This window comes from uncultured Cetobacterium sp. (assembly GCF_947072685.1).
GTDB lineage: Bacteria > Fusobacteriota > Fusobacteriia > Fusobacteriales > Fusobacteriaceae > Cetobacterium_A.
In genome coordinates this window covers 1-57,671 of the sequence record NZ_CAMTIK010000007.1, presented here as the reverse complement: position 1 = coordinate 57,671, position 57,671 = coordinate 1, and the positions used below count along the sequence as shown (strand labels likewise).

Below are 57,671 nucleotides of genomic sequence, written 5' to 3'. Positions count from 1 at the left end.
GGAGAACCTTTGGTATACAGAGGAGATTCTTTAGCAGCAAAAGCTTATACAAATATAGCGACAAGAACTTTAGGGCAGACTGTTGAATTTTTAGATTTAGATCCTAAAGTTAGTTTTTTCCATAAAATAAAAGAAATATTTAAAAAGTAAGGAGGGAGAAAGATGGGAATTTTAAATTTCTTTAACAAAGAGAAGTCTAGCTCAGTGGCTAAGGATCGATTAAAATTAGTTTTAATTCATGATAGAGCTATGTTGTCTCCTAAGGTACTTGAAATGTTGAAAGATGAACTTATTGCAGTGATTTCAAAATATGTGGATATTGACAGAGAAGCTTTGAATATAGAGGTTTCTCAAGAGTCAGAAGTAGGAAGAGAAACAGCGTTAATTGCAAATATACCGATAAGAATAAAAAAATAGTACTTTTAAGTACTATTTTTTTTTAATATCTATAAAAGAGGTGAGTTATGATTTATGATTGTATTGTAATTGGAAGTGGTGCGGCTGGATTAACAGTATCTTTTGGATTAAAAACAGCTGGAAAAAAAATACTGATAATTGAAAGAGATGAGCCAGGTGGAGAGTGTACTTGGAATGGTTGCATACCTTCTAAAAGTTTTATTTCATATTCAAAAACAGGGATAGATCTAAAAGTTGCTTTAGAAAAAGTAAGGGAAAAAATATTTGAGATAGCCAGAGCAGAAAATTCAGATGTGATCATGAAAAAAGGGATTGATTTTGTAAAAGGAAAAGCTGTTTTTATATCTAAAACCGAGGTGAAGGTTAATGGGGAAATATATAGTGGGAAAAATATAGTTATAGCCACAGGGAGCAGACCGTACATACCTAAAATAAGCGGATTGGAAAAAGTAGAATTTCTGACAAATGAAAACTTTTTTAAAGAGACAGATAACTTTAAAAGTATTGTGATGATTGGTGGTGGAGTGATATCTTTAGAGTTATCGTTTGCTTTGAAAAAATTTGGTATAGATGTAACTATATTGGAACTTGGAAAAAGATTTCTTCCGATGGAGGATATTGAAGTAGGAGATTTTTATAAGGAGAAGTTATCCCAAGAGGGAATAAAATTAATATTGGATTGTGGTGAGATAAAGATTGAAAAACATGGAGAGAAGACTGTCGTAAAATGTGCTGAGAGAGAATTTGAAACAGAAAAATTATTTTTATCAGTTGGAAGAGCAGCTAATTTAGAAGAGCTGGATTTAGAAAAAATTGGAATTAAATTTGATAAAAAAGGAATTTTTGTGAACAAATATCTTCAGACAACAGTAAAAGAGGTATATGCAGTTGGAGATGTTGTAGGACCGTATAGGTTTTCTCATATTGCAGGATACCATGGTGAGATAGTAATAAGAAATATAATTTTTCCATATATAAAGAAAAAAGCTGAGTATGAAAATATATCTTGGGCTATCTTTAGCAATCCGGAATTTTCAAGAGTTGGGATGAGTGAAGAGGAGGCGAGGAGTAAAAATTTAAGAATTAGAGTTTACACTCTTTTAGAAAGTGAAAATGATAGAAGTATTGTGTCTCTTGAAAATCAATTTAAGTTAAAAGTAATTTGTGATAGTAAATTTAATATCTTGGGAGCCAGTTGTATTGGTGAAAGAGCAGGTGAAATAATAAATTTACTTCAACTTTTAAAAAGTCAAAATTTAAAATTTTATAAAATGGTAAATTCAGTACAAGCGTATCCAACATATGGAGATTCAGTAAGAAAACTTGCGAAAAAAGCTTATGGAGATTATTTGAAAGAAATAATATCATTTAAACTATAAAGCACAAGATATGATAGTTAGATTTTTGGGGGGAAGAAATGAAAAAAGAAAATTCGAGTAAGTTATTATTACTGTTGGTGGCTATGATATGGGGGAGTGGGTTTCCAGCAACAAAAATAATTTTAGAAAGTGGAATAAAACCTTTTGAATTTTTAGCAATTAGATTTTTTATAACAGCTTTAATAATGGTAGTAATTATGAAAATAAAAAAAATAAAGGTGAAAAAAGATGAGCTTATAATTGGAGGAGTCGCAGGAATTATACTTTTTGCTGCTTTTAGTTTTCAAACGATAGGATTGGTTTATACAACATCTTCTAAAAATGCATTTATAACTGGAGCAAATGTTATATTTGTTCCATATATAACATGGATACTGACTAAACAAAAACCTAAGTTAATCTATTATGTATCCTCTGTAATCTGTTTTTTAGGAATAGGAGTTTTATCTTTTGAGAATAATTTAGCAATTAATTTTGGGGATTTTCTAACATTTTTATGTGCGATATGTTTTGCTCTTCAGATATCTGCAATAGGGAGTAAAATTAAAGGAAGAAATCCGTTTGCAATAAATACATTCCAGATGTTATCAGCAGGAATAGTTTCAATTGTTGCGAATATACTTTTTGAAAATACCACAATTTTGACAAGGGATTATGATTTAAAGCAGATGATAGCACTTATTTATATAATAACTTTTAATACATTTATTTGCTATTCTATTCAGACATTTGCTCAAAAAGATATAGAACCATCTAAAGTATCTCTTATACTTACAACTGAGATAATATTTGGTGCTATTTTTTCAGTTCTTATACTGGGAGATAAGTTAAATCTCCAGCTTGTTATAGGTGGTCTTTTAATATTTCTATCAATAATTTTAACAGAGTTACGAAAAAGTTGAAATAGGAGGCAGATATGAGTCATATAGTAGGAAAATCCGCATATAAAAGTTTGGAGGAGAGATTAAACAGATTCCCTCAAGGAGCACCACCATCAAAAGTTTTATACCAAATCTTAGAGATTCTTTTTTCAGAGAAAGAAGCATCTCTTGTAGCTCAACTTCCAATAAAACCATTCACTTTAAAAAAAGCAGCCACAATATGGAAAATATCGGAAAAAGATGCTAAAAATATTTTGGATGGATTGGCCTCTAAAGCTATAATTTTAGATATTGTTCAAAAAGGTGTTCAAACATATATATTGCCCCCACCTATGGCAGGATTTATAGAGTTTTCAATGATGAGAACTAGAGGAGACATAGACCAGCATCTTTTGGGAGAATTACTCTATCAGTATATGAATGTGGAGGAAGATTTTATAAAAGATCTTTTTTATAGTACTGAAACAAAGTTGGGAAGAGTTTTTGTAAATGAGGATGCTTTAAAAAAATCTGAAGATTCAAAAGAGTTGGAAAATCTAGTACAAATTTTGGATTATGAAAGAGCTTCACATATCATCGGGAGTTCTGAACATATGGGAGTAAGTATGTGCTATTGTAGACATAAAATGCAGCATGTAGGAAAAGCATGTGATGCACCTATGGATATTTGTATGACATTTGGAAATGTAGCTAACTCCTTAATAAACAACGGTTATGCAAGAAGAGTTGATAAAATAGAGGGAATAGATTTGCTTCAACAAGCATATGAAAGCAATTTAGTTCAATGTGGAGAGAATGTTAGAGAAGGAGTCACATTTATATGTAACTGCTGTGGATGTTGCTGTGAAGCACTTGTGGCTGCTAAAAAATTTGGAGTACTTCACCCTGTTGAAACAACAAGTTTTATACCTAAAATAAATTATGAAACATGTATAAATTGTGGGAAATGTTTTAAAACTTGTCCAGTAAATGCAATAAAAAAAGAAAATGGAGTTGTAGTTATTCAAGAAGAACTATGCTTAGGATGTGGAGTTTGTGGGAGAATATGCCCTAAGAATTGTATATTATTGATGCCCAGAGAAAATAAAATTATTACTCCTATAAACTCTGTCCATAGATCTGTTCTTATGGCAATAGAAAAAGGGATGTTACAAGATTTAATTTTTGATAATAAAGCTCTCTATAGCCATAGAGCTATGGCTGCAATATTAGGTACAATTTTAAAACTATCATCTGTTCAAAAAATAATGGCAAGTGAGCAAATCAGGTCAATTTATTTAGAAAAATTACTGAAAAACAGTTGAAAATATTGATAAAAAATTCATTATGTGATATTATAATTGTTGAATAATAATTCAATAAAAAGAGAAGAGGTCATAATGAAAAACAAAAGAAATGTACTAACAATAGTTTTAACGAGCTTAATTATGCTAGCTTGTGGAGCAAAAGAAAAATCAATAATCGGAAAAGGAAATGGATTTTCTGGAGAAGTGAAAGTAAATGTAATAACAGAAAATGACAAAATAAAAGAGTTAGAGTTAGTTGAAGATAATGAAACATCTCACATAATTTCAAGAGCTTTTCCAATTTTGAAAGAGCGAATATTGAAGGAACAATCACCAATTGTTGATAATGTTTCAGGAGCAACATACACGTCACTAGGAATTAAAAGAGCTATAGCTGCAGCGTTAAAAGAAGGTGGTAAAGATTTTGGAAGAATTACAATAAGGACTAAAGGACCAGAAAAGCCTGTGACTAACTTAGAACCTATAATGACAGATTTAGTTATTGTGGGAGGAGGACCAGCTGGATTAGCTGCTGCAATTACTGCAAAAGAGAATGGTTTAAATAATATAATTTTAATTGAGAAGTTAGATATTTTAAGTGGAAATGGAAAGTATGATATGAACTTTTATGATCTGATAAATTCTGAAGCAGAAAAAAAAGCCGGTGTAGAAGATTCTGTTGAAAAGTTAATAAAAGATAATACAAATCCGATGGATACGCTAGAAAGAACAAGAGCTCAAGCTGAAGGAGCTATAAAACTTGATTCTTGGTTAAGAGATATGGGAATAAAACTTAACCATTACTATGGTAAAAGAGGACATATGGCTGAAAAAGATGCCTATGCGGGAGAAGAAGTTCAAAATGGAATGGAAGCAAAAGTAAAAAGTTTAGGAATTGATGTTAGAACAGGAACAAAAGGAACAGACTTAATCGTTAAAGATGGAGCGATTACAGGGGTAAAGGTTCAAAATGGAAATACTTTTTATGATATCCATTCAAAGGCAATTATAGTTGCAACTGGAGGATTTTCTTCAAATAAAGAATTACTTGCAAAATATTCACCAGGAACAGAAAAATTTCAAACATCAAATCAGTTAGGAGCAACGGGTGATTTTATCCCTGTATTTGAAAAAAATAATATAAAATTAGAAAATCTAGAGGAGTTAAATTTATTTCCATTTATAATTAGATCTACCAGAGATTTAACAGGTGGTGGAGATGGGTTTATGCTTGTAAACTCAACAGGAAAAAGATTTATGAGCGAGAGTATATCTAAAAATAAGAGATTTGAAGCCGCAAATACAATTTTAGCTCAACCGGAAGGGAAAGCTTTTTATATATATGATCAAAATTTATACAATTCTAGTTACCGTTTACAGAAACATGTGGCAAAAGGATATCATATAAAAGCTGATACAATCGAGGAGTTAGCAAAAAAATTAGGAGTTCCTTCGCAGGAATTAGTTGAAACTAGAGATAGTTTTAATAATGCAGTTCGTGGAGAAATTAAAGATGAATTTAGAGATAAACCATTTAAAAGAGAATTTAAAATGGAAGGACCTTATTATGGGGTTCAAGTTGAATCAGCAGTACATATGACAAGAGGTGGAGTAGCCGCTAATGAAAAAACAGAAGTTATAGATATTGAAGGAGATGTTGTTCCTGGGTTATATGCAGCGGGAGAAGTTACCAACAGTAGTGCTGCATATAGTGCGTCTGTAATATTTGGTCGTATAGCTGGAGAAAATGCAGTAAAATATATAAAGAAATAGACAAAAAACCTATCTGAATTTTTTAGATAGGTTTTTTATTTTTGATAAATTTCAATTGTAAAGTGTATTAACCTTTGCCCATTGACTTTTATAAAAAAATAAAGTACATAGAATACTAAGTAAAATTTTTATAAAAGAAAAGGGAGGGATTTATGAATTTTTCAAGTGATAATTTTGGATTTTTAATTAACTTTAATATGATTGGAACATTAGCAATAGGCTTAGTATCTTTATATATAGGATTATATATAAAGAATAATTTTAAATTTTTTAATAAATTTGGAATACCTGCCCCAGTTATAGGAGGAATACTCTTTGCGGTAGTTCATCTATTTATTAGAGAGTTAGGGATAGGGAGTATAAAATATGATACAACTCTTCAAGATCCTTTCATGGTAGTATTTTTTACAACGATTGGAATAGGGTCATCTATTAGTGCATTAAAAAAAGGTGGGAAACTTTTAGTAATATTTTGGTTATTAAGTGGTATAATGACTTTTATGCAAACTGTTATTGGGGTGGGAATTGCTAAAGCAACAAATATCCACCCCTTATATGGAGTTTTAGCAGGGTCTGTTTCTATGAGTGGGGGGCATGGATCAGCAGGAGCTTTTGGAAAAACAGTCGAGCAATTAGGTGTTATGGGTGCAAGTACTATGGCACTTTCTTCTGCAACATTTGGACTGTTAGCAGGAGGACTTTTAGGAGCACCTCTAGCTTTATATTTAATAAGAAAAAATAATTTAAAGGCAATAAATATAGTAGGAAAAGATGATGTAAATTTTGAAGAGAATTCTTCACATCAAAATATAACAGCAGATGAGCTTTTAAAGCATGTTGCAATTCTTTCGGTAATTATGATGGTTGGAACATCATTTTCATCTTTGTTAAAAACAAAATTTGATTTAGCTCTTCCGTCCTATGTTGGGGCTATGTTTGTTGCAATAGTTTTTAATAATTTCAATGTAAAATATAATTTTGTTAAAATAAATAGAAGTTTGATAGATATACTAGGAATAACATCTTTAAATATATTTTTGTCTATGGCTTTAATCTCTTTAAGGTTGTGGGAGTTAGCATCGTTAGCCATACCAATGTTTTTAATTTTATTTGCCCAAGTTTTATTTATGGCTTTTTTTACAAGTCAGGTTTTATTTAAAGTGATGGGGAAAGATTATGATGCGGCTGTAATGGTTTCGGGGATGTGTGGTTCAGGATTAGGGGCTACAACCAATGCTATGCTAAATATGGGAGAGGTTTCTGAAAGACACGGATATACGGTTAATCCGTATTTAATAGTGACTCTGACTGGAGCTTTTTTAATAGATATATTTCAAATGCCAATAATTATTGGTGCAATAAATATGTTTAAATAATAAATTTTCTGAAAAAAGGAGGCTTATTCTGAAAAAATTAGGAATATTATTAGTATTTATAACTTTGCTTTTAACTGTAACTTCATGTTCATCTTTAGAGATGGAAACAGGGGGGGCATCAAAGAGTACAACTCAAAAATATTAATAGGATTGAAAAATAGCAGAGTCAACCGACTCTGCTATTTTTTAGATACTTTTATGTTCTAGTAAAACCGCTTCATCATACTCGTAATCTTTAAAGCTAGTATTAAAAAATACTGCATAGATTACTGGGATTACCCCAAGGGCAAGAAATGTGTCTGTAACAAGTCCAAATATTAATACAACAGCTACTGGTTGGAAAAGAGGACCTCCAAAGAAGTATAGAGGAAGTAGACCAACTAGAGTTGTAGCAACGGTTAAAAATATAGGTCTAAGTCTAGACTGACATCCAAATACAATTGCATCCTGATCCGTTCGATTCAATTCTTCCTTTTCTATTGTCATCTTATCGACCAGAATGATAGCGTGATTAAGAACGACTCCAGCAAGGGAGATAATACCAATCATAGCCATAAATCCTAAGTCTGTTCCAGTTAGAAGTAGACCGATAGCAACTCCAGGGATAGATAAAGGAATAACAAGCATTATACATAGTCCTTTTCTTATGGAATTGAACTGTGCAACAACTAGAAAGAACATTCCAAGAATAGCTAAAGGAACTTGTTGAAATAGTGCTTCTTGGTTTTGTTCAGAAGTTTGCATTATACCTGATGAGAAATATTTTACATCAGGACCCCATTCCTTTAATTTCTCTTCAAGCCAAGGCATAAATAGTTTATTTACTTCAAGTGGAGTTGTACTTGATTCTACAGCCGCATCTACTTCGATAGAATAGGCCATACTTCTGGTAGAAACTAGACTTTCATTATATTCTAAAGAGATATTTGCAATTTGTTTTAGAGGAACATTTTCTCCTTTTGAATTTATTAATTCAATAGATTGAATTGAATTAATATCGTTATTATATTTGTCAGTTCCTCTTAAAACTATGGGAATAATAGTACTTTTAGGAGGAGCTTCAAAATTTCTAAAAATACTGGCATTATAGCCTTGTAGAACAAATTGTAAATCTCTTCCAATAGTTTCATTTGAAAATCCAGCCATTTGGGCTTTCTCTGAATCAATTTCAATATATATTTTAGGAACTTCAACTCCCCAAGTATCTGTAACAGCGTATGTACCATCAAGTGAAGTCAATTTATTACGAACTTCCTCAGATATTTTTTTTAGAGTTTTTATATCTCTTGACGAAAATACATATCCTAAATCTTTAGCTAGTGAAACTCCACTTCCAAGACCTTTTGAAACAACATCAATTTGAGGATATTTATTTAGGAGGTAAGAGTTTATATCGGCACTAATTTTAGGGATAAGTTTGTAATCAGTCAGGTTATACATAATATATGCATATTCTGGGAGATTGCTTTGTGGAGAATAACCTGTTGAAAATCTAGGAGCTCCACCCCCAATGAAAGACCCCCAACTTAAAACACCATCTTTTTTATACGTTTTAGATGTACCACCAGTAGTTATATAATTCCAAATTCCAGGTGGAAGAGGACTTTGAGAGCCGGTACTATAATTGGTTTCAATATATTTATTGAGATCTTGAACAACTTCTCGGGTAAAATTCACATCTGTTCCCTTAGGAAGGGTAATATATGTTGACATAACAGGGTCTGTAGAACCTGGCATAAAATTGCTAGGTGCTAATGTTAGTAGCCAAATTCCAAATACGAAAGATAAAGAAGTTAGTATAAGTGTCGTTTTTTTATTTTTTAATAAAGTTATAAGAATATTTCTATAAGCAAGGTATGGTTTACTATTTAAGTTTTGTTTTTTCCCAGGATCTATTTTTATAAAATCATAACAAAGTAGAGGAATAAAAGTTTGATTTATTAACCATGAACCAAGTAGAGCAAGCATAACAACAATAGTTAATGGCCCCACGTATTCACCCATATTCTGTTTATTTAAAATAATGGGTGAAAATGCCATAATTGTTGTCAAAGAACTTACAAGTAAAGGAATAGCTAAGGTTCTAGATGATTCTAAGCAGGCATCCATTCGGCTTTGTCCTTCCTCTAGTAAAACCATAACATTTTCAGACATAACAACAGCGTTGTCAACAAGCATTCCTAAAGCTATTATAAGGCCGGCAAGAGTAATTTGATTTATTCCATAACCCATATAATATAAGCCTATAAGTGCAAAAGCTATTGAAGTTGGGGTTAATGCAGCAACAATTAATCCAGATCGAATACCTAAAAAAACAAGCATAACTAAAACAATAGTAGTAACTGCTTGAAAAAGATTAACGATAAAGGAAGTTACATTAGTTTGAACTAAATCAGGTAAATAATAGATTTCACCGACTTCTAATCCAATAGGAATATCATGTTTAAATTTTTTCAAAGTTTCTTGTATACCTCTTCCCATTAAAAGAACATCTTCACCGCTACCCAAAGAAATTCCCAATACAAGAGATTGGTTGCCGTTGAAATCGACAGAGTATGGAGAGGGATCTTGATAGCCTTTATAAATATTAGCGACCTCTTTAAGGTATATGCTTGATTTCCCGTCAGGACTAGTTATAATTGTATTCGAGATATCATCAATACTTTTAAAATTTCCAGAAGGTGTAATTTTTAAACGATTTTGATTTACGACTAAATCTCCACCCTTAATAATAACATTTAAACTATTAAGTGTGTTAAGAATATTGTCTAAAGTAATCCCTGTTTGAGACAGGACTTTATTGTCAATATCAAGATAGATAGCTTCATTTTGAACTCCCGTAATTTCAATACTTCCTATTTGTGGAACATTAAAAATCAAAATTTCTTTTAGCTGTTCAGCAGTTTGATAGAGTTCTTCATACGAGTAATCGTCTCCACCAATAGCTAGTAATGTTCCATAGATATCTCCATAGAAAGTATTTATTTGAGGTGTTTGTATCCCGCTTGGAAGAGAGGGAACCACGAAAGTATTTATTCTGTCTCTTAACTCTTGCCAAACAGGCTGAATATCTTTATACTCAGCTTTGATATTAACATATACATTAGATTGGCCATCGGTATTTGTCGAGTTAACATACCAAAGAGAATCCATATTTTGTACTTGTTCAGCAATACGTTTACTAACTAAATCAGCCATTTGTTTTGCGGTAGCACCGGGCCAGTTTGTTGTTATGAGAGCAACTTTTATAGTAAAGCCTGGATCCTGAGATTTTTCAGAGCTATTATAAGATCTATATCCCATAACAAGCAATAGAAAAATTATGAGATAGGTTGTAACTTTATTTTTAATTGCTAATTCCGTTAATTTCATAGTTATTCAGCCCCTTTTACAAGAGAGACCTTTTGATTTTCAAGGACTGTATTGCTCCCTTTAGTCACAAAATATTCTCCGCGTGTTAATCCAGAAGTAATCTGAACTCCTTCTTTTGTATTTGATCCAAGAGTAACAATTTTTTTCGTTATAATTCCAGTGTTATTTTGAATATCTGTCACTACAAATACATATTTAGAACCATCAGGTGCTGTTAAAACAGAAGTCAGTGGAACCGAAATAATCTCTCCCTTTTCAGCATAGGAATTAATTGTAACTTTAGCCATCATCCCAACTTTAACAATATCTGAAGGGTCGATAATTTTGGCCTTAACAGGATATGTGCTACCATATCCAACTGATAGAGTACCAATATTTGTAATTACACCTTTTACGTTAGTTTTATTGAGAGATGTTATATCAATATCGACATTATCTCCTAATTTTAAATCACCAACAACTGATTGAGAAACATTAAATTCAACAAACCTTTCTCCAGATGTATTTAAAACAAATACAGTGGTATTTGGGGTAATACTTTGATTAACTTCACTTTTTACTTCTCCAATACTTCCATTAGTAGGAGCAATTAGGAATGTATATCCCAATTGGATTTTAGCGAGATTAAGCCCTTCTTGAAGTGCATTGACAGAAGAAATTGCCGATTTATAACTAGCTGTAGCGCTGTCATAGGAAGCTTTAGAGATACTGTTCTCTAAATAGAGTGTTTCAGCTCTTTTAAAGTTAGCACTGGCTTCAGTTAAAGAGGCTTTTCCTTGGTCTAAATTAGCTAAAGCTTTTTGGTAATTAACTTGATATTCAATAGGATCTAAAGTTGCAAGAAGATCTCCTTTATGAACAACATCTCCTAAACGTGCAATTCTGTTATTTATTGTACCGGATACTCTAAAACTTAAGTTTGAAAGCGCTTCCGTACTAACACTACCTGAATAAGTTCTTTTAATTACATCAAGCCTGGGTTGAACAATCTCAAATACGACAGATTTTGGTGCTTCTTCTTGATTGCCATTTTTAGATCTACCACAGGCAAGTAAAAGAATAATACTAGTAAAAATAATAAATTTATTTTTCATATGTCCCCTCCTAATTTTCAATCTCTCGCTGAAGTGCATTTAAAATATTTTTTCTTTCAGATTCATCTATTGTTAAAGATGACTTACCGTAAAGGTTCTCTAGCTGAAGAGTAGAGTTTATAAGATTAAAGTTATCGATAACATATTTCAGCTCTTGTGTTAAAGTGTTATTTTGAGCAGATAAGAAATCAGTTATGGTGATGCTCCCTTCTGCATAAAGATTTTTAACAATATTTAAATTTTTTTGGGCAACATCAGCGGATGTTTTTGTAGTATAGCTTTGAACAAAATTTGTAAGAAGTTGTGTGTATGTCTGCAAAACTTGTTGAGCTAGTTGATTTTTTAAAGATAATTTATTATATTCTAAAGATTTAAGTTCACTTTCAAGTTTTTTGTTGTTATAGTAAATTTCACCACCACTGATTAGAGGTAAACTGACAGATACCCCAGCTTCCCAATATTCATTTGGAAATTTATTATCAGAGTTTTTACCCCAAGGTGTAATTATATTGTTTTTATTGTAATTACCAAAAGCTTCTACAGTTGGAATGTAACGTTCTCTTTTTGAAGATGTATATTGTCTTTCTGTTCCTTTGATAGTGTTGTCTAACTGTTGTAGCGTATTAGAGTTTGAAAGAGCTCCTTCGATTAGAAAGTTTTGTATTTTTTTAGATCTATCAGATTCTAGATAGAAATTTTTGCTTAGATTATCACTCAGCAAAAAGAATGGAGCAATATCGGACAAAGTCTGGTATGTATATGTATTTGCTTCAGGATAATTCAAAAGATTATTGAGATACAGCTCTTGAGAACGAATTTCACCTTTCACATTGGCAATATCAGCAAGTGCACTAGCTACATCAGATTCCAATCGATAGACGTCTTGTAATCCACCAGAGCCCACACGATAGTTGATTTTTGCGATATCTAAAGTTTCTTTTAAAAGTTTATAGTTACTCATTTGTATTTTTAATTGAGCGTGTAGTTGAAGTATATTAACATATGTTGATGCCACATAATAGATGACATTTAATTTTTCTTGATCATATTGTTTTCTACTAGAATCGAGTGCTAGTTTTTCAATATATACGCTGGCATTAATTTGGTCGCTAAAAATAACTTGAGATAATTTTAAAAATGAATTTACACTATTTGTAGCAGCTCCCTGTTCAAATGCTGGTGAGCGACTGTCAAGAGCGCTATAGTTCATATTAGCAGATAATTGGGGTAATCGTTGCGAGTTTACAACTTTAGTGCTGTAAAAATTTGTGAATATGTTTTGTTTAATTTGCAATAAATCTACATTGGAATTAAGTGCTCTTTGAACAGCTCCTTTTAGAGAAAGTTTAGGATTTTCAGTCTTTTTCAAATTAATTTCTGACATTTCTTGTAAAAAAATTAGATTTGGGAAAATTCCAATTTTTGAAGCAATAGCAGAGTTAAGATAGATATCTTTTCTAGGTTCATCTACCTCAATAATTTTCCCCATCCCTCTTCCTGTTTTAAAAAACATATAGTTAAGAGAAGCTGCACGGAGTCTTTTCATCATCTCATTGTCTAAGTTTAATCCAGAATAAGCAAGAGGTTTTAAACTGGCATTAAAATCTATTAAAAAACTGGGAATACCGTTATTAATACTATTGATAAGATTTGTTTCACTTGAATTAAGAACATTTACTTTTAAACCATCAATTTTAGTATTTTGTTCAAGTTTTTTTAAATTATTAGAATCCATATTGGAGATTAAAACATTGACTTCGTTGACTTGATCAATCTCCCTAAAGACAGAGATAAAATCATTTAAATTAATTTTACTGTAGATATAGTTAACATTAGATGGGGCAATTGCTTTTTTCTCTCCAAATCCAAATGGGATAGAATAAAATTTGTTTTTATCAACATTTTTTATATTTTCTAATGGTGCACATGTTAAAATAAAAATAGCATCAATTTTTTTATTTGAATTTAAATTATTTACTCCCTCCTGTATATTGTGATTAGTTAAATAAAATTTTTCTGTTATTTTAGGTGAATATTCTGTTCCACTAAAATTTTTATTAAGTTCATCTTGTAGGACTTTTAAAGCATTATTTGAACAAGCTGAATTGTTTTCTAAGACAACTCCAACATCAAGAACTTTAGAAAAAACAGAAATATTAACTAGAAATAATAGTATTAAAATTTCTTTCATGAAAACCCTCCCTTTAAAATATTTGTATAAGGAAATATTCAATTTTTTTTTTAAAAATCCTTTAAATATAAAAAAGATATCAGCTTAAAAACTGATATCTTTTTTTCGCAAATTGTAACTAGCTAATGCCTGTTTTATCCATAGAGGTTTTCCAATCATAGCTCTACCAACAGCAACAAAATCAAGTAAATTATTTTCGACTAAATAACTGGCTTGATTTTCATTAGTTATTTTCCGAACTCCTATAACTGGAATTTTTAAACATTTTTTTATTTCCATTCCCATATATATCACCCAATCAAAATTAAAATCTTTAGGAAAAAATATTTTTGCCTGACTTTTGAAATTTGGATCAGGTATTCCGTGTGAAACATGTATTATATCTACCCCTAAATTTTCTAAGTATTTGGCATTATTAATACCATCTTCTAAAGATGGTTCATTTCCCCCTATTCGACAACTTAAAATAAAATTACCATCAAAAATATTTTTAGTTTTTATTAGAAGTTGAGTTATAAAAAACATTCTTTTTTTTAAAGAACCACCATATTTATCTATTCGGTTATTTTCAAGTTTAGACATCAATTGAGAGAGAAGATAACCATGAGCAGCATGTATTTCTATACCATCAAATCCACAGAGTTTAGCACGATAAAAAGCGTCTATAAAATCATCAAGAATTGAATCAATTTTATTTTCAGAAATATTGTTTAAATTATTTAAAAATCCAGCATGATGAATTTGAATTAATGTAGTACAACCGTGTTTTTTACATCGAAAAGCTAATTCTTTGAGACCTGGAATAAAAGAATCGTTCCAAATTCCAAGTTGATTTTCTCTAAGCTTGCCATTTGGAGAAACACAGCAAGCTTCGACAATAATCATACCAACCCCATTAAAAGCAATGGATTCATACCAATCTAAAAGAGTTTTTGTGACAAGTCCATCTTTTTTGATCATGGAAAAACGAACCATAGGAGGAAGAACAATTCGATTTTTAATTGTAATATTTTTAATTGTTATTGGTGCAAAGATGTTCATAGACACACTCCTGGAATTAAAAGACCTATAATTAAAAAATAATATGAAAAATTACAAAGATTTATCATTGATATTCTCTAGATATTCTCTTACAGGCTTCAATATATTTTTGATACAATTATTCTCAAAAGGTGACACTAAATTTGCGTGTTTTAAGAGATCCAAAAATGATTTAGTTCCACCTATATTGCATAGATTGATATAATCAGTCCAAGCTTCTTGTCTGTTAACCTTCATATGTTTCCAGAATTGTAATGCACAGACTTGAGCTAAAGCATAATCAATATAATAAAAAGGAACTTCAAAAATATGAGCTTGCTGAATCCACCATCCTCCATTTTCAAGAAATAAATTTTCAGAATAATCAGAATGAGGTTTATATAATTTTTCTAAATCTCTCCAAATAGTTTTTCTTTCATTTGGAGTCAAAGTAGGATTTTTATAGATTTCATGTTGAAATTCATCAACAAGAGAGCCGTATGGGATGAATTTAATAGCCCCACCCAGATGAGTATAAAAATATTTTTCTGTATCCTCTTTAAAGAAATTTTTCATCCAATCCCAAGTAAAAAATTCCATACTCATAGAATGAATTTCAGAACTTTCGTAAGTAGCCCACAATAGTTCTGGAGTTTCAATCCACTTTGATCTATATACTTGAAATGCATGTCCAGCTTCATGAGTGAGAACATCTATATCTCCACTTGTACCATTAAAATTTGAAAAAATAAATGGAGACTTATAATCAGCAATAAAAGTGCAATATCCTCCACCGGCTTTACCTTTTTTAGTAGTTAAATCCATAAGATTATGTTCGATCATGTAATCTATAAATTCAGATGTCTCTGGAGACATCTCATGATACATTTGTTTCCCTTGCTCAATAATCCAATTTGTATCTCCTTTAGGAATAGCATTTCCAGTATTAAATTCAAATTTTTCATCGTAGTAACTAAGAGAATCTAGGTTAAGTCTTCTAGCTTGTTTTTTATAAAGGGAGGTTGCTACTGGAACAATCTCTTCTATAACTTGCTTTCTGAAGTTAGCGACCATATCACTTGAATAATCTATACGATTCATCCGAATATACCCTAATTCTATAAAATTATTAAAACCTAGTTTTTTCGCGATACGATCTCTAATTATAACTAAATTATTAAAAATTTCATCAAAATTAGATTCATTTTTTTTGAAAAATGAATATTTAGCTTCTTGAGCGTTTTTTCTAATATCTCTATTTTGCGATAAGATAAATGGGGTCATTCCAGAAAGGTTTCTTTCTTCGCCTTCAAATAAAATTTTAGCTGAAGCTAGAAGTTTAACATATTTTGAAACTTCTTTATTTTCCTCCTGTAAATCTTCGATAATATCAGATGAAAATGATTTCAAACTATTTTCTATAAGTTTGAAAAATTGATTTCCTAAGACATCTTTTATTTGATTTTTATTAGGGTGAGAGATTAAAGCTTTATAAAACAATGTATCCAGTTCATGGAACAACGGGGCAATATCATCCCAGTAAGCTTTTTCTTCATTGTAAAAAGAATCCTCAGTATCTATTGTATGTCTTATATGAGATAAATTTGACATGGTATCAATAGAGTTTCTAATTTTATTGATGTCTTTTATAATCTCTAATTGTTCGCTTAAGTTTTTTGATTCATTGATTTTTTGAATAAAATTTAGAAAATTAATTTTTATTTTGTTGTAGTCCGGTCTTATATAAATATAATCTGAAAAATTCATAAAATCCTCCTTTATTAAAATAATACATATTTATTATAGTTTAAAAAATAGATATCATCAACTTTTATTTGTAAATACAAAGATTCATGCAAAATAATATGGTACTTTAATTAAAAATAGTGTAATATATAGTGTAAATACTTAAAATAAAGGAGAACAAAATGAAGAAAGAAATTTTAGGATTATTTTTATTAGGAGCAAGTTCAGTATTTGCATTAGATGCACATGCTAGATTTGGAGCAATAACAAATGCAAGTTCTTATAATAAAGAGGAAAAAACATTTGAAAATTATGCACCCACAGTAAGTTTAGAATTAACTCAGACATTGCTTCTGGCAGATGTTGGAGTTGGAATCGCTTATAATGGAAAAACTTCAGGAACAGATATAGAAACAATTCCTGCCTATGGATTGGTAAAGGTAAATCTGTTTCCGATTGCTATAAAACCCTATTTAGTAGGAAAAGTTGGAAAGGTATTATATACTCGTGATAATGTTTCTAGATCAAATCCAGATGGTGATTATTTCTATGGAGCAGGAGTTGGTATGGATATCTTCTCTTTACAAGGAGAGGTTTTATATTCAGTTACTAAAATTGATGGTGATAGAAGAGGTAATGATGATTTAAAGCAAGTTAGTTTTACATTAGGGTATAATTTCTTTTAATCTATTATAAAAAACAAACACTTGAATCTGTTATATTCAAGTGTTTGTTTTTTTAAAGTTCAAAAATTGTTGAAAGATAGTTTGCCACACCGCTATCGTCATTACTTAACTTTAATGTTTCAAATTCATTTTTTAGCTCTTCAAATCCGTTGGCCATAACAAGTCCTTTTCCTGCAAATTTAAGCATATCATAATCATTAAAAGCATCCCCGAAAGCAAGAGTATGTTTTAAATCAATATTTTTTAATTTTGCTAAAAATTTTAAAGCAATCCCTTTAGATGTTTGGTAGTGGACAATATCTAGATAACAGTCCTGTGAAATGAAAGCGTTAATATCATCTGTTTTATTGAAATTTTCTGATAATTTTTTTAAGATATCATTATTATGATTGATTATTACAATTTTTTCAAAATTGTAATGTTCTACATTTTCTAGAGTTATTTCTATCGGATTTTCAGGAGGAGATAAAAGAAATAGAGATGCTTCCTCGACTTTTCCTTTCTGTATATAAATATTATTTCCAGAGCTAGCAAAAAAAATACTTTCAGTATTCTCTATTTCTCTAAATATTTGTTTAGCTGTTGTATTGGAAATAGTTTTTTGAAATATTAATTCACCTTGGTTATTATATATTGTTGAACCATTATTACAAATAATTTCAGAATCTAATCCCAAACTATCCGCTATTTTTTTAGCTCCTCTATAATTTCTACCTGTCGCAATTACAAAATATACCCCATTTTCTTTAAGTTTACTAATAGTTTTTTTTGTATAATCAGAAAGATTCTTATTGCTATCAACAAGAGTTCCATCTAAATCTGAGATGACTAATTTATACATATACCCCTCCTCATATTAAATTCACATAAAAAGCACTAAGAGTATTATATTATTAACTTGATATAAATTCAACGTTATATTTTAGAATAAAAAATTCATAAATCTTTCAAATGATTGAAAAATATGTTAAAATATTAATATATTAAATAGAAAAAGGAAATATAGATGAAAAAACTAAAAATTTTGATTTTACAAGAAAAGGAAATAACCACACAAAATTTAAAAGAATTAGGAGTGCTACTTTTAAAGGAGTATCATTTTGAATTTATAAATTTTTCAGATTATCTTAAAGTTAATTTAGAAGATTTTGATTTTATAATTTTTGATACATATAATGAATATCTTTTTGAATATTTTAAATCTTCTCTTGAAAAATTAATAATATCTGTTGATATATTAAAAGAGGAGAGACCTTCAGACTATATAAAAAAAGGGGCTGTTAACTTTTTTTTAAAACCCTACTCTCTGAAAGAAATCCGATTAACATTGGAAAAACTAAGGGAAACTATAGTAGCTAAAAGTGAAGCGGATGAAAATAAACGCAAATTTTTTACTCTTTTAGATAATATACCCTACATGGCATGGTTTAAAAATAAAGATAGTGAGTACATGATTGTAAATAATGAATTTAAAGAACATTGTGGAAAAGATATTGAAACTATTAGAGGAAGAGGAGATCATTTCGTTTGGGATGGAATGATAGGTGAAAACTGTAGATTATATGATCTTCAGGTTATGAACGAAAGAAAGCAGATTATTTTTGATGAGGTTATCCCTGGGAAAAAAGGTTACAAGCATTTTAATATTTATAAAGTACCAGTAGTTGGGGAAGATAACTCTGTCATTGGAACTATGGGAATAGCTAAAGATATAACAGATTTAAAAAATAAAGATGTGAAATTTGATATAATGTTAGAAAATATGCCGTTTGCAGTTTTTACTAAAAATAGAGAGGGGTTTATTATTAAAAGTAATAGCACATTTTTTAAATTAATGGACGTAACACCTCTATCTTCTTTCGATGTCAAAGAGGATTATTTTTTAGGAGAAGATCATATAGAAAATATCATAGCAGAGGATAATGAGGTTATTTTTAGTAAAAAAAATATTCATCTTGTAAAAACAATTTTGACAAATGATGGAGAAAAAGCACTAGAAGTTCATAAATCTCCAATAATAGATATTTCAGGAGAAGTTATAGGAATTGTTTGTACAATGAGAGATATTACAGATATGAAGAGTCAAGAGGCTAAAATAAGAAAAATGGCATATACAGATTCATTAACAGGATTAGCCAATAGAAGAGGATTATATAATTATATAGATCTTGAACTATCGTGTAATAATTTGGATGCTACAATTATGTTTATGGATTTAGATAATTTTAAATATTTAAATGATAATTTTGGACACCTGTATGGAGATAAAGTATTGATAACTTTTGCAAAAGAGTTACAAGAAGTTTGTAAAAATGGATTTGTATCTAGAATAGGTGGAGATGAATTCGTTATTGTTTGGAAAGGTGAAATGTCTAGTGAAAAAATTATAGAGGTAGCTGATAAAATTTTAAATCTTTTAACAGGAAATGGGAATAAAGGTAAATATAATAAAATATCTGCTAGTATAGGTATAGTTACTGGTAATATAGGTGAAGAAGGTACTGATTCATTTTTAACTAAGGGAGATTTAGCACTTTACAAAGCGAAAGATCAAGGTAAAAATCAATATATATTCTACAATTCAGATTTAGATAAAAAAAGGTGTTTGGATGAAGAAATTAATCAGGATTTAAGAAATGCTTTAGAGAAAGAGGAACTTGAACTATATTATCAACCACAGTATACATGTGATAAGGGACTTGTGGGATTAGAAGCATTGTTGAGATGGAACAATGATAAGTATAGAAAAGTGCCGATAGTGGATATTATAAATATTATGGAAAAATCTACTTTGATAGATGAAATAGGTAAATTTATAATAAAAACTGCATTTTCTTTTGCTAAAAAAATCAATGAAAATAGAGAAAATAAAATAATTGTTTCTGTCAATATATCTGCAGTTCAAATAATGAAGCATAATTTTGTTAGAACTATTAAAAAAATAATATTTGAAACAGGTGTAGAACCAAATAATGTTGGAATCGAGATTACAGAAACAGTATTATTACAAAATATAGGTGAAAATATCTTAAAAATTAAAGAACTAAAAGATATTGGAATTAAAATATCGCTAGATGATTTTGGAACTGGATATTCTTCATTTAGTTATCTTGTAAAAATACCGCTTTCTAATATAAAAATTGATAAAAATTTTATTTGGGGAATGAAAGACAGTGAAGAATATAGAACTTTAGTAAAATTATGTATCGATACAGCCCATGCTTTAAATTTAAAAGTTATTGCTGAGGGGGTTGAAACAGTTGAGGATTTAGAGTTGTTAAAAGAGATGAAAGTAGATCTAATTCAAGGGTATTTATTTTCTAGACCTTTACCAAAACATATTCTAGAGGAAACTATATTATAATAATAGATCGAAGAGTAAAAGGATAAAACTTTTTCTCTTCTTTTTTTATCAAAAAATTTAGGGATTTTAACAAAAACGCCGTATAATGATTTATTATGTTAAATAAAACTTAGGAGGAAAGTATGGAAAGAATTAATACTTTAAAAAAAGAGATTTCTAAAAAGGTAATTGGACAAAATGATATGGTTGAGAAAATTCTTATTGGAATTTTAACAGGAAACCATATTCTATTGGAGGGTCTTCCTGGGTTAGCAAAATCACTAACAGTCTCTACAATAGCAGAGACTTTGGGATTAAGTTTTTCAAGAATTCAATTTACTCCAGATTTGTTACCGAGCGATATTGTAGGAACAGAGATATATAATGAAAAAACTGGAGATTTCAGTGTAAAAAAAGGACCTATATTTGCCAATATAGTTCTAGCTGATGAAATAAATAGAGCTCCTGCAAAAGTTCAATCTGCTCTTTTAGAAGCTATGCAAGAGAAACAAGTTACAATTGCTAGTGAAACATTTAAACTAGATAAACCGTTTATAGTTTTAGCAACTCAAAACCCGATAGAGCAAGATGGGACATATCCACTACCAGAGGCTCAGCAAGATAGATTTTTAATGAAAGTAAAAATAGAGTACCCAACATATGAAGAGGAGATGGAAATGCTTGATTTACTAACAGGTGAAAAAGAATTTTCAGATATTCGAATAAATACAATTATATCTCTACAAGATTTGGAAGAGATAAAAGAAATAATTAAAAAAGTTGTTATAGATCAAAAGTTAAAAAAATATATTTTAGATATTGTATTTAAAACTAGAGAACATTCCGATTATATTGCTTGTGGAGCTTCACCTAGAGCTAGTATAAGTTTGGTCATAGCATCTAAAGCTGCTGCATTTTTAGATGGAAGAGATTTTGTAATGCCACAAGATATAAGAAAAGTTATTTATGATGTTTTACGTCACAGACTTATTTTAACATATGAATCTGAAGCAGAGGACAAAAAGGTAGTAGATATAATAGATGATATACTAAAAACAGTTGTTTTACCATAAGGAGAGACTATGGATAATAGATTAGAGAGTAAAAAGGAACTTTTAAAAAAGATAAAGAGTATTGAAATAAAAGCTACTATTTTATCTGACAATATTTTTGCAGGACAGTATCAATCTTGTTTAAAAGGAAATGGAATGGAGTTCTCTGATATTAGAAGATATGCTCCAGGAGATGATGTGAAAAAAATAGATTGGAAAGTTACTGCTAAACAAAGGAAAGCATATGTTAAAGAGTTTGTAGAGGAAAGAGAACTTTCTATTTTTTTGCTAGTTGACATATCAGCATCTAATAGATTTAAAGCAAAGTTAGATCTTATAACAGAATTAGTTGGAAGTTTAGCATTTAGTGCTAACAAAAATAGTGATAGAGTCGGAGCACTGTTTTTTTCTAATCAAATTGAGAGAGTTATCCCTTTAAAAAAAGGGAAAAAACATACGCTATCTATAATTGAAAACCTATTGACGATTAATCCTAAAGGAGATAAAACAGATATTGCTACGGCTTTAAGATACTTTGGAAAAGTTTTCAAAAGAAGATCCGTTATCTTTCTAATATCAGACTTTTTAGATGTTAACTATGAAAAAGAATTGAAAATCCTATCTCAGCGACATGAAATTATACCGGTAAGAATTGGCGATAAAAAATATGAATCACTTCCAATTGGAGCTATTTTCACTTTAGAAGATGCTGAAACTGGTGAACAAATAGTTGTTGAAAATTATAAAGAGAATAGTAGTGATATAAATATAAATAATATTTCTAATGGAATAAATTTATATGTTGGAGAGGATTATGTAAAAGAGATTTCAAAATTTTTTAATAGAGGGAGAGTGCGATGAAAAAAATAACTATTGGGATTTTTCTTTTACTTTCTCTACTATCTTTTAGCAAAGAATATAATATTGGTGATAAAATAACTCTAAAAATAGAGGGTGCTATCAATGAAAGTGAAATTGAGAAAGCTTTAGAAGGTTATAAAATATCATCCTTAGAAAAGGATAAAGATGGCTCTTATGTTGTAACATTTACTATATATAAAGTTGGTGAAAATGAAATTAAAATCGGAAATAAAAAACTAAAAATAGATGTAGTTTCAACAATAGAACCTTCTGAAAAAGATATTTACGAAGCTCTTTCAAATCCAAATAATACATATATAGAAACTGATTATCCACATATGGGAATTTTAGCAACTATAGCAGGAATAATTGCAGTTATAACAGCATTTTTTATGCATTTAGTAGATAGAGCTAAAGATCCGTATATTATATTGAAAAAAGAGATGTCTAAAGTTAATGGATCTAATTGGAAGGAGAAAATTAGTTTAGAATTACGGAGGTATATAGATGGTATGTATGGAACTAATTTTTTAGGTGGAGAATACAAAGCTATTTATCCTATAACAGAAAAAGATACTGACTTTATTAAAAGTATGGATTATTTAAAATTTGGACCTAATAGAGATGGTGATTATTTAGAATATAAAAAGAAAGCCTTTGACATAGTAGAGAGATTAAGAAGGGAGAAAAAGAACAGTGTATAACTTTAAGATGCCATATATATTGATACTGATTCCTATAGTTACCTATCTTTTTTTTAGAAAAAGATCTCAAGGTGCTATTAAGGTTCCAGGAATACAAATTATTAAAAAATATTCAAAAGGAAGCAAAAAACATCTATTAGGACGATTTTTTATATATCTATCTACTATATTTATGATTTTAGCTTTGGCTCGTCCTCAATTTACAAAAGAGGGTAAAGTTGTAAAAAAAGATGGTGTAGATATAGCTATAGCTTTAGATCTTTCTAAATCTATGGAAGCTAGAGATTTTAATCCCAATAGACTAGAAAAATCTAAAGAGTTATTAAAAGAATTTATTGATAAAAGACCAAATGATAGATTATCTCTAGTTGTGTTTGGAGGAGAGGCATACACAAAGGTTCCATTAACATTTGACCACAGTGTATTAAAAAATATGATTTCAAATATAACAACTGATGATATAACAAGTAACAATAGAACTGCTATTGGTATGGGATTAGGAGTAGCATTAAATAGATTAAAGGACTCTGATTCAAAATCTAAAGTTATCATATTAATGACAGATGGTGAAAATAACTCTGGTGAAATGAGCCCTATAGGAGCTGCTAAAATAGCTAAAGAGTTAGGAATAAAAGTTTATACTATTGGAATTGGAGCTAAAGAGATTGCAATTCCAGGATTTTTTGGAACTTCATATATTGAAAATAAAGAACTTGATGAAAATCTTTTAAATCTTATTGCAGAAAAAACAAATGGAAAATATTTTAGAGCTAGTGATTCTAAAGAGTTTCAAAATATTTTTAACGAAATAAATAATTTAGAAAAAAGTAAGATAGATAGTCGAAGTATCTATGACATCACAGAATATTTTGAGGAATTATTAAAAATTGCCTTAATTTTATTATTATTAGGTGTATTTTTCGAATATTTTAAATATATAAGAATACCTTAGGAGGGATAGTTATGGAGTTTGGAAATACAGCTAGTATTAAATTTATAGTTTTCCCTATTTTAATTATTTTATTTTTAATATTAGGAGTAAGAAAAAGAGAGAATATATTGGAGAAAATGGGTTGGAAACAGGATACCATGATTATGGTTATTAAAACACTTTTTCTTTCTCTAGGTGGAATTTTAGTATTTATAGCACTGCTTTCACCGCAAAAGTTAAAAGAGGAGGAGAAAATAGAGGTTCAAGGAAGTGACATTTATGTTCTAATGGATATATCTAAATCTATGTTAGCTGAAGATACTTATCCAAATAGATTGGAAATAAGTAAAAAAGAGTTAAAAGAGATTTTAAATAATCTTAAGGGAGATAGAGTTGGAATTATTCCATTTTCGGATAGTGCATATGTTCAAATACCTTTAACAGATGATTATTTTATGGCAATAAATTATATTGATGTGATAGATAGTAAGCTTATTTCAGGTGGAGGAACAGAACTTTTAGAAGCTTTAAAATTAGCAAATAACTCTTTTGAAAAGGCAGATACAAAAGATAAAAATATTATTATTTTTTCAGATGGTGGAGATAGAAATTCTAAAATTTTAAAGTATGTTAAAGATAATCATATTAAGACTTTTATCTTTGGAGTTGGAACTGATGAAGGAAGCGTAATTCCACTAGATAATGGATTTGTAAAAGATAACAGTGGAAATATCGTTGTATCTAAATTAAATGATGATTTTTTAAAAGAGTTAGCTAAAGAAAGTGGTGGACAATACTATTCTTTAAATAATTTAAATACAGGTAATTATCAAAAATTAATCGCTGATATTGGTAAATTAGATAAAACTTCTCAAAGAGATGAAAAACTAAACATTTATGAACAATACTATCAATATCCACTAGAAATAGGACTTTTATTAATACTTATTGGTTATTTTTTAAGAAGAAAAGAGAAGGAGGGGGAATATGTTTAAAAAAATATTAGTTCTTCTTCTAGGAATAGCTTTAATTGTATTTGGAGTTATGAGATTAAAAAAAGATAAGGTAATTGAAGAACCTGGATATTTAAAATTTATGAATGGGAACTCACTAATAAAAGAAAACAAAATTAAAGAAGCTTTAGAAGAGTATAAATTAGCTATGGATACCAATCGAGATATAAATATAAAAAAGAATTTTGAAATTGTTAAAAATAAAGTTGAAGAAAAAAAACAAAATCAGCAAAAAGATCAACAAAACAACGAACAAAATAATGAAGATAAAAATGACTCACAAAATAGCAATAAGAAAAGTGATACGCAAAATAATGAACAAAATAAAGAAAATACTCCAAAAGAGTTAACTCCAGAGGAGAAAACTATGAAGCAAAAAGAAGAAGAGTTGCGAAGTATTCTGCAAAGACTTGAAGGAAACGAAAAACAAGCTTTTAAAAATAATGAGAGAGTTTTAAATACAAGCGAAAATAAAAATAATGAAAATAGATGGTAGAGGAGAGCAGAATGAAAAAATTTAATTTATTTTTAATGATGTTAATGCTTTGGAAATTAACTTTTCCTGAATTAATATTAAACTCTTCTAATTTATCTCCTACAAAATATGAAGATTTTAATTTAGAAGTTTCATTTGTAAATGAAGATAAAGAAAGATATAGAATAGAGGGGTTGAAAAATTTTGATGTTTTATCCAAAGGTTCTAGCAATAGCTATAATGTAATTAATGGAAAAACAACATCAGTAAAAAGTGATGTTTATAGATTGAAATCAAAGAAAGATGGAGAGTTTACGTTAAAAGTTATCACTGAAAAAGGCAGTGAAAAAGCTCTCTTGATAGATGTAAGAGAAAATAAGCAGCTAGATAAAGTTATGGAAGATAGATTTTCTTTACAAGTGGATATACCTAAAAAAAGTTATTATTTTGGTGAAAAAATCCCTTTTCAAGAGAACTTTATAAGCACTGTTAATATTAGTTCTTTTTCTCAAGTTAAAGCACCAAATTTTCAAGATTTTTCAGTAAAAGATATCACTAAATATAATAACAATAGTTATGTACAAAATCAAATAGAGTATAAAGGAAAACAAGCGATTGAGCTTAATATATTTAAAGGGATCTTGCAAGCTAATAGTAGTGGAGAAAAAAATATTATAACAAGTGAAGTTAAAGTAGGAGAACCAACAAGAGATTTTTTCTATGAAAATACAACTTTAGTTGGTGAAGATAATTTAAAAATAAATATTAAGCCGCTTCCTGTAGATACCCCTAAAAATTTTAAAGATATTGTGGGAACTCTTACCTATAAAGAGAATTGGAAAAATAAAGAGGTAAATGTTGGACAAGCTACCACTTTAAATCTAACTCTATCTGGAAGCGGAAATCTAGCTTTATTAGAAAATTTGCCTATTGAAAATCAAAATGATTTTAATATTTTTCAAAGTGTTAAAAATTATAGTGAAGAGATTAAAGGTGAAAATTATTATAATGAAAAAACCTTCGAAGTAGCATTTATTCCTAAAAAAGGAGGTGTTGAAAAAACTCCAGAAATAGTCATTCCGTATTTTAATACTAAAACAGAAAAATATGAAAATTTGATAATTCTATCACAAGAAATAAAAGTTACAGGAGAAAAGCTTCAGACAGAAACCTACTCAAATAATAGACCTATACAAAAAAATATGGAAAAAGTTAATTTGGCAAATAAAAATGAAATTGCTTCTTTTGGAAAATCAACTAATAATTTACAAGAAATTAATATAAAACTTCTTGAAACAGAGAAAACTTCCGCTAAAAATATCTATAAATTAGCTTTTGGAATTGTTTCACTTCTATGTTTAGTAGAAATGGCTATAATAATATACCTCGTATTAGGTAGAAACAAATATAAAAACCATAAAAAAATATAAATTATTAATTAAAGAAAATAATTTTTATAAAAAATAAAAGAGCAATTCCAAAATTGAGAAATATTGGAGCTGCTCTTTTATTATAAAATTACTTATTTTTTTTCATGAATTTTTGAAAATGATTAGTTTGAGAGTCTTTATTCGTTAATAATGGTTTTTGTTTTCTAGAATTTATTGAATCGGACTTTATTTCAGTAGGTATTTTTTTGAAATATTTAGGAAATTTTTCAGAAATATTTTTTTGAAATTTGGGATAATCCAGACCTTCACCAACAACAAATTCTTCATAAATCTCATCTTCATCATCGACATATATTGTTAACTCTATTAAATCCCCTTCGCTTATTTTTATAAGATTAAAGTCCTTTAAATTTGTTATTAAAAATTCATCAGCTTCATCATCTATCTTATTTAAAATAACTAATTCACCCTTCATCTGCTTTGCTAATTCAATATATCCAGCAATAACCTCAGTCAACATATCTCTATTTAAGTCATACATATACTTACCTCCATTTATTTTTATTGTTACATTTTTATATTATCTCATACTAAATAAGAAGTTACAATCATTACTTATATACTTAAAATAATAATTATATCAAGATAATAAAACTTCAGATAAGAGTTATTATACGCAGTTATATAAGTTTTGTTTTGTAACAATATAATTATTTTTATATATCTGTAATTATACTATAAAGATTTGTTATCTATATATAACGCTTTATATCATACAATATTTTATATTTCTATATTTACTTTTACAGAGCTTTATTATCTAAAGTTAAACCTAAATTGACAAAGTTGAATATAAATTGACAAAGTTTGTGAAGTATAGTACAATACCCTGTAAAATTTTTTTTACTGATATAGTCTTGAAATATGGTCAGGAGTTTCTACAAACCACCGTAAATGGTTTATTATTAGGAGGAGTAAATGGAAAACATAAAAACAAAGAGTAATAGTATGCTAAGTGCTATTGATTCTTATTTCAAACTTAGCTATTACAACACAACCGTATCTACAGAAATTACAGCAGGGGTTACAACATTTATGACAATGGCATATATCCTTATTGTTCAACCTTTGTTTATGAGCTCTGCAGGAATGGATGTTAAAGCAGTGACTATTGTAACTGCTATTTTATCAGCTCTATTTTCTATAGTGATGGGACTTTACACAAATAGGCCTTTCGCTATGGCACCAGCTATGGGAGGAAACGCATTTTTCGCTTATACTTTGGTTGCAGGAGGAGTTGTTGACTGGCAAACCGCTATGGGGATGGTCTTTCTCTCTGGAGTTGGATTTCTACTATTGACTATCTTTGGTTTAAGAGGTCTAATTGTTGAAGCTATTCCAAAAAATCTGAAATTTGCTATAGGTGTGGCAGTTGGTTTTTTTATAGCTATGGTAGGTTTTAAAAATGGACAAATAATGGTAATTAACAGTGGAACAATTTCAATGGGGAGTATATCTAATCCACATACAATATTATCTTTAATCGGACTTTTTGTAACAATAACTCTTGTTTTGAACAAAGTTAAGGGTGGGGTACTGATTGGAATTATTGTTACAACTCTTTTAGGAGTTCCTTTTGGGATTACTCAAATCCCAGAATCATTTTTTTCATTACCACCATCAATTGAGCCAATATTTTTTAAACTAAATATTATGGACGCTTTAAAATTTAGTTTTCTACCGTTGGTTTTTACATTTTTTGTAGGAGATTTCTTTTGTACTCTAGGAACTCTTTTAGGAGTCTCTGCTCAAGCTGGACTTTTGGATGAAAATGGAAATTTACCAGAAGTGGATAAGCCATTTTTAGTGGATTCAATAGCTACAATTGTTGGAGCATTATTTGGATCAACAACTATAACAACATTCTTGGAATCAGCTGCTGGAGTTGAAGAGGGAGGAAGAACAGGATTAACTGCAATTTCAACGGGAGTTTGCTTTATATTTACTATTTTTTTAACACCGATTGTCTATGTAATTCCTTCAGCCGCAACAGCACCAGCATTAATTTTTATAGGTATTTTAATGATGACAAGTATAAAATTTATAGATATGGAGGATATGACTGAGTTTGTTCCGGCTGTAATAACTATAATGTTTACTGTATTTACTGATAATATGGCAACAGGTATGAGCATGGGTATTATTTCTCATGTAATTATAAAAATTTTGACTAAAAGGTATCGAGAACTTAATTTGCCTGTATTAATTTTAACACTACCACTACTGGGATATTTTATTCTTTTATAAACTTTGAGAAATCTTAAAAGATTTCTCTTTTTTTTTAAATAAAAAAGGAAAAAGTAGGTTCTCTTGGTATAAAGTTTTAGTTGCTTTTATTTTATAAAAATTTATACTGGGAGGATATAAGAATGATAGAGTTTAGAAATGTATCAAAATCTTATGATAAGAGAACACTTATATTAAAAAATATAGATTTTAAAGTAAAAACAGGGGAATTCGTCGTTTTAATAGGAGAGTCAGGATGCGGAAAAACAACCACCATGAAATTAGTGAATCGCCTTATAGATCCGACACAAGGAAATGTGATAATTGATGGAGAGGATATAAGTAAGGTCAATCCTATAACCTTAAGAAGAAGAATTGGGTATGTTATACAAAAAGAGGGGCTTATGCCACATATGACGATTGGAGAAAATATTGAAATCGTTCCAAAATTGCTAAAATGGAATGAAGAGAAAAGGAAGATTAGAAGTTATGAACTACTTTCGCTTTTAAATCTTGATCCTGAAATATACTATAATAAATATCCCCATGAAGTTTCTGGGGGACAAAAACAAAGAGTTGGAATTGCTAGAGCATTGGCCGTAAATCCAGATATCATACTTATGGACGAACCATTTTCAGCGCTAGATCCAATTACAAGAGAAAATATTCAAGATGAAGTTTTAAAACTACAAAAGGAACTTGGTAAAACAATTATTTTTGTTACCCATGATATGGATGAAGCTATTAAATTGGGCGAGCGAATTGCATTTTTAAAAGATGGTGAAATTTTACAATTTGATACTCCTGATGCAATTTTAAAAGATCCAGCTTCAGAGTATATAGAACAATTTATAGGTAAGGACCGAATCTGGAAAACTCCAGGAAAACTTTTAGTTTCAGATATAATGTCAAAACAATATTGGACTATTGAAAAAAGAAGTAATATATCAAGAGCTTTCAACCTATTAAAAACTCATGATATAGATTTTTTAATAGTAACAGAAGTAGAGGGAGGAAAACATTTAGAACCTCTAGGCATTATCTTTAGAAAAAATTTAATATATGCTATGGAAAATGGATTGTCACGTGTCCGAGATGTTATGGATAAGGATTTTTTAACGATAGATAAAGATAGTAATCTACTGGATGTTTTAAATAAAATGTCAAGTATAAATGCTAAAGTTATTCCCGTTGTAGACAACAATAATCATTTAACTGGAGTTATAACTAATCTGGGACTTGTCAATGCAATAAGTAAAATTGCTCCTACAACATTTGATGATAGTGAGGGGGTAGTTTATGAATAGTTTTATTAGGTATTTTATAGAAAAACTTCCGGAAGTTAAACTGGCATTATTTCAACATATAGAAATAACTGGATTAGCTGTTTCACTAGCAATTTTAGTCGGTGTTCCTTTAGGAATCATTATTATAAAAAATGAAAAACTTTCAAAAGTAGTTTTAACAATAGCTGGAATTTTTCAAACTGTTCCAAGTTTAGCTTTATTCGGGTTAATTATTCCAGTTTTAGGAATCGGAATAACCCCTGCAGTATTTGTTTTGTTCCTATATTCTCTACTTCCTATTATAACAAATACTTATATTGGAATAAAAGGTGTCGATAATTCTATAATTCAGGCTGCAATTGGAATGGGTATGACTAATTTTCAAGTTCTATTAAAAATAAAATTACCGATAGCTGTTGCTGTCATAATGGGTGGGATAAGAATTTCTGCCGTTGCTACTATTGGAACTGCTACAATAGCAGCCCTTATTGGAGCTGGCGGATTAGGAGAACTTATTTTTAGAGGAATTTCAACAAGTAATAATAATTTAGTATTAACAGGTGCCATCCCTACTGCAATGCTAGCATTTGTTGTAAATTATATCTTGGGTGTTTTTGAAAAAGCTTTAACTCCAACTGGAATGTTGGCAAATCCTAAAGAAAAAAAGAAAAATGTTGTTATATTAAAGTGTGTTTTAGTATTGATATTATTAAGTTCAGGATATAGAGTTTATAAAAATAGTGTCGAAAAAAATATTCCTACTATTATCGTTGGACATAAAAATTACAATGAACAAAGAATTTTAGGAATTATGATGGCTAAAATTATAGAATCTAAAACTCCATATAGAGCAAAAATTGTTGAACTTGGAACAGGAACAGTTATATTTGAAGCTATAAAAAATGGAGATATTGATGTTTATCCGGAATATACTGGAGTAGCCTATGCTGCTTATTTAGGAAAAAAAGAAAAAGCTGATGCAAAAACTGTTTTTGATATTATTAAAGAAGAATATAATACAAATCATAATTTAGACATCAGAAATCCGATGGGATTTGAAAATACATATGCATTTGCGATGAAGCCAGAAGTTGCTAAAAAATATGGAATTAAAAATATAAGTGATTTAAAAAAATATGCTAAAAATATGACTTTAAGTGGTCCTCATGAATTTATGGAGAGGGAAGACGGACTTATTGGCATTCAAAGAACTTATAATATAAAATTTAAAAATATTTTATCTATGGATCAGGGACTTGTAATTAACTCTCTTGTTTCAGATAAAATAGAAGTTGCTCTTGTATACTCTACAGATGGACTCATCGCTAAACATAATTTGATGTTGTTAGATGATGATCTGAAATTCTTTCCGCCTTATGAAGTTGTAATAACTTTAAGAAAAGGTTATGAATATGATGAACCTCAAGTGATAGAAGCATTAGATACCCTTGTCGATTCTTTAACTGAAGAGGAGATGCAAAATTTAAACCTATTAGCGATAGATGGAACTGAACCTATTGAAGTTATTATCGATAAATTTTTACAAGAAAAACATATATTGAAGTAAAAAGTGAGGGCTTAACAGTCCTCACTTTTTATTAAAATATCCCAGAAAAATATCTTCCTCTATGTTGCGACGGTCCTTACGAATGTTCTAATAACTTTCTATATGTTGAATTTATTCCTATAGCCCCTAACGGAGCTGTTACAAGTACACTTAAAATAGCTATGGCTTGCATTATCTCGCCTCCTGCAACACCCATTTGTAAAGGTATACCAGCTTTTGCTGACTGGACTGTTGCTTTTGGAAGATATGCTATTATACAAAACAATCGTTCTTTCAATGTTAAGTCTGTTCCTATCAGAGATAATAAAACTCCAATAGATCTGATTGTTAATGAATAAAAAAGAATAGTTATGCCAATAAAAAAATATCCCCCAACTAGAATAGGGTTTATAGCCATCCCTACAAATGTAAACAAATATATCTTTCCAAATCTCCAAATTTTATTCATTCCATTTTGAATCTCTTTATAACCATCACAATCATAAAACCTTATAAAAAATCCAAATGATATCACACTCAATAGAGAATTGTATAACTCAAAGTGAAATTTATTTTCTATCCACCTTAAAAATAAACAACAACCAAATGATAAAAATATTTTGTTTCCATATTTATTATTTTTTAAATATAAATTTTTAATTAAAAAGCTTGCTATCCATCCGATAGAAATACTTAAAATAATTGAAATTGGAATAATCATAAGCTGATACTTAAAACTGACTTCAACTCCCTGTATTTTTTGAAAATATACAGCTAAAAATGTAGTGAACAAAGTTATTGCTATTGTGTCATCAGCTGATGCTCCAACCAATAATAACTGTGGAATTGATTTTTTTTGTCCAATATTTTTTTCTATTAAATTAACCATGGACGGAATGAGTACTGCAGGGCTTACAGCTGCTATTATAAATCCAAGAATTGCACCTTGAGTAAATGTGAAATTTAAAAACATTGTAGATAAATAAGCTATAGTAAAACCCTCTAGTGTTGCTGGAACAATGCTCAGTAAAATAGCTGGTCTTCCTATTTTTTTTACTTGTTCAACACCAATTCCAAGTCCTCCTATAAATAAAACCGTTACAAGAGCAATATCCTTTAATGTTGGAGAAATTTTCAAAATTAAATCCGGTGTTTTATCCAATCCAAATGGTCCCAAAATAAATCCAGTTATCATCATTCCTATCAAAGATGGTAATTTTATTTTTTCAAATAACACTCCCATAAAATTAGAAAAAAATGTTAAAAAAAATAAAAAAATAAAGGTAATAATTAAATACATAAATTTTCTCCCTCCTAAACAAAAAATGACTCCTACTCAAAATGAGTAGGAGTCATTAGCTTTGTGCATTTAATGGCGAACTCCATCGCCTATTTTAATTTCATATATATTATAACATAACAATATCCAAATATGAAATATTATTTTTTATGTATATATTATAGTTGAAATGTTCTGTATAAATATAAAATGTAGTTGACATAATAATTCTTTTGTTATAAAATTAATTAGAAATATTATTTCAAAAAAAAATTAGGAGGGATTACATATGTTTAGTTATTTACAAAAAATTGGTAAAGCTCTAATGGTTCCTGTTGCAGTATTACCTGCTGCAGCTATCCTTTTAGGATTAGGATATTTTATAGATCCAGTTGCTTGGGGTGGAAACAGTGCTGTCGCTGCATTTTTTATTAAATCAGGAGCTGCAATAATAGATCAAATGCCTATATTGTTTGCAGTAGGTGTTGCATTTGGAATGTCTAAGGATAAAAATGGAGCTGCTGCATTGACAGGTCTTGTTGGATTTTTAGTTCTTACGAACTTACTATCGCCTGGAGCTGTAGGACAAATTATGAAAATTGATAATGTTCCAGTTGGTTTTAGTAAAATAAACAATCAATTTATTGGAATATTAGTAGGAGTAATCTCTTCTGCTCTATACAATAAATTTAGCGATGTTGAACTTCCTAAAGCTATGTCTTTTTTCAGCGGAAAAAGATTAGTACCAATTATTACATCATTTGTTATGATAATAGTTGCATTTATTTTAATGTATATTTGGCCAGGTATTTATAATGGTTTAGTGACATTTGGAGAGTCTATAAGTGGTCTTGGTGCCGTTGGTGCTGGAATATATGGATTCTTAAATAGACTGCTAATTCCTGTGGGATTACACCATGCTCTAAACTCTGTATTCTGGTTTGATGTAGCAGGAATAAATGATATACCTAAATTCTTAGGTGGAGCTCAATCTATAGCTAATGGAACAGGTATTCCTGGAGTGACAGGAATGTATCAAGCAGGATTTTTCCCAATCATGATGTTTGGTCTTTTAGGAGCGGCTGCTGCTTTTGTTAAAACAGCTAAACCAGAAAATAAAGATAAAATAAAATCTATCATGATTGCTGCTGGATTTGCTACATTTTTAACTGGAGTTACTGAACCTTTAGAGTTCGCGTTTATGTTCGTTGCTCCTGGATTATACCTAGTTCATGCTATACTGACAGGAATATCTGTATTTATAGCTGCTAGTATGCATTGGATTGCTGGATTTGGATTCTCTGCTGGATTGATAGATATGCTTCTATCTTCAAGAAATCCTTTAGCTACACAGTGGTATATGTTGATTGTTCAAGGATTAGTATTCTTCTTCTTATACTATTTTATATTTGTATTTGTTATAAATAAGTTTAATTTAAAAACACCTGGAAGAGAGGAGGAAGATGCCGATTCGACAGATTCGTCTTCTAAGGTTAAAATAACTTCAAATGATGAATTGGCTGCTGCTTTAATCCCTCTATTAGGTGGAGTGGACAACATTGTATCAATTGATAACTGTATCACAAGATTAAGACTTGAAGTAAAAGATAACTCTCTTGTTCAGGATGCTCAAATTAAAAAAATAACTAGTGGTGTGTTAAAGCCTGGAAAAACATCTGTTCAGGTCATCATAGGAACACAGGTTGAATTTGTAGCAAATGCATTAAAAAGATTAACTAATAAGTAACAATATTATAGATGGAGTTAAGAATAATCTTAACTCCATTTTTTAATTCTCAGCTTAAATTTGAATTTTTAAACTTTCAATGGTAAACTGTAATAGTATTATAATATGATTTGAATAAAGGAGATATTTATGAAAATACTTCATACTTCTGATTGGCACCTTGGAAAAAAATTGGAGGGGCAATCCAGACTTAATGAACAAAAAAAATTTATAGATGCACTTGAAGTAATTGTGGATCAAGAAAAAATTGATCTAATCCTTTTAGCTGGGGATATTTATGATACCTATAATCCATCAGCAGAAGCCGAGAAACTGTTTTTCGATAGTATAAAGAAATTGTCTAAAAATGGAGAGGTGGGAATAGTTATCATTCCAGGAAATCATGATAATCCTCAACGTTTAACATCTATTTTTACCTTAGCTAAAGATTATGGTGTAATTATATATGAACGAGCATTTCAGGAGATTCCTATTGGTAAATACGGTTGTTTTAATATATATAGCTCTAATCAAGGTGGACTTTTTATCGAGAAAAACAATAAAAAATTATATTTATATAGTTTACCATTTCCTAGTGAAGCAACACTTAATGAAACATTCAATGATATTAAATTTAATGCAAGAATAAAAGAGATCCTAGAATTTGGTGCACAGCAAAACAAAGAGAATATACCTACAGTTATAATGACTCATATATACGTTGCGGGATCTATGGGGGAAGGAGATGTTGCATTAGAGTTAGGGGGTTCCAGAGCAATTGCCATAGATGATTTGCCAGATGTTAATTATATAGCGCTGGGGCATGTCCATAAACCCATGAGTTTTAAAAGAAAAAATGCATATTATTGCGGGTCTCCATTAGAATATAGAGTTACTGAAAATAAATTTGATAAAAAAGTTTATGTTGTTGATATCTTAGAAAATAAGACTATTGTTAAAGATATTTTTTTAGATAACTATAAACCGATTAAAGAGTATACTGTTATTGGTGCTAAAGAGGCCATTGAAAAATCAGAAGAACTTTTAGGTATAAATGAATGGATTTACTTAAATATAGCTTTAGAAACACCTTTAACAAATTCAGAAATTAGAAAAATTAAAAATAATAAAAACATTTTAGAAATAATTCCAATAATAAAAACAAAAGAGATTGCAAATGAAATTTCGTATTCTAATGAACAAAATTTAGAGGAAGCTTTTATTGAGTTTTTTAAAGAAGAAAGTGATGGATTAGAGCCAAATAGCAATATAACGAAACTTTTTTTAGAGCTTATTGAGGAGGGGGAGGAAGTTGAGACCAATTAAACTTGAGATAACTGGATTACAAAGCTTTTCTAAAAAACAAACTATAAACTTTGATGAACTGACATCTTTAGGATTATTTGGAATCTTTGGAAAAACTGGGAGTGGTAAATCTACAATACTGGATGCTATCATTTTAGCTATTTTTGACGAAATTCCAAGAACTATGGGGCGACAAGGGAAAAATATAAGACCTTGTTTAAATCAAGATAGTGATATTTTAGAGGTATATCTTAAATTTGCTCTTGGAAATGATATATTTGAAATAACTAGAGTTTATAAAAAAAAATTCACTCGAAAAGGGGAAGAAAAATTTGAACAGTCAAACCCAATTTTAATTTTAAATGGCGATGTCATTGCGGACACAGTAAAAAATGTGGAAAGTAAAATTGAAGAATATTTTGGAATAGGAGTTAGTGATTTTACAAGATCAGTTGTTTTACCACAAGGTAAGTTTAGCGATTTTTTAAAATTAAAAGGTGCTGAAAAAATGACTATGTTGGAAAATATCTTTGACCTAGAAAAGTATGGAACTCAAATTTCTGAAAAGATAAAAATTAAAAATAATACCTTAAAAGATAAGATTTCTTCTCTACAAAATCAAATTCAGGGGAAAGGAGATATCTCAGTAGAGGTTATAAACAATTTAGAAAATGACTATACTGAAAAAATATTAAATTTAGATTCTATCAAAAAAAGAAGAGAATCTCTTGAATCATTGTATGAAGAAACTAAAACTGTAAAAGAACTAACTCAAGATATTGAAAAGTATAATTTAAATTTAAATAATTTAAAATTGAATGAATCCACTATTAAAAAATATGTATCTGATATTCAAAAACATGAAAATGCCTTGCTTTTTAAAGAAAGAATAGAGAATATAAACCAAACAAAGTATGATTTAAAAAATAAAAATGTTGAACTTGTAAAGAATAAAGAGATTCAAGCTGAACTTGATATTCAAAATAACTCTTTAAAGGAAGATGAGAAGGAAAAGATTTACTCTCTGAGCAAAATATCAAACGAACTAAATGCACTTAAAATAGATTATAGCGAGTTAGATTCATTAAGAATAGGGATTCAACTTTTAAGTGCTCTTCACTATAGGGAGAATCAATTAAATGATTCTAGTGCCTTTCTAGATGAGTTTAATCTTCAATTAAATAAGAACAATGAATCTTTAAAAAATCAAAAAGAGACTCTTTTAAAAAATCAAAAATTAAAAGAGCAACTAGAAAAAATTGATAGTAATCAAATTGAAATGAAAATGGAAGAAATTGCTAGTTTAAAAAGCGATATAGATAGAATTAATAGTTCTAATCAACAATTAGAAGATTTAAACACTACTGAAGAATGTGTTAAAAATAATTTAAATACTCTAAATCTTGAGCTTGAAAATCTTGAAACTCTTAGCAGGAATAATCTTGCAGCCGAACTAGCAAAACACTTAGCTGATGGAAATTCATGTCCTGTTTGTGGATCCACACACCATCCATATATTGCAACGAATCAAAGTGACATTGACTCAAATAAATTAAAAACTTTAAGAGAAGATAAAGCAAATCTTGAAAGAAACTTGATAACTACTCAAACGAAGATACTTCATATAAAAGATGATTTAAAATCTATACAAAACTTGAAAGATATTGAAACTTTAAAAAATATTCTGTTAGAGCAAATTGAAGAAATCAATAGTTTAAAGGATTCATTTAATAGAGTATCTATTGAGGAAAAAAAATTAGAGGAAACTATCTTAACATGTAAGACTAGTATTAGCTATATTCAAAGTGACAACGACAAAATTTCAGAAAATATTTTAAAAACAAATAATAAAATATTGGATATTAAAAAACAAATTCTTGTCGAACAAGAAAAAATAGATGCTCTTCATTTAGAAAATAAGTCATTAGATTATATGGAAAATAGAAAAGATATTTTAGAACAAATGGATAACGAAAGTAGAAGCTTAATCAGTACAAAAACAACTATAGATGAAGGTCTTAAAAAAATTAAAGATCAGCTATTTGAAAATCTGAAAAAACTACAGGAGAATACCTTAACCACAGGTAAATTAGAAGAAAATATAAAACTTGTAACTATAAAATTAAATTCTGACGAAAACTCTTTAAACGATGAGATTAAGGCTAAAAATTTTGAATCAGTAACTTCAATTCTTACTTTTATATTAAATGACGTCTTGGTTCTTAAGTTGAAAAAAAATATTGAAACTCATTACAATGAAGAGATTCGATTTAAAAGTTTAATGGATGAAACTCTATTAAAGTTAGATGGAAGAATTTTCTCTAATGAAAATTGGGAAAAACTTCAAGAGGATTATTCTAAAATTAAAAATGATGAAAAGGTTTTAAATGAGCAGATAACCACTATCAAAACTAATTTAGAACGATTAAACAATTTAGTTAATGAAGCAAAAGAACTTTTAAATAAAATTGATGTCCTTACTAAAGAACAAGACGATATATTGATGCTTCAAAAAAAATTAGAAGGTAAGAAATTTGTGAAATTCTTAGCTAGAAAAAAGCTGAACTATATCGTGTATCAAGCTTCTAAAAGATTACAACAGATTACGAGAGGTAGGTACACAATAACAATTGACAATAATTGTGACTTCAACATAGTTGATGCGTTTAATAGTAACTTTACGAGAGAGTGCTCAACTCTTTCAGGCGGTGAAACATTTGTTGTCTCTTTGGTTTTAGCTCTGGCACTATCTAGCCAACTTCAACTTAAAGGAAAAATACAGCTTGAATTTTTCTTCTTAGACGAAGGTTTTGGAACTTTAGATAGTACTCTTTTGGATAGAGTCATTGAAATTCTTGAGGAGATTAAATGGAAAGAAAAAATGAAAATCGGAATAATTAGTCATGTCGAGGACTTAAAAATTAGAATCCCAAGAAGACTGGAGATTTCTTCAGCTATCCCTGGAGAAAAAGGAAGTACAATAACACTAATATAAATACTATAGAATGAGAGGTTTTAATGAGAACAATTGGAGTATTTGATTCCGGAGTCGGTGGAATTTCAGTTTTAAAAGAGATTTTGTGCGAGTTTCCAAACGATAATATTATATATTTTGGAGATAGCTTATATGCTCCCTATGGAGATAAAAATATAGATGAGATTAGAGAGCTCTGTTTAAAAGTTTCCGACTTTTTAGTTTTTAATAAAAAAGTAGATGCTCTTGTAATTGCTTGTAATACTGCAACTGGTGCTGCAATAGATATAATGCAAACAAGATATACCCTCCCCGTCGTTGGAGTTGTGAATAACGGGGTTAAAGAAGCTCTCAATATCACAAAAAATAATTCTATCGGAATTATAGCTACGCCCGCAACTGTTAGAATGAACATTTATAATGACACAATTTTAAATGCTGCTCCAATGAGCAGTGTTTTTCAAGTTGAATGTCCACAACTTGTAAAATTGATAGAAAATGGATGGGTCGATTCGATAGAAAGTAACAATTTAATCAAAAGCTATATCGATAGTTTTCCTGAAAATATTGATACTCTTATTTTAGGATGTACACATTACCCTCTTATAAGTCAGTATATATCAAGACATTTTTTAGGAAATATCGTTAATCCTGCAAATGAAACCTCAAAATCTTTGAAAAAATTGATTGGAGAGGGTGAAAAAAATATCAATGTCAGTAAAACTTTTTTCGTAAGTGGAGATTTGTTAAAATTTAAAAAAGTAGCTGAAGAATTTTTAGAGCAACCTATCAAAGATATTAGAAAAATTATTTTATAGGAGATGAGACTATGTACACTCTAAAACTAATCATATTTTTTATTTTTATGATTAGCAATACCATATTCAGTAAAGATCTTGCGATTAAAAATAAAACCTTTAATGTAGTTCAAGAATCTGACCCCAGAACATTTGACCCACATTTTGGAAATGATGGTTTTTCTCTTCGAATAAACCGTCTAATATACTCCAGATTATTTGAGAAAGATTCTAACATGAATACTACTCTTGGCATAGTGAAAACTTATAAATTTATTGATAATAAAAATATTGATTTCACATTAAAAGATGATATCTATTTTCAAAATGGAGATAAATTGACATCAGATGATGTTAAATTTTCTTTTGAACGGATGAAGAATTCTCCTAGAATTTCTGCATTTCTTCCACCGGTACAAGATATTATCATAAAAGATGAGAAAAACTTCACTATGATTTTGTCAAATCCATTTTCGCCTATAATTGATCAGCTTACTCACCCTGCACTAAGCATTGTCAGTAAGAAGTATTTGGAAGGAAATCCTGAAATTTTAATAACTAAACCAATGGGAAGCGGTAAATATATTTTAAAAGAATGGATTCCTGGAGAAAGCGTTGTTTTAGAAAGATTTGAAAACTACTTTGAAAATAAACCTAGCTATGAAATTATAAATATAAAAACAATCCCTTTAGCGACAAATAGAACTTTTAGCCTAGAGACAGGGGAAGCTGATTTAGCATTTTCTCTACCCGTACAAGACAAGAAGATTATTGATAAAAACACAAGACTTAAATATATTTCAAAACCATCTTTTTCTTATACTTATATGGGATTAAACTTAAATAAAACTATTTTTAATGATATTGATATTAGAAAAGCTATCGATCTTGCTGTTGATAAAACTATGATACTGGAGGTTGTTTTAAATGGGCAAGGAAAAATTGCCAACTCTCCAGTTGCTGATGGAGTTAAGGGGTATAATAAAAATTTAAAAAATGAAATTTATAATAAAGATAAGGCTAATAGATTGATGAATAATCGTAAAATAAATCTTACTCTTGCCACAATGAATAATAGTATGGATATTCAGATAGCTGAATTAATTACAGGGTATTTAAAAGAGATTGGCATATCTGTTAATATAAGTGTTTTAGATAATAATATATATTGGCTAAAAACAAATCAAGGAGAGTTTGATATGTTTATAGGCTCTTGGGGAAGTATTACTGGAGATTCAGACTACGCCCTGTATCCAACTCATCATTCAACATCTTTTGGGTCGTCTGGAAATAGAACTTTTTTTAAAAATGAGAGAGTAGATTCACTACTCGACAAAGCACGAAACACTTTAAATCAAAATGAAAGAAATCAGATTTACATGGAAATACAAGAGATAATCGTACAAAACCACGGAGAAGTTATGCTTTTTTACAGGGATTTAAATGGGGGTATAAGCAGTGAAGTAAAAGGATTTGAGATGTATCCTATTCCTATCCATGACTATTCATTAGGAACTATTTATTAAAATCATGATTCAAATTGAAGGAAAACATTTGACTTTATAGTTTTCATGTTGTAATAACTATAGTAATAAAATGAATAAAGGGGTTGATACCATGATTATAGCTTATGAAAAACTTACAAATTCTTACAAAGATATTATAAAAGAGAATCTTTTTAATATAGGAGAGGGATTTATTCTGGATACTAAAAATAATATACTTCATAAATTTAATAGTATTAACAATGTTACTCTTGAGGTTTTAGAAGGATTAAATGTTAATAAAGGTGAAATTGTTCTCATATACCCGTGTAATTTGAGAGATATGAGAAAAACTTTAGATATTTGTGTAGAATCTTATATTGTTAGAAATAGTAACTTTGAAAAAATTTGTGAAGCTATTCACGGGTGCCCTTGTACAAAAAGAAATATACTAATACATTCAAATATAGATCTTAGAACTTGTAATGTTCTTTTCTAACTAAGAAATGGAGAAAGTTATGCTAAATTAAGCAAAACATCTCCATTTTTTTATATATCAGAATAATAAAAAATGAGATTTAAGATTAAAAAATAATCTAAAAATACAAGTATATTAATATATTTGTATTTTGAATATGCTCATTATTATTAAAGTTTTGTCATTATCTGTCTAAAATGAATATATTTAAACCAAAAAAAAGCATAAAATTGACCTCAAGAATAATTTGACAAAACTATGAAATATAATTAAACTTTTAAATATATTTATAACCAAAAAGGTTTGAAAACATACATTTTAAAAATTAAAAATTGGAAATTTTTCAGAGTAACTAAAAATAAAATATAATTTGGAGGTTTAACAATGGGTCATCCTACGATTTATCCAACAGGAGCTACAATTTATAATCCAGAAAAAGCATGGAATGGTTACACAGTATTTAATTTAATTGGTTTAGGTGCAATGTTAATTGATATGAATGGTCGGGAAATTCGTTTATGGGAAGGTTTACAAGGATTTCCAAATAAACTTTTTCCTAATGGGCATATTTTAGGTAGTAGAGGGGAACGAAATCCTAAATTTGGAATGCAAGATCAAATTGATTTAGTTGAATTAGATTGGGATGGAAATCTTGTTTGGAAATTTGATGAATATGAACATGTTGAAGATGAGGGCGAAAATCCTAGATGGATGGCAAGACAACATCATGATTACCAAAGAGAAGGAAATCCAGTTGGATATTTTGTTCCTGGAATGGAGCCTAAAATAGGTGGTGGAAAAACGTTAATATTAGGGCATAAAAATATTAGAAACCATAAAATTTCAGATAAACTATTACACGATGATGTGATCTATGAGGTGGATGAAAATAACAAAGTTATCTGGGAATGGTCATGTAATGAACATTTTGATGAACTAGGTTTTTCAGAAGAAGCTAAAAACGTCCTATTTAGAGACCCTAATTTAAGAGCTACTCACCCTGAAAAAGTAGGAGATTGGATGCATATTAACTCAATGTCTGTATTGGGGCCAAATAGATTTTATGATGCAGGAGATGAAAGATTTCATCCAGATAATATAATCTGGGATGCAAGAGAAACAAATATCATTGCAATAATAAGTAAAAAAACAGGAGAAATTGTATGGAAAATAGGTCCCGATTATAATACAAAAGAGCTCAAACATTTAGGATGTATTATTGGGCAGCATCATGCGCATATGATTCCAAGAGGACTTCCTGGTGAAGGAAATATACTTGTTTTTGATAACGGCGGATGGGCAGGATATGGTGCTCCAAATCCTGTTTCGAAATTTGGAGAAAAAAATGCAAGAAGAGATTTTTCTAGAGTTCTAGAAATAGATCCACTTACATTAGAAATTGTTTGGAAATATACTCCATTAGAAGCTGGATTTGTGATGCCACTAGATGCTTCAAGATTTTACAGCCCATTCATTAGTGGCGCTCAAAGATTACCAAACGGTAACACTTTAATCACAGAAGGATCTAATGGTAGATTGATTGAAGTGACATCTGACTTTGAAATTGTTTGGGAATATATAAATCCAAGATGGGACAAAGAAATCATGAACATGAATATGATTTATAGATCATACAGAGCTCCATATGACTGGGTTCCTCAAATCGAAAAGCCTATCGAAATACCTATAGAAAAAATAGATGTTTCAACATTTAGAGTTCCTGGGGCAGCTCCTAGCGGTGTTTCTAGCAGGATAAAAGTAGAGGGTACTCTTCCATATGTTATGGCTGATGCTTTGAGTGCTTGTGTTGCAGCCGGGGATGAAGTACAAGAAAAGCCTAAATTATTTGATATAAACGAACAACTATTCCCAGGGATTACATCTACAAAATTAGATAGCATTATTAGTGAAAATAAAAATATTCTTGTTTTTGTTGGAGCTGAGCGATGTAAAAACTGTAGGGCTTTACAACCTATACTCGAAGAGATTTTACCTGATTTCGAGGGGCAATTTGAACAATATCACCTTGATGCTGATAAAGAAAAGATATACTTAGAAAACAATAAAATAAAATCTATTCCAACTTTACTATTATATAAAAATGGGGAGTTAAAGGGAAGATTGATAGGATCACATTCAATTGACGAGGTAGAAGAGTTCTTAGAGCAGTAATATTAATTTTAAGAAGGTTACCTCAAAAAAGGGTAACCTTCTTAAATAGGAGGATATTATGGAAAATATTGCAAAGCTAGACAATATATTAGAGGAAAGTAAATTTGATAAAAAGAAATTTATAAAATGGGTTATTTCACTGATGATAATGTTTACTCCTATGTTAATACAGATAAACGAAAGTTACACATATAGTATCAGAACATTCTTTATGATTACAATTTTAGTTATAATGATTTGGGCTTTCGAACTTATGCCTTTAGCTGCTCCTGCACTAGTTTTACCGATAGTTTATATCAGTTTAGGATTAGCTACCCCTACTCAAGCATTTTCTCCATGGACAACTGAGATGCCATGGTTATTTATCGGTGGAATGATCATATCAAGTGTTTTTGAAAGAACAGGCCTAATGAATAGAATGGCAATTACAGCAATAAAAATATCTGGTGGAACATACAAAGGCATTCTTTTAGGATTTCTAATTGTTGGTTTAATATTGTGTATAATAATACCGAGTACTGCTGCGAGAACAACTTTATTTTTACCTCTCGCTTATGGAATTATAACCGCTTTAAATTTAAAAAAAAATTCTAAGGAAGCCATCGCTATAATGGCTAGTAGCTCATTTATGGCATTAACACCTTGGACAATTGTGGATGGAGTAAATTTAATTTCTTACTCTATAGCAAGAACTCTCAATGTCAACTTAACATGGATAGAATATATGAAAGAAATGGGAATTATGACATTTTTCTTATCTGCAGTTTACATAGCTGCTATTTTATTTTTTTATAAAGGAAATGCTAATATTTTTAAAAAAGAAAATCACTTCAAAACAAAAGAATATTTTGAAAAAGAGTACTTGAAATTGGGGAGAATAAATACAAATGAAAAAAAAGTAATCTTTGTTTTAGTAATTATGGTCACTATATTATGTACTAGCAGTATACACAATATATCTGCAGGTTGGGTATTTGCGATTGGCGCTTTTTGTTTCTATTTACCAGGTATAGATGTAGCCAAAGAAACAGATTTAAAAAGTATAAATATGTCAATGATTATATTGATGACTGGTGCAATGACAATAGGAGCTGTTTCAATGGCTACAGGAGCAGGAGCATTCATAGGTAAAATTTTAACAACTTACTTAAACGGAAATAGTTTTGAAATTGTTTCAATAAGCTGGTTAATCGGAGTTATTGTTAACTTTTTATTGACTCCTTTGGCTGCTGCCAGTGCACTTACACAGCCGCTAATTGAAGCAGCTATTGAAAATGGAATTTCTCCAACTGTGATTATAAATTCATACGCCATAGGATTGGAACAAATCATTTTCCCTTACGAATATGTCTTACCTTTAATGATGTTTAGTTATGGTGTTATGAGTTTAAAAGAGTTTGTAAAAATATATTTATTAAAAATGATATTAAGTATAATTTTTTTACTAGTTATTTGTGTTCCTTATTGGGGGATGCTTGGATTACTTTAAATATTGGAGGAGAAAATGGAAAATATCTACGATTTAATAATTGTTGGAGCTGGACCAGCTGGACTTGCTGCAGGTGTATATGGTGCTAGAGCCAAAATGAAAACTTTAATTTTAGAAAAAGGGACTATTGGAGGAATGGCATCAAAAACTACAGAAATAGTCAATTATCCTGGAATACCTAAGACTTCAGGAGAAAGACTTGGAGAAGTTATGTCTAAGCATGCTGAAAATTTAGGGGCAGTAATTGTAAGGGATAGTATTAGAACTGTAGAACTCGAAGGTGAAATCAAAATTTTAAAAAGTAGAAGAAAAGAATATAAAGCTAGAAGTATTATATTTGCGACTGGAACTAGGCCTAGAGTTTTAGGAATCCCTGGAGAAATAGATTTTAAAGGAAGAGGGGTCGCTTATTGCGCTACATGTGATGCTGAATTTTTTTCGAATCAAGAAGTGGTGGTAATCGGAAGTGGGGATCAAGCTATTGAAGAGGGAATGTTCATCTCTAAATACGCTTCGAAAGTAAAAATTATTGTGCTGCATGACGAGGGTATTTTAGATTGTAATAGACTAAGTGCCGAAGAGGCCTTTAAAAATACAAAATTAGAATTTATTTGGAATTCAACGTTAAATGAAATTATAGGTGAAGAATCTGTTGAAAAAGTACAAATAAAAAATCTAAAAACTGGAGAAATTACAGATTTATCTTGTAAAGGTGTTTTCTTCTTCGTAGGAATGATTCCAAATACAGAGTTTTTAGAAGACACAAGTTTAAAACTTGATAATATAGGTCATATAGAGTGTGATTCCCTATTAAACTCATCAATCTCTGGAGTTTTTGTGGCGGGAGATGTGAGAGAAAAATATTTAAAACAGGTTATAACTGCTGCTGCAGATGGAGCTATTGCTGCCGTTTCTGCCGAAAGATACTTAGAAGAAATGAATATTTATACAAACAGAATTAAAGATAAGAAAGTAGCTATTGGATTTTGGAATTCTTTAGATAGTGATGGATTAAAATATCTTTCCGAAAAAGAAAGTGAGTTAAAAAATAACTCTATTGATGATTTTATCTATGTTGATATCAGAAAAAATAAACATTTAGCTAAATTTTTTGACAAAGAAAATATCACTTGCCCTGAGTTAATAATCAATAAATAAAAGCATACAATAAAATAGGAGGTTACAAAATGGGTCACCCAACAATTTATCCAACAGGAGCTACAATTTATAATCCAGAAAAAGCATGGAGCGGTTATACACTTTTTCCTTTAAAAGGACAAGGAGTTATGTTAATCGATATGAACGGAGGAGAAATAAGACTTTGGGAAAATTTAAAAGGATTTCCTGCAAAAATGTTTCCTGGTGGATATGTTTTAGGTAGTAAAAAAGAACGAAGTTCAAAATTTGGAATGCAAGATTATGAGGATGTTGTTCAATTAGATTGGGATGGAAATGAAGTTTGGAGATTTGACAGATACGAACATATCCACGATGAAGGAATGGAGCCTCGATGGATGGCAAGACAACACCATGATTATCAAAGAGAAGGAAATCCAGTAGGATATTATGTCCCTGGAATGGAACCAAAGGTAATCGGTGGAAAGACCATGATATTAGGACACAAAACTGTCAGAAATTTAAAAATTTCAGATAAATTGTTATTAGATGATGTGATCTATGAAGTTGATGAAAATGGAAAAATTATATGGGAATGGGTTTGTAACGAACACTTTGATGAGTTTGGATTTTCAGAAGAAGCTAAAAATGTATTGTTTAGAAATCCTAATTTAAGAAATGTTGAACCTGAAAAAATTGGAGATTGGATGCACATTAACTCCATGTCAATTTTAGGTCCAAATAGATGGTATGATGCAGGAGACGAAAGATTCCATCCAGACAATATAATTTGGGATGGAAGAGAGACTAATATAATAGCTATCATCAGCAAAGCAACTGGTAAAATCACATGGCAAATCGGTCCATATTACAATACTCCTGAATTAAAACACTTAGGATGCATCATAGGTCAACATCACGCGCATATGATTCCTAGAGGGCTTCCTGGAGAGGGAAATGTTTTAGTATTCGACAACGGTGGTTGGGCTGGGTACGGTTCTCCAAATCCAGAATCAAAATATGGAGAGAAAAACGCCAGAAGAGACTATTCAAGAATATTAGAAATAGACCCAGTTACACTAGAGATAGTGTGGCAATATACACCTAAAGAAGCTGGATTTGTAATGCCATTAGATGCTTCAAAATTTTATAGTCCATTCATCAGTGGTGCCCAAAGATTAGCAAACGGAAACACTCTAATCACAGAAGGATCAAATGGTAGACTCCTAGAAGTTACTTCAAGTTATGAAATTGTTTGGGAATATATCAATCCATATTGGGATAAAGAGATAATGAATATGAATATGGTTTATAGAGCCTATAGAGTTCCTTATGAGTGGGTTCCACAACTTGATAAACCTATCGAAACTAAAATTGATAAAATAGATGTTTCAACTTTTAGAGTTCCTGGTTCAAAACCTTTAGGTGGAGCTACAAGAGTAAAGGTTGAAGGTGTTTCTGCATGGGAAAAATCGAACGCTTTAAACGCTTGTGTTGCGGCTGGAGATGAAACGGAGGAAAAACCAAAGCTATTTAAAATAAACTCTTCTCTGTTTGCACATATAGATGAAAATAGTATTGAGAATGAGCTATCTAAAATTGACAATCTTGGAATTATATTTGTAGGGGCCGAAAGATGTAAAAATTGTCTTGCTCTTCAACCTATATTAGAAGAACTGATTCCAATTTACAAAGAGGAATCTGATCTGATAGCATTCCATTTAGATGCCGATAAAAATAAAGATTTCATGGCAAAAAATAATTTAAAATCAATTCCAGTATTGCTTTTGGTAAGAGATAATGAAGTTGTTGATAGACTCTCCGGATTTAACCCAATCGACGAAGTTGAAGAATTTATAGAAAGAAACCTTTAAGGGGGATTAAAAATGAGAGAGATGGAGAGTGAAAGAGCCTTAAAAGGCTCTTTCTACACAATAAAAGATGATTTTTACAAATGGATTGGAACTTTTATCACACTAACTATAGTTTGGATACTGACGCAGAAATACAGCCTAGACTATAAAACATCGATATTTTTCGTTATAACTATCTTTGCAATTTTACTCTGGTGCTTTTCACTAATACCAGATGCGATAACAGGGCTACTACTCCCAACTTTATACGTCATATTCAAAGTTTCATCTCCTGCTGTAGCATTTAAAGCCTGGACATCAACAATCCCATGGTTAGTTTTAGCTGCAATGTTAATTTCTACCATGCTAAATGAAACTGGAGTTGCCAGAAGAATAGGAATTTGGAGTATTGCCAAATTTGGGAAAACATTTTCAACAATTTTACTTGGGATAACATTAGCAGGAATAATAATTACACCATTTATTCCATCTGTAATAGCCAAAATTATAATTTTTAATATTATTACAATAGGACTAATTGAAACCCTAGGATATAAACCAAAAAGTTTAGAAGCTACACTTATCATAATGGCTGGTTTTTTTGTTATATCTACATTCAGATTAGGTTTTGCTACCGGAGACTCTGGGATTATAATAGGTTTAAACTATGCACAACAAGTTACAGGAAGTGTTTTAACTTGGACACAGTATTTAATACATAACTTGCCTTATGTTCTTTTTTATACGTTTGGATCTCTAGGGATTTTAATTTTATTCTCAAAAAATACAAAACCTCTAACAAAAGAAAAAATAGAACTTTTACAAGAGAAATATTTAGATTTAGGAAAAATTAAAAATCAAGAAAAAAAAGCGTTCTTGATGATGGGATTCGCGCTATTGTTGATGTCTACCGAAAGCATCCACAAAATAAATTCAGCTTGGATTCTAATCGTTTTATCATCTTTATTTTTTATACCTAAGATAGATTTATTAAATAATGACAGTTTGAAAAAAATAAACTTATTTTCGCTTTTATTTATTGTGGGTGCTATGAGTATCGGATCTGTAGCATCAGAAACACAAGCTATAAATATAATCAAAAATCTTCTTCAACCATTTTTTTCAGGATCAATCTTTTCAATCATAACGGTATCTTATATATCTGGAATTTTATTAAACTTTTTACTGACTCCATTAGCAGCTATGTCATCCTTTACAATACCTTTGATACAACTTGGTATCGAAAACAACATAAATCCCTACATAATGACATACATTTTTCAAATTTCACTGGATCAATATCTATTGCCTTACGAATTTGCAGGACTATTATTAGTTTATACTTCTGGATATGTTTCGTTGAAAACATTAGTACAAATTCTTATTGTTAGAATGGGATTTGGGTTGATTGTTTTATTAGGAATCGCCTATCCTTGGTGGAATATTTTGGGAATAATATCAAATTAAATTATAATAGGAGAATTTATGAAAAGTAAAAATGAAATTCCTTTATCTATTGCTTTATTGCCGATAGGATTTTTACTTATAGTAATATTTTACGCAGTTATTATTGCAAAATTACCCGTACATTTTCCAGTTTTTGCATCGGCAATGTTTGCAGCTTTAGTCAGTAAAGTTTTATTGAAATGCAATTGGAAAGATTTGGAGATTGGAATTTCTGAAACTCTTAAAATAGTTATTATCCCAATCTTGATACTACTCGTTATAGGAATGTCAATAGGAACGTGGATACTATCTGGAGTTGTCCCGACAATGATATATTATGGGTTAAAAATGATAACCCCAAATATATTTTTGCCTGTGGCATTAATCAGTTGCTCTCTAATATCAATTTCAACAGGAAGTTCATGGACAACCATGTCCACGATAGGAATTGCATTGATGGGTATGGGAGAGGGTTTAGGTATGCCTAAAGAAGTGATAGTTGGTGCAGTTCTATCAGGGGCATATTTTGGTGATAAGATGTCTCCGCTATCAGATACTACCAACCTAGCTCCTCTCATGGCTGGAGCAAAACTATTTGATCATATAAAACATATGCTCTACACTACTGTTCCGGCGTATTTATTTACTTTAATAGGTTTTGTTATTTTAGGAAATAAATACTCAGCAATAACAGTTAATGATATTGGTATTAATTCAATGCTAAATACTCTAAATGAAAATTTTAATATAACACCTTGGTTAATTTTAATACCAATATTAACAATAGGATTAGTCATAAAGAAAGTTCCTGCTCTTCCTGGTTTATTTTTAGGAGCGCTATTGGGTGGTGGAGCTTCAATTCTTGTACAAAATAGATCTTTGATTGATGTTATGAGAGTATTTCAATTTGGATACAATAGTAATACTGGAATTAAAACAATAGATAATCTCTTAACTCGTGGCGGAATGTCTTCAATGCTAATGACAATATCTTTGATTATTTCAGCACTTACATTTGCAGGAATAATGGAAAAATCTGGAATGTTAGAAAAATTAGCATTTGAAATTTCTAAAATAGCCAATACAAAAAATAAACTCGTTGTAGCTTCAGTAATTACACCTTTTTTGACAAATTTATGTGCTGGAGGACAATATATGTCCATCGTTATAACCGGAAGAATGTTCCGAAAAAATTATGAAGATTTTAATTTAGCACCTAAAAATTTATCTAGGGCTTTGGAAGATGGTGGAACAATCACATCACCTTTAGTTCCATGGACTGTTTGTGGTGCTTTTGTAGCAACCACTTTCGGTGTTCCGACATATATGTACGCACCATTTTGTTTTTTTAATTTAATTTGTCCAATAATCTCAATATTTTATGGAATTTTTGGAATAACCATTGAAGATAATGGTACAAATATATCTACAATTTTAGAAGATAAAGAAATGGAAGAAATTGTATCTGATAACAATTGATTTTCAATTACTCAAGCTGATAATAACTAAAATTATTATTAGCTTTTTTTATTTTTGTAAGTTTAATTCAAATTATTTAAAATTTATTCTCAATATTCAACTTCATATCAAATCTTTTTTTCATACATTATCCCATTCAAATAAGGCATAGTGTGCAAAAATATATTTAAAATTAAAATTAAAAGTTGACTTAATACAGAGGTTTATGTAAAATTAATTCAAACATGTTTAAAAAATTTTAAAAAGGAGTTTGATGTGAATAATAAAATACCGAATGAATTTACAAAAGTATCCGCAACATTATCTCATCAGGAAAATAATGAAATCACAAATATTTTAGATGGAAATTTAGAAACTATTTATGCTTCAAGTGGAAAATACGGTGCTGGTTCTTATGCCGATATCTATTTTACTTTTTCTTCTCATAAAGCAATTGAGGGGGTTGAGTTTTATACAAGCAACAATAAAGGCTGGGGACTTGTTCAAAGATATGAAATTTTATATCGAAATAACATATCTACATCTGATTGGGTATCTGTTCATGGAATAACTGATGCAGAAAAAAATATTGGATGGAGAACAGCACAGTTTCAACCAGTTTTTGCTAAAGAAATCTGTATACGTGTCCACGCAAGTAATGGTGGTTTTGTAACAATAAATGAAGCTAAAGTACATCAAAATTTAAAATTTGATATGGATATGCAGACTTTAATTGAACAAATTGACGATAAGCTATATCTTCCAAATTATTTAGATCTTGTATTAATTAATGAAATTGCTACTGAACTATCAGAAAATAAAGAAGCTCAAAAAATAATAGAGGTTATAAAATATAATTTTTTATCAAAACATGATATAAATGAAACTAAAGATAGTTTTATCAAAAAAACATCAGTAAATGTAAAAGAATTTTGTGAAACTCTAAAAATAAAAGAAACTGAAGAGCTAAACTCTTTAAATTTATTTGTTCAAGGAAATCAAAATATACTTTTAATATCTAATAAAGATTGTGAAGTATTACTTTTAGAGCATAAAGACCAACCCACATACAGTAAGACTTTAAAAATAAAAAACGGTCTAAATACAATATATATTCCAAATTCTGGAGAACTATTTTCTCTTGGAAATAACCAAGGAGAAATTATTTTCAAAACTTATGGAGCAAGTGAAACAAGCATCTTTAAAATGGGAGAAAGTAAATTCTCACAATTTTTAAGTGCACAAGGAGATAGAAGCCATATATTTGTGGAAGGAAAAAACTTTATCGCAAATATGAAAAAAGAATGGATCACAACTAATTTTGATGAGCATCGATTTTTAGATTCTATACTCACATTGGATACATACTTTGACTATCTATACAATCTGTTAGATATGTCTTTATTTTATGAAAAAAATAGAGTGAAGAGATTATTATGGCAAGGAACTTCTGAAGTTGGTAGCAACGCAAACTCTTCCGAAATAGGGAGCTATCTTACTTTTGGTGGAGATGCAAGTTTGTTTTTCCAAAAAGGAATTCATAATTTAGCTAACTCTACATTATTTACACTAACATCTGAAGAGATGGTTTCGGATAAATTTTTCCCAAATGAGTTAGCAGATATCTTAAAAATAGGGTTTTCTAAAACTTTTGAATTAAAATATAATAAAAATTTAATTTTAACAGAGGACATAAAAAAAGATACTTTTATAAAACTTTTAATGTACTCAAATTCTGATAGATTTATGACTAGACTATTCAGAAAATATTATACTCACGAATTTCAACCAAACGAAAAACCAATGGATATGTTAGCTCTTTGGATGAGTGAGTTATTATTTAGAAATATCGGTTCATTATTCTCTCAAATGGATTATGAGATATCTCAAGATATTTTGGATAAGTGTAGTATCTATCCAAATTTATTTTTAAATATAGATGAGATAACATCTGAAAACTATAAAGAATTTTCAAGAAGAGAGATTGAACTATTCAATCAAAGTTACTTGAAAAAAATTGAATTGGAGGGAAGAATATAGATATGGATTTAAAAGAATTTGTACCTGAATTAAATTTTGTTAGAAATGGAAATGCTCCAAGTTCAAATGTATTCAACCTAAAACTAAGCAATTACTCTGTAATAAAAAATTTGATTCTAGAAAGTCAAAATTATATTTTCCCAAAAGCATTGCATATCGAATTTAAAGATTTTTTAGGAAATGTTGTTCGTTTAAATGCTAAAGAAGTAATCACTGAAGGAAATATCCAAAAATGGGAGCTAGATCCTGCCCTGACGGAAGAGATAAAAATTTTAATCGACGGTGAAGAAGCTTCAATAATAAATGCAACTCCAGTTATTGTGGATGGTAAAAAATACTATAAAAATGAAGATGTAGATACAAGAATAAAAATTAATGAAATCAAAATTAGTAAAGAAAATGAAAATAAAGATATCTATTTTGGTCTTCATGAATCGAGAATAATTGACAGAATTGAATTTTTATCAAATGGTGAATTTGAATTATTCTATTCTTCTGGAGATAATCAAGAGTTTGTAAAAATAAATGCTGAGATGGACGGAGATAGTGGAACTTATACTTTCTTACCAGTAATGGTAAAAAGATTGTATTTAAGAAGTGTAAACCCATTAGATGTAGCGTTCTTTGAAAATACCAATATCTATATTTTTAATTATCTCTCTTATGAGATTAACTCTCTTTTTGTAGATAATACTTTTACAGCAGTTAAGGAAAGCGTTACATATAATACCATTAAAAATATCGATTCTAAGGTATATGTAACAGAAGAATATATCGCAAAATTAAATTTAGCAAAAAAACTATTAGCTGGACAAGAGGAAGGGAAAACGATGATATATAGAAATGATACGTTCCAAATGTGGAGAGAGTTTTCTCTAAGTAAAAATATGTCTCACGGATATATAGAAATAGAATATGAAGATTACTATGGAAATATCTTTAAAAAAACGCCTCTTTCAATCAATGGAGACAAAGTAACATTTACACCCTTCTTTGCAAAGGATATATCATTTAAACTTTTTGGAAATAATCAAGAAGATATTACTGTTGTAGGCGAGCCAATCATAGAGGATTATTACTGTGAAATTGATACAGATACTAGAGTAGACAAATCAATAATCACAGCTACATCTGGGTGCGGAAACTATGCTCATTTAATAGCTCAAAGAGCTGTGGACGGAGATCCTTCTACTCAATTTCACAGTAATCCATTCACTTCAATAGGTTATGGGGACGTTTATTTTTCTTTTACAAAAGAAAAGGTAATAGATAGAGTTCATGTATTGACAAGACCAAACTCTTTGGGAAGAATTCAAAACTATACTTTATTTTATAAGGAAACATCAACAGATGAGTGGATGGAAGTAGCTCAATGCTTAATGGATGGAATGGCAGGGAATTGGAGAAATGTTCACTTCAAACCAATCCTAGCTAAAGAATTGTGTGTAAGAGTTACAAAAGGGAATGATGATCATGTTTTAATATATGAAACAGAATTTTTTAAATACAATCGTCTTTACGATACTTTGATGAATTGTTTTACAGATGAGAATAAAACAGCTTTAGTTAATGGTATAGATTTAGACTATTTAAAATACCTAAAAACTCTTTTAAACGGAACTGAAGAGTATATCTCTATTTATAATGAAATCGAAAATTTATATATTGAAAGTATCGAACCAAATATATTTAAAAGCATAAATTTAGACAGTTACTCTGTTATTACAGGTGTGAATTTTGTAAGTATGGATGAGATTTTAAGAGCTGATATCAGATATCATGATGCTCAAGGAAAAGAGTTTAGAGTAAAAAATATTTCAATCACCAATTTAGAAAATAATAAAAATATATTTAAATTCGCTGAGATTTATTCAAATAATTTTGAACTTTTAATCTATGGAACTACTGAAATTTATGGTGTTGAAGTTATTAAAGAAAATATAGAAAACTATACTTTTAATACTGATGTGGATACAAGTTATAACAAAGACAGTATGTCAATTGACTATTATTCAACAAATGGTGTTATTTATAATATGATAAAATTTTCAGAACAAAAATTAATCTCTAGATTAACTACAACATTTGAAGATGATTTCGCTATATACTATGAAAATACCTTAACACAAGAAAAATATTTATATAGTGAAAATAATAAAAAAATTGTTAAAATGAATCCAATATTTATGTCTAATATGATTATTAGAACTCCTAATAGAAGAATCAAAAAAGAAGAGATCTCCGTATATATTCAAAACTTCTTAGAAGATGATATCGATGCCATCTTTACAGATAAAACTTATACCTCTTTAAAAACTGGTATAACATTTGAAAATATAGTAGAGCTTGAGAAAAGAGTTTCTATAACTCAAGATTATAAAGACAAAATCGAGTTGGCTAAAAATCTATTTAGAGAAACTGTTGCTCAACAAGACACCGCTTTTTTAAGTAGTGATCTAAACGTTATAAATCATGTTAAATTACAATTAAAAAACAATATAAATAGCTTATATGGAGTAACAATTTTATACATCGATAGCTTGGGAATAGAAAGAACTACAAGGAATTTAAAATACAGTGTTGAAGAAAGAGTTTTAGATATTACATTTAACCCAATATACACTCAAAATTTCAAGGTGAAAGTATATCTAGAAGAAAAGGAACAGTGGAAACCACACTTTATAGACATAGTTCCATGCAATCAAAACAAGTACTATATAACTGACGATACATTCACTGAAATACCTCAAAATACAATCAAGGGTATATCTAGATGTGGAGCTCATAAGCCTATCGAAAATGCTCTAGATGGCAATTTAGACACTAATTTTTATGGAACAAGTATTGGAGATATTGAGTTTATATTTGAAAGTCCAAAAGTTGTAGATCAATTTAGGTATGTTTGTAATTCTGGAAATGGAAATATAAAAAGCGGGGAAATCTACTATAAAGAGTTGGATGGAGAGGAATGGATTTTTGCAACAAACTTCTCAATCGCAAATTCTGCTAATAAGAATATAAAAATATTAGAAATCCCTCCTGTTCTAGCAAAAGAGGTTATGCTTAGAACTTTAGAATCGAGCAGTAACTCTGTTTCATTATATGAAGTATGGTTTAAAATATATAACCCGATTTACAATAAAGTTAAAAATCTATTCAACGATGATTTTACAAAATTACAAGATGGAATAGGAATAAAAGATATTGAAGATATTGAAAAATATGTAACTGAAGATAAAGAACTTATAGTGGCGCTAGAATTGGCTAAACTTTTTCTAAACAATAATGGAAAGGTACCTTTTGATACACTTAGCCTAAAATCTATCGAACAAAATTCAGCTCACTATTTTAATAGAGTAAAAGCAAATCATACTGGTGGAATATTTTTAACACCTCATTATTTAAAACCAAACCAAGATTATATTTTTGTTTTAAATAAATCTGTTCAAGGTGCATTATTAACTTTCCAAGGAAAACCATCATCAAATTACAATATGAATTTAAAAAAAGGTATAAATGTAATAAATCCTGGAAACTATCAAGGGCAGTTATTCCTTCTTGGGGATAGATCTGAAGAGATCAAAATGTACACTTTAAGTGAGTTAAACAATGGACTAACTTATAGATATGGATATGATTCATTTAAAGATTTATATACTAAAGATAAAATAGAAAGTGAAGTGGATGAACATCACAACTCTAATTTAGCTTATATAGAAGGGGTAAATACAGTAGTATCTGTTGATGTTGAATGGCTTAGAAGAAATATAAAGCAAGAGGATTTTTTAAATACTTTTGAATTAAGAGAAGAATTCATAGACTTTTTATACAGCTTAGTTGGAGCTAATAAAGCTTTTGATGAACCAATTCCATATAAAAGAATTATGTGGCAAGGGCTACGTACCAACAATCCTCATGCTGGTGTTGGAACTGGTGGTGGATACA

At 29.6% G+C, this 57,671-nt stretch carries 41 protein-coding genes and 2 riboswitches (1 of these 43 running past the window's edge); of the genes, 33 read left to right on the top strand and 8 right to left on the bottom strand.

Annotated features, from left to right (window positions below):
* The 7 genes from minD to gltS form a co-directional block, all read left to right on the top strand.
* Positions 1 to 150, top strand: the final stretch of a protein-coding gene (gene minD, locus Q0V67_RS03820; protein ID WP_297597205.1) for a septum site-determining protein MinD. Its footprint begins 642 nt before the window's first position; 150 of the gene's 792 nt are visible here — the last part of the coding sequence; its start codon lies off the left edge, out of view; the stop codon is at positions 148 to 150.
* A gap of 12 nt (positions 151 to 162) precedes the next feature.
* Positions 163 to 417 (top strand): cell division topological specificity factor MinE, encoded by a 255-nt coding sequence (gene minE / locus Q0V67_RS03815; RefSeq protein ID WP_297597204.1) that lies wholly within the window; start codon positions 163 to 165, stop codon positions 415 to 417.
* A 47-nt stretch (positions 418 to 464) separates the two neighbouring features.
* Positions 465 to 1,796, top strand: a complete 1,332-nt coding sequence (locus Q0V67_RS03810) for an NAD(P)/FAD-dependent oxidoreductase (RefSeq protein ID WP_297597202.1) — start codon at positions 465 to 467, stop codon at positions 1,794 to 1,796.
* A gap of 38 nt (positions 1,797 to 1,834) precedes the next feature.
* Positions 1,835 to 2,698, top strand: a complete 864-nt coding sequence (locus Q0V67_RS03805) for a DMT family transporter (RefSeq protein ID WP_297597201.1) — start codon at positions 1,835 to 1,837, stop codon at positions 2,696 to 2,698.
* Between the two features lie 14 nt (positions 2,699 to 2,712).
* Positions 2,713 to 3,981 carry a 4Fe-4S dicluster-binding protein gene (locus Q0V67_RS03800; protein ID WP_297597200.1) on the top strand — a complete coding sequence of 423 codons (1,269 nt, stop codon included), beginning with the start codon at positions 2,713 to 2,715 and terminating at the stop codon, positions 3,979 to 3,981.
* A 75-nt stretch (positions 3,982 to 4,056) separates the two neighbouring features.
* A complete protein-coding gene (locus Q0V67_RS03795) occupies positions 4,057 to 5,736 on the top strand; it encodes an FAD-binding protein (RefSeq protein ID WP_297597199.1) in 1,680 nt (559 codons plus the stop codon).
* Positions 5,737 to 5,888: 152 nt separating this feature from the next.
* Positions 5,889 to 7,112: a sodium/glutamate symporter gene (gene gltS, locus Q0V67_RS03790; RefSeq protein WP_297597198.1), complete on the top strand. Its 1,224-nt coding sequence runs from the start codon at positions 5,889 to 5,891 to the stop codon at positions 7,110 to 7,112.
* 186 nt (positions 7,113 to 7,298) lie between these two features.
* Here gltS and Q0V67_RS03785 read toward each other — a convergent pair whose 3' ends face one another.
* From Q0V67_RS03785 to Q0V67_RS03765, 5 genes are all read right to left on the bottom strand, one after another.
* Complete coding sequence (locus tag Q0V67_RS03785) at positions 7,299 to 10,484, bottom strand: efflux RND transporter permease subunit (protein ID WP_297597197.1); 3,186 nt, start codon at positions 10,482 to 10,484, stop codon at positions 7,299 to 7,301.
* Positions 10,485 to 10,486: 2 nt separating this feature from the next.
* Positions 10,487 to 11,578 carry an efflux RND transporter periplasmic adaptor subunit gene (locus tag Q0V67_RS03780; RefSeq protein WP_297597196.1) on the bottom strand — a complete coding sequence of 364 codons (1,092 nt, stop codon included), beginning with the start codon at positions 11,576 to 11,578 and terminating at the stop codon, positions 10,487 to 10,489.
* A 10-nt stretch (positions 11,579 to 11,588) separates the two neighbouring features.
* The gene (locus Q0V67_RS03775) at positions 11,589 to 13,769 is read right to left on the bottom strand and encodes a TolC family protein (protein WP_297597195.1); all 2,181 of its coding nucleotides are present in this window, start codon (positions 13,767 to 13,769) and stop codon (positions 11,589 to 11,591) included.
* Between the two features lie 84 nt (positions 13,770 to 13,853).
* Complete coding sequence (locus tag Q0V67_RS03770) at positions 13,854 to 14,810, bottom strand: NADH:flavin oxidoreductase (RefSeq protein ID WP_297597193.1); 957 nt, start codon at positions 14,808 to 14,810, stop codon at positions 13,854 to 13,856.
* Positions 14,811 to 14,861: 51 nt separating this feature from the next.
* Complete coding sequence (locus Q0V67_RS03765) at positions 14,862 to 16,556, bottom strand: M3 family oligoendopeptidase (protein ID WP_297597192.1); 1,695 nt, start codon at positions 16,554 to 16,556, stop codon at positions 14,862 to 14,864.
* A 161-nt stretch (positions 16,557 to 16,717) separates the two neighbouring features.
* On the opposite strand from Q0V67_RS03765, the gene Q0V67_RS03760 reads away from it, so the two are divergent.
* Complete coding sequence (locus Q0V67_RS03760; protein WP_297597190.1) at positions 16,718 to 17,221, top strand: hypothetical protein; 504 nt, start codon at positions 16,718 to 16,720, stop codon at positions 17,219 to 17,221.
* Between the two features lie 52 nt (positions 17,222 to 17,273).
* Here Q0V67_RS03760 and Q0V67_RS03755 read toward each other — a convergent pair whose 3' ends face one another.
* Positions 17,274 to 18,062 carry a Cof-type HAD-IIB family hydrolase gene (locus tag Q0V67_RS03755; RefSeq protein ID WP_297597189.1) on the bottom strand — a complete coding sequence of 263 codons (789 nt, stop codon included), beginning with the start codon at positions 18,060 to 18,062 and terminating at the stop codon, positions 17,274 to 17,276.
* 165 nt (positions 18,063 to 18,227) lie between these two features.
* Here Q0V67_RS03755 and Q0V67_RS03750 point away from each other — a divergent pair, with 165 nt between their 5' ends.
* The 8 genes from Q0V67_RS03750 (at position 18,228) to Q0V67_RS03715 (ending at position 27,030) form a co-directional block, all read left to right on the top strand.
* A complete protein-coding gene (locus tag Q0V67_RS03750; RefSeq protein ID WP_297597188.1) occupies positions 18,228 to 20,585 on the top strand; it encodes an EAL domain-containing protein in 2,358 nt (785 codons plus the stop codon).
* A 122-nt stretch (positions 20,586 to 20,707) separates the two neighbouring features.
* Complete coding sequence (locus tag Q0V67_RS03745) at positions 20,708 to 21,637, top strand: MoxR family ATPase (protein WP_297597187.1); 930 nt, start codon at positions 20,708 to 20,710, stop codon at positions 21,635 to 21,637.
* A 9-nt stretch (positions 21,638 to 21,646) separates the two neighbouring features.
* Positions 21,647 to 22,477, top strand: coding sequence for a DUF58 domain-containing protein (locus Q0V67_RS03740; RefSeq protein WP_297597186.1), 831 nt, complete (start codon positions 21,647 to 21,649; stop codon positions 22,475 to 22,477).
* Entirely contained in the window at positions 22,474 to 23,181 is a 708-nt protein-coding gene (locus Q0V67_RS03735; protein ID WP_297597185.1) for a hypothetical protein, read from the top strand. The genes Q0V67_RS03740 and Q0V67_RS03735 overlap by 4 nt, the downstream gene beginning before the upstream one ends.
* Complete coding sequence (locus tag Q0V67_RS03730) at positions 23,174 to 24,133, top strand: VWA domain-containing protein (protein ID WP_297597183.1); 960 nt, start codon at positions 23,174 to 23,176, stop codon at positions 24,131 to 24,133. The genes Q0V67_RS03735 and Q0V67_RS03730 overlap by 8 nt, the downstream gene beginning before the upstream one ends.
* 11 nt (positions 24,134 to 24,144) lie before the next feature.
* Positions 24,145 to 25,107, top strand: a complete 963-nt coding sequence (locus Q0V67_RS03725) for a VWA domain-containing protein (protein ID WP_297597182.1) — start codon at positions 24,145 to 24,147, stop codon at positions 25,105 to 25,107.
* Complete coding sequence (locus Q0V67_RS03720; protein ID WP_297597181.1) at positions 25,100 to 25,621, top strand: hypothetical protein; 522 nt, start codon at positions 25,100 to 25,102, stop codon at positions 25,619 to 25,621. The genes Q0V67_RS03725 and Q0V67_RS03720 overlap by 8 nt, the downstream gene beginning before the upstream one ends.
* An 11-nt stretch (positions 25,622 to 25,632) precedes the next feature.
* Positions 25,633 to 27,030: a BatD family protein gene (locus Q0V67_RS03715; protein WP_297597180.1), complete on the top strand. Its 1,398-nt coding sequence runs from the start codon at positions 25,633 to 25,635 to the stop codon at positions 27,028 to 27,030.
* A gap of 88 nt (positions 27,031 to 27,118) precedes the next feature.
* Here Q0V67_RS03715 and Q0V67_RS03710 read toward each other — a convergent pair whose 3' ends face one another.
* Positions 27,119 to 27,532, bottom strand: a complete 414-nt coding sequence (locus tag Q0V67_RS03710) for a hypothetical protein (RefSeq protein WP_297597179.1) — start codon at positions 27,530 to 27,532, stop codon at positions 27,119 to 27,121.
* Between the two features lie 346 nt (positions 27,533 to 27,878).
* A riboswitch (purine riboswitch) is annotated at positions 27,879 to 27,976 on the top strand.
* Between Q0V67_RS03710 and Q0V67_RS03705 the strand changes: the two genes are divergently transcribed.
* From Q0V67_RS03705 to Q0V67_RS03695, 3 genes are all read left to right on the top strand, one after another.
* Positions 27,970 to 29,298, top strand: coding sequence for an NCS2 family permease (locus tag Q0V67_RS03705; protein ID WP_297597178.1), 1,329 nt, complete (start codon positions 27,970 to 27,972; stop codon positions 29,296 to 29,298). It overlaps the preceding riboswitch by 7 nt.
* A gap of 122 nt (positions 29,299 to 29,420) precedes the next feature.
* On the top strand, positions 29,421 to 30,584 hold the full coding sequence (locus Q0V67_RS03700; protein WP_297597177.1) for a betaine/proline/choline family ABC transporter ATP-binding protein: 1,164 nt from the start codon (positions 29,421 to 29,423) through the stop codon (positions 30,582 to 30,584).
* Positions 30,577 to 32,130, top strand: coding sequence for a glycine betaine ABC transporter substrate-binding protein (locus Q0V67_RS03695; RefSeq protein ID WP_297597176.1), 1,554 nt, complete (start codon positions 30,577 to 30,579; stop codon positions 32,128 to 32,130). The genes Q0V67_RS03700 and Q0V67_RS03695 overlap by 8 nt, the downstream gene beginning before the upstream one ends.
* Before the next feature lie 76 nt (positions 32,131 to 32,206).
* On the opposite strand, the gene Q0V67_RS03690 is transcribed toward Q0V67_RS03695, so the two are convergent.
* Positions 32,207 to 33,409 carry a cation:proton antiporter gene (locus Q0V67_RS03690; RefSeq protein ID WP_297597175.1) on the bottom strand — a complete coding sequence of 401 codons (1,203 nt, stop codon included), beginning with the start codon at positions 33,407 to 33,409 and terminating at the stop codon, positions 32,207 to 32,209.
* A gap of 39 nt (positions 33,410 to 33,448) precedes the next feature.
* Positions 33,449 to 33,508, bottom strand: a riboswitch (Fluoride riboswitch).
* A 169-nt stretch (positions 33,509 to 33,677) separates the two neighbouring features.
* Here Q0V67_RS03690 and nagE point away from each other — a divergent pair.
* From nagE to Q0V67_RS03620, 14 genes are all read left to right on the top strand, one after another.
* On the top strand, positions 33,678 to 35,135 hold the full coding sequence (gene nagE / locus Q0V67_RS03685) for an N-acetylglucosamine-specific PTS transporter subunit IIBC (RefSeq protein WP_297597174.1): 1,458 nt from the start codon (positions 33,678 to 33,680) through the stop codon (positions 35,133 to 35,135).
* A 129-nt stretch (positions 35,136 to 35,264) separates the two neighbouring features.
* The gene (gene sbcD / locus Q0V67_RS03680) at positions 35,265 to 36,440 is read left to right on the top strand and encodes an exonuclease subunit SbcD (protein WP_297597172.1); all 1,176 of its coding nucleotides are present in this window, start codon (positions 35,265 to 35,267) and stop codon (positions 36,438 to 36,440) included.
* On the top strand, positions 36,427 to 39,414 hold the full coding sequence (locus Q0V67_RS03675) for an SMC family ATPase (protein WP_297597171.1): 2,988 nt from the start codon (positions 36,427 to 36,429) through the stop codon (positions 39,412 to 39,414). The genes sbcD and Q0V67_RS03675 overlap by 14 nt, the downstream gene beginning before the upstream one ends.
* Before the next feature lie 23 nt (positions 39,415 to 39,437).
* On the top strand, positions 39,438 to 40,211 hold the full coding sequence (murI, locus tag Q0V67_RS03670; protein ID WP_297597169.1) for a glutamate racemase: 774 nt from the start codon (positions 39,438 to 39,440) through the stop codon (positions 40,209 to 40,211).
* 11 nt (positions 40,212 to 40,222) lie between these two features.
* Entirely contained in the window at positions 40,223 to 41,716 is a 1,494-nt protein-coding gene (locus Q0V67_RS03665; protein WP_297597167.1) for an ABC transporter substrate-binding protein, read from the top strand.
* A gap of 91 nt (positions 41,717 to 41,807) precedes the next feature.
* A complete protein-coding gene (locus tag Q0V67_RS03660) occupies positions 41,808 to 42,173 on the top strand; it encodes a hypothetical protein (RefSeq protein ID WP_297597165.1) in 366 nt (121 codons plus the stop codon).
* 363 nt (positions 42,174 to 42,536) lie between these two features.
* On the top strand, positions 42,537 to 44,324 hold the full coding sequence (locus tag Q0V67_RS03655) for an aryl-sulfate sulfotransferase (protein WP_297597163.1): 1,788 nt from the start codon (positions 42,537 to 42,539) through the stop codon (positions 44,322 to 44,324).
* A gap of 58 nt (positions 44,325 to 44,382) precedes the next feature.
* A complete protein-coding gene (locus tag Q0V67_RS03650) occupies positions 44,383 to 45,813 on the top strand; it encodes an SLC13 family permease (protein ID WP_297597161.1) in 1,431 nt (476 codons plus the stop codon).
* A gap of 15 nt (positions 45,814 to 45,828) precedes the next feature.
* Positions 45,829 to 46,971, top strand: a complete 1,143-nt coding sequence (locus Q0V67_RS03645) for an FAD-dependent oxidoreductase (protein ID WP_297597159.1) — start codon at positions 45,829 to 45,831, stop codon at positions 46,969 to 46,971.
* 29 nt (positions 46,972 to 47,000) lie between these two features.
* Entirely contained in the window at positions 47,001 to 48,803 is a 1,803-nt protein-coding gene (locus Q0V67_RS03640) for an aryl-sulfate sulfotransferase (RefSeq protein WP_297597158.1), read from the top strand.
* Positions 48,804 to 48,815: 12 nt separating this feature from the next.
* Complete coding sequence (locus tag Q0V67_RS03635) at positions 48,816 to 50,249, top strand: SLC13 family permease (protein ID WP_297597156.1); 1,434 nt, start codon at positions 48,816 to 48,818, stop codon at positions 50,247 to 50,249.
* A gap of 18 nt (positions 50,250 to 50,267) precedes the next feature.
* Complete coding sequence (gene nhaC / locus Q0V67_RS03630) at positions 50,268 to 51,707, top strand: Na+/H+ antiporter NhaC (protein WP_297597154.1); 1,440 nt, start codon at positions 50,268 to 50,270, stop codon at positions 51,705 to 51,707.
* Positions 51,708 to 51,962: 255 nt separating this feature from the next.
* On the top strand, positions 51,963 to 53,726 hold the full coding sequence (locus Q0V67_RS03625; RefSeq protein ID WP_297597152.1) for a discoidin domain-containing protein: 1,764 nt from the start codon (positions 51,963 to 51,965) through the stop codon (positions 53,724 to 53,726).
* A gap of 2 nt (positions 53,727 to 53,728) precedes the next feature.
* On the top strand, positions 53,729 to 57,671 hold a 3,943-nt coding region (locus tag Q0V67_RS03620), incomplete at its 3' end, for a discoidin domain-containing protein (RefSeq protein WP_297597150.1).

Bases quoted from the DNA above. Each gene is read 5' to 3' on its own strand.
- Q0V67_RS03720 (WP_297597181.1), top strand. From the start codon at position 25,100: ATGTTTAAAAAAATATTAGTTCTTCTTCTAGGAATAGCTTTAATTGTA.
- Q0V67_RS03665 (WP_297597167.1), top strand. From the start codon at position 40,223: ATGTACACTCTAAAACTAATCATATTTTTTATTTTTATGATTAGCAAT.
- Q0V67_RS03635 (WP_297597156.1), top strand. From the start codon at position 48,816: ATGAGAGAGATGGAGAGTGAAAGAGCCTTAAAAGGCTCTTTCTACACA.
- Q0V67_RS03800 (WP_297597200.1), top strand. From the start codon at position 2,713: ATGAGTCATATAGTAGGAAAATCCGCATATAAAAGTTTGGAGGAGAGA.
- Q0V67_RS03695 (WP_297597176.1), top strand. From the start codon at position 30,577: ATGAATAGTTTTATTAGGTATTTTATAGAAAAACTTCCGGAAGTTAAA.
- Q0V67_RS03700 (WP_297597177.1), top strand. From the start codon at position 29,421: ATGATAGAGTTTAGAAATGTATCAAAATCTTATGATAAGAGAACACTT.
- Q0V67_RS03710 (WP_297597179.1), bottom strand. From the start codon at position 27,532: ATGTATGACTTAAATAGAGATATGTTGACTGAGGTTATTGCTGGATAT.
- nagE (WP_297597174.1), top strand. From the start codon at position 33,678: ATGTTTAGTTATTTACAAAAAATTGGTAAAGCTCTAATGGTTCCTGTT.
- Q0V67_RS03810 (WP_297597202.1), top strand. From the start codon at position 465: ATGATTTATGATTGTATTGTAATTGGAAGTGGTGCGGCTGGATTAACA.
- Q0V67_RS03655 (WP_297597163.1), top strand. From the start codon at position 42,537: ATGGGTCATCCTACGATTTATCCAACAGGAGCTACAATTTATAATCCA.
- Q0V67_RS03645 (WP_297597159.1), top strand. From the start codon at position 45,829: ATGGAAAATATCTACGATTTAATAATTGTTGGAGCTGGACCAGCTGGA.
- Q0V67_RS03760 (WP_297597190.1), top strand. From the start codon at position 16,718: ATGAAGAAAGAAATTTTAGGATTATTTTTATTAGGAGCAAGTTCAGTA.
- minE (WP_297597204.1), top strand. From the start codon at position 163: ATGGGAATTTTAAATTTCTTTAACAAAGAGAAGTCTAGCTCAGTGGCT.
- Q0V67_RS03740 (WP_297597186.1), top strand. From the start codon at position 21,647: ATGGATAATAGATTAGAGAGTAAAAAGGAACTTTTAAAAAAGATAAAG.
- Q0V67_RS03785 (WP_297597197.1), bottom strand. From the start codon at position 10,484: ATGAAATTAACGGAATTAGCAATTAAAAATAAAGTTACAACCTATCTC.
- Q0V67_RS03660 (WP_297597165.1), top strand. From the start codon at position 41,808: ATGATTATAGCTTATGAAAAACTTACAAATTCTTACAAAGATATTATA.
- sbcD (WP_297597172.1), top strand. From the start codon at position 35,265: ATGAAAATACTTCATACTTCTGATTGGCACCTTGGAAAAAAATTGGAG.
- Q0V67_RS03725 (WP_297597182.1), top strand. From the start codon at position 24,145: ATGGAGTTTGGAAATACAGCTAGTATTAAATTTATAGTTTTCCCTATT.
- Q0V67_RS03745 (WP_297597187.1), top strand. From the start codon at position 20,708: ATGGAAAGAATTAATACTTTAAAAAAAGAGATTTCTAAAAAGGTAATT.
- Q0V67_RS03795 (WP_297597199.1), top strand. From the start codon at position 4,057: ATGAAAAACAAAAGAAATGTACTAACAATAGTTTTAACGAGCTTAATT.
- Q0V67_RS03705 (WP_297597178.1), top strand. From the start codon at position 27,970: ATGGAAAACATAAAAACAAAGAGTAATAGTATGCTAAGTGCTATTGAT.
- murI (WP_297597169.1), top strand. From the start codon at position 39,438: ATGAGAACAATTGGAGTATTTGATTCCGGAGTCGGTGGAATTTCAGTT.
- Q0V67_RS03735 (WP_297597185.1), top strand. From the start codon at position 22,474: ATGAAAAAAATAACTATTGGGATTTTTCTTTTACTTTCTCTACTATCT.
- Q0V67_RS03750 (WP_297597188.1), top strand. From the start codon at position 18,228: ATGAAAAAACTAAAAATTTTGATTTTACAAGAAAAGGAAATAACCACA.
- Q0V67_RS03765 (WP_297597192.1), bottom strand. From the start codon at position 16,556: ATGAATTTTTCAGATTATATTTATATAAGACCGGACTACAACAAAATA.
- Q0V67_RS03650 (WP_297597161.1), top strand. From the start codon at position 44,383: ATGGAAAATATTGCAAAGCTAGACAATATATTAGAGGAAAGTAAATTT.
- nhaC (WP_297597154.1), top strand. From the start codon at position 50,268: ATGAAAAGTAAAAATGAAATTCCTTTATCTATTGCTTTATTGCCGATA.
- Q0V67_RS03775 (WP_297597195.1), bottom strand. From the start codon at position 13,769: ATGAAAGAAATTTTAATACTATTATTTCTAGTTAATATTTCTGTTTTT.
- Q0V67_RS03715 (WP_297597180.1), top strand. From the start codon at position 25,633: ATGAAAAAATTTAATTTATTTTTAATGATGTTAATGCTTTGGAAATTA.
- Q0V67_RS03805 (WP_297597201.1), top strand. From the start codon at position 1,835: ATGAAAAAAGAAAATTCGAGTAAGTTATTATTACTGTTGGTGGCTATG.
- Q0V67_RS03640 (WP_297597158.1), top strand. From the start codon at position 47,001: ATGGGTCACCCAACAATTTATCCAACAGGAGCTACAATTTATAATCCA.
- Q0V67_RS03770 (WP_297597193.1), bottom strand. From the start codon at position 14,810: ATGAACATCTTTGCACCAATAACAATTAAAAATATTACAATTAAAAAT.
- gltS (WP_297597198.1), top strand. From the start codon at position 5,889: ATGAATTTTTCAAGTGATAATTTTGGATTTTTAATTAACTTTAATATG.
- Q0V67_RS03755 (WP_297597189.1), bottom strand. From the start codon at position 18,062: ATGTATAAATTAGTCATCTCAGATTTAGATGGAACTCTTGTTGATAGC.
- Q0V67_RS03780 (WP_297597196.1), bottom strand. From the start codon at position 11,578: ATGAAAAATAAATTTATTATTTTTACTAGTATTATTCTTTTACTTGCC.
- Q0V67_RS03690 (WP_297597175.1), bottom strand. From the start codon at position 33,409: ATGTATTTAATTATTACCTTTATTTTTTTATTTTTTTTAACATTTTTT.